At 64.3% G+C, this 57,671-nt stretch carries 43 protein-coding genes (2 of these 43 only partly in view); 22 read left to right on the top strand and 21 right to left on the bottom strand.

Going from position 1 to position 57,671, the window contains the following annotated elements:
- The 4 genes from ACYOEI_RS07720 to ACYOEI_RS07705 all read left to right on the top strand — a co-directional run.
- Positions 1-291, top strand: partial view of a DUF1501 domain-containing protein gene (locus ACYOEI_RS07720; protein ID WP_462848801.1) — the final stretch only. It extends 1,074 nt beyond the left edge of the window; the window shows 291 of its 1,365 coding nt (coding positions 1,075-1,365); its start codon lies off the left edge, out of view; its stop codon occupies positions 289-291.
- A gap of 289 nt (positions 292-580) precedes the next feature.
- Positions 581-934: a hypothetical protein gene (locus ACYOEI_RS07715; protein ID WP_462848800.1), complete on the top strand. Its 354-nt coding sequence runs from the start codon at positions 581-583 to the stop codon at positions 932-934.
- A 103-nt stretch (positions 935-1,037) separates the two neighbouring features.
- Entirely contained in the window at positions 1,038-1,955 is a 918-nt protein-coding gene (locus ACYOEI_RS07710; RefSeq protein ID WP_462848799.1) for a DUF1559 domain-containing protein, read from the top strand.
- Positions 1,945-2,259, top strand: coding sequence for a hypothetical protein (locus tag ACYOEI_RS07705; RefSeq protein ID WP_462848798.1), 315 nt, complete (start codon positions 1,945-1,947; stop codon positions 2,257-2,259). The genes ACYOEI_RS07710 and ACYOEI_RS07705 overlap by 11 nt, the downstream gene beginning before the upstream one ends.
- Before the next feature lie 311 nt (positions 2,260-2,570).
- On the opposite strand, the gene ACYOEI_RS07700 is transcribed toward ACYOEI_RS07705, so the two are convergent.
- A complete protein-coding gene (locus ACYOEI_RS07700; RefSeq protein WP_462848797.1) occupies positions 2,571-2,765 on the bottom strand; it encodes a PEP-CTERM sorting domain-containing protein in 195 nt (64 codons plus the stop codon).
- 942 nt (positions 2,766-3,707) lie between these two features.
- Here ACYOEI_RS07700 and ACYOEI_RS07695 point away from each other — a divergent pair.
- From ACYOEI_RS07695 to cobS, 10 genes are all read left to right on the top strand, one after another.
- Positions 3,708-4,970: a dienelactone hydrolase family protein gene (locus tag ACYOEI_RS07695; protein WP_462848796.1), complete on the top strand. Its 1,263-nt coding sequence runs from the start codon at positions 3,708-3,710 to the stop codon at positions 4,968-4,970.
- Between the two features lie 319 nt (positions 4,971-5,289).
- A complete protein-coding gene (locus tag ACYOEI_RS07690; protein ID WP_462848795.1) occupies positions 5,290-6,570 on the top strand; it encodes a M14 family zinc carboxypeptidase in 1,281 nt (426 codons plus the stop codon).
- 212 nt (positions 6,571-6,782) lie between these two features.
- Positions 6,783-7,370, top strand: coding sequence for a pseudouridine synthase (locus ACYOEI_RS07685; protein ID WP_462848794.1), 588 nt, complete (start codon positions 6,783-6,785; stop codon positions 7,368-7,370).
- 159 nt (positions 7,371-7,529) lie between these two features.
- Positions 7,530-8,144 carry a Uma2 family endonuclease gene (locus ACYOEI_RS07680; protein ID WP_462848793.1) on the top strand — a complete coding sequence of 205 codons (615 nt, stop codon included), beginning with the start codon at positions 7,530-7,532 and terminating at the stop codon, positions 8,142-8,144.
- Between the two features lie 250 nt (positions 8,145-8,394).
- Entirely contained in the window at positions 8,395-9,009 is a 615-nt protein-coding gene (locus ACYOEI_RS07675; protein ID WP_462848792.1) for a Uma2 family endonuclease, read from the top strand.
- Positions 9,006-10,415, top strand: a complete 1,410-nt coding sequence (locus tag ACYOEI_RS07670; protein WP_462848791.1) for a DEAD/DEAH box helicase — start codon at positions 9,006-9,008, stop codon at positions 10,413-10,415. The genes ACYOEI_RS07675 and ACYOEI_RS07670 overlap by 4 nt, the downstream gene beginning before the upstream one ends.
- A 322-nt stretch (positions 10,416-10,737) precedes the next feature.
- A complete protein-coding gene (locus ACYOEI_RS07665) occupies positions 10,738-11,985 on the top strand; it encodes a DUF790 family protein (protein WP_462848790.1) in 1,248 nt (415 codons plus the stop codon).
- Positions 11,982-12,941 carry a bestrophin family protein gene (locus tag ACYOEI_RS07660; RefSeq protein WP_462848789.1) on the top strand — a complete coding sequence of 320 codons (960 nt, stop codon included), beginning with the start codon at positions 11,982-11,984 and terminating at the stop codon, positions 12,939-12,941. The genes ACYOEI_RS07665 and ACYOEI_RS07660 overlap by 4 nt, the downstream gene beginning before the upstream one ends.
- 79 nt (positions 12,942-13,020) lie before the next feature.
- Entirely contained in the window at positions 13,021-13,671 is a 651-nt protein-coding gene (locus ACYOEI_RS07655) for a bifunctional 4-hydroxy-2-oxoglutarate aldolase/2-dehydro-3-deoxy-phosphogluconate aldolase (RefSeq protein ID WP_462848788.1), read from the top strand.
- A gap of 10 nt (positions 13,672-13,681) precedes the next feature.
- Positions 13,682-14,479 (top strand): adenosylcobinamide-GDP ribazoletransferase, encoded by a 798-nt coding sequence (gene cobS / locus ACYOEI_RS07650; RefSeq protein WP_462848787.1) that lies wholly within the window; start codon positions 13,682-13,684, stop codon positions 14,477-14,479.
- A gap of 146 nt (positions 14,480-14,625) precedes the next feature.
- Here cobS and ACYOEI_RS07645 read toward each other — a convergent pair whose 3' ends face one another.
- A complete protein-coding gene (locus ACYOEI_RS07645) occupies positions 14,626-16,962 on the bottom strand; it encodes a sigma-70 family RNA polymerase sigma factor (RefSeq protein ID WP_462848786.1) in 2,337 nt (778 codons plus the stop codon).
- Positions 16,963-17,317: 355 nt separating this feature from the next.
- On the opposite strand from ACYOEI_RS07645, the gene cobU reads away from it, so the two are divergent.
- Both cobU and ACYOEI_RS07635 read left to right on the top strand, forming a co-directional pair.
- Positions 17,318-17,848 carry a bifunctional adenosylcobinamide kinase/adenosylcobinamide-phosphate guanylyltransferase gene (gene cobU, locus ACYOEI_RS07640; protein ID WP_462848785.1) on the top strand — a complete coding sequence of 177 codons (531 nt, stop codon included), beginning with the start codon at positions 17,318-17,320 and terminating at the stop codon, positions 17,846-17,848.
- A 79-nt stretch (positions 17,849-17,927) separates the two neighbouring features.
- On the top strand, positions 17,928-19,532 hold the full coding sequence (locus ACYOEI_RS07635) for a hypothetical protein (RefSeq protein WP_462848784.1): 1,605 nt from the start codon (positions 17,928-17,930) through the stop codon (positions 19,530-19,532).
- 67 nt (positions 19,533-19,599) lie between these two features.
- On the opposite strand, the gene ACYOEI_RS07630 is transcribed toward ACYOEI_RS07635, so the two are convergent.
- From ACYOEI_RS07630 to ACYOEI_RS07620, 3 genes are all read right to left on the bottom strand, one after another.
- Positions 19,600-20,595 (bottom strand): malate dehydrogenase, encoded by a 996-nt coding sequence (locus ACYOEI_RS07630; protein ID WP_462848783.1) that lies wholly within the window; start codon positions 20,593-20,595, stop codon positions 19,600-19,602.
- Between the two features lie 818 nt (positions 20,596-21,413).
- Positions 21,414-21,998 carry a hypothetical protein gene (locus tag ACYOEI_RS07625; RefSeq protein ID WP_462848781.1) on the bottom strand — a complete coding sequence of 195 codons (585 nt, stop codon included), beginning with the start codon at positions 21,996-21,998 and terminating at the stop codon, positions 21,414-21,416.
- The gene (locus ACYOEI_RS07620; RefSeq protein WP_462848780.1) at positions 21,995-22,192 is read right to left on the bottom strand and encodes a hypothetical protein; all 198 of its coding nucleotides are present in this window, start codon (positions 22,190-22,192) and stop codon (positions 21,995-21,997) included. The genes ACYOEI_RS07625 and ACYOEI_RS07620 overlap by 4 nt, the downstream gene beginning before the upstream one ends.
- Positions 22,193-22,620: 428 nt before the next feature.
- Here ACYOEI_RS07620 and ACYOEI_RS07615 point away from each other — a divergent pair, with 428 nt between their 5' ends.
- Complete coding sequence (locus ACYOEI_RS07615) at positions 22,621-23,097, top strand: hypothetical protein (RefSeq protein ID WP_462848779.1); 477 nt, start codon at positions 22,621-22,623, stop codon at positions 23,095-23,097.
- Entirely contained in the window at positions 23,048-23,782 is a 735-nt protein-coding gene (locus ACYOEI_RS07610) for a class I SAM-dependent methyltransferase (RefSeq protein ID WP_462848778.1), read from the top strand. The genes ACYOEI_RS07615 and ACYOEI_RS07610 overlap by 50 nt, the downstream gene beginning before the upstream one ends.
- A 207-nt stretch (positions 23,783-23,989) precedes the next feature.
- Here the strand turns inward: ACYOEI_RS07610 and ACYOEI_RS07605 are convergent, their stop codons facing one another.
- The gene (locus ACYOEI_RS07605; RefSeq protein WP_462848777.1) at positions 23,990-25,327 is read right to left on the bottom strand and encodes a hypothetical protein; all 1,338 of its coding nucleotides are present in this window, start codon (positions 25,325-25,327) and stop codon (positions 23,990-23,992) included.
- Positions 25,328-25,368: 41 nt separating this feature from the next.
- On the bottom strand, positions 25,369-26,148 hold the full coding sequence (locus ACYOEI_RS07600) for an ISAs1 family transposase (RefSeq protein ID WP_462848776.1): 780 nt from the start codon (positions 26,146-26,148) through the stop codon (positions 25,369-25,371).
- A 371-nt stretch (positions 26,149-26,519) separates the two neighbouring features.
- Between ACYOEI_RS07600 and ACYOEI_RS07595 the strand changes: the two genes are divergently transcribed.
- Complete coding sequence (locus ACYOEI_RS07595; protein WP_462848774.1) at positions 26,520-29,969, top strand: WD40 repeat domain-containing serine/threonine protein kinase; 3,450 nt, start codon at positions 26,520-26,522, stop codon at positions 29,967-29,969.
- 110 nt (positions 29,970-30,079) lie between these two features.
- Here the strand turns inward: ACYOEI_RS07595 and ACYOEI_RS07590 are convergent, their stop codons facing one another.
- The 9 genes from ACYOEI_RS07590 to ACYOEI_RS07550 form a co-directional block, all read right to left on the bottom strand.
- Positions 30,080-31,336 (bottom strand): protein kinase domain-containing protein, encoded by a 1,257-nt coding sequence (locus tag ACYOEI_RS07590; protein ID WP_462848773.1) that lies wholly within the window; start codon positions 31,334-31,336, stop codon positions 30,080-30,082.
- A gap of 216 nt (positions 31,337-31,552) precedes the next feature.
- Positions 31,553-32,992 (bottom strand): spinster family MFS transporter, encoded by a 1,440-nt coding sequence (locus ACYOEI_RS07585; RefSeq protein ID WP_462848772.1) that lies wholly within the window; start codon positions 32,990-32,992, stop codon positions 31,553-31,555.
- A 61-nt stretch (positions 32,993-33,053) separates the two neighbouring features.
- Positions 33,054-33,884 carry a hypothetical protein gene (locus tag ACYOEI_RS07580; RefSeq protein WP_462848771.1) on the bottom strand — a complete coding sequence of 277 codons (831 nt, stop codon included), beginning with the start codon at positions 33,882-33,884 and terminating at the stop codon, positions 33,054-33,056.
- 227 nt (positions 33,885-34,111) lie between these two features.
- Positions 34,112-37,846, bottom strand: a complete 3,735-nt coding sequence (locus ACYOEI_RS07575; RefSeq protein WP_462848770.1) for a PVC-type heme-binding CxxCH protein — start codon at positions 37,844-37,846, stop codon at positions 34,112-34,114.
- Between the two features lie 467 nt (positions 37,847-38,313).
- Positions 38,314-40,011 carry a hypothetical protein gene (locus ACYOEI_RS07570; protein ID WP_462848769.1) on the bottom strand — a complete coding sequence of 566 codons (1,698 nt, stop codon included), beginning with the start codon at positions 40,009-40,011 and terminating at the stop codon, positions 38,314-38,316.
- 219 nt (positions 40,012-40,230) lie between these two features.
- On the bottom strand, positions 40,231-41,661 hold the full coding sequence (locus ACYOEI_RS07565; protein ID WP_462848768.1) for a DUF1501 domain-containing protein: 1,431 nt from the start codon (positions 41,659-41,661) through the stop codon (positions 40,231-40,233).
- 863 nt (positions 41,662-42,524) lie between these two features.
- Complete coding sequence (locus tag ACYOEI_RS07560; RefSeq protein WP_462848766.1) at positions 42,525-43,421, bottom strand: hypothetical protein; 897 nt, start codon at positions 43,419-43,421, stop codon at positions 42,525-42,527.
- The gene (locus ACYOEI_RS07555) at positions 43,405-43,920 is read right to left on the bottom strand and encodes a hypothetical protein (RefSeq protein ID WP_462848765.1); all 516 of its coding nucleotides are present in this window, start codon (positions 43,918-43,920) and stop codon (positions 43,405-43,407) included. Before ACYOEI_RS07555 ends, ACYOEI_RS07560 begins: the two co-directional genes overlap by 17 nt.
- A 432-nt stretch (positions 43,921-44,352) precedes the next feature.
- The gene (locus ACYOEI_RS07550; RefSeq protein WP_462848764.1) at positions 44,353-44,682 is read right to left on the bottom strand and encodes a hypothetical protein; all 330 of its coding nucleotides are present in this window, start codon (positions 44,680-44,682) and stop codon (positions 44,353-44,355) included.
- A gap of 287 nt (positions 44,683-44,969) precedes the next feature.
- Between ACYOEI_RS07550 and ACYOEI_RS07545 the strand changes: the two genes are divergently transcribed.
- A complete protein-coding gene (locus ACYOEI_RS07545; RefSeq protein ID WP_462848763.1) occupies positions 44,970-45,797 on the top strand; it encodes an ATP-grasp domain-containing protein in 828 nt (275 codons plus the stop codon).
- 354 nt (positions 45,798-46,151) lie between these two features.
- Here the strand turns inward: ACYOEI_RS07545 and ACYOEI_RS07540 are convergent, their stop codons facing one another.
- The 4 genes from ACYOEI_RS07540 to ACYOEI_RS07525 all read right to left on the bottom strand — a co-directional run bounded on the left by ACYOEI_RS07540 (position 46,152) and on the right by ACYOEI_RS07525 (position 52,072).
- Positions 46,152-46,616, bottom strand: coding sequence for a hypothetical protein (locus tag ACYOEI_RS07540; protein WP_462848762.1), 465 nt, complete (start codon positions 46,614-46,616; stop codon positions 46,152-46,154).
- Positions 46,617-48,563: 1,947 nt separating this feature from the next.
- Positions 48,564-49,370, bottom strand: a complete 807-nt coding sequence (locus ACYOEI_RS07535; RefSeq protein ID WP_462848760.1) for a LamG domain-containing protein — start codon at positions 49,368-49,370, stop codon at positions 48,564-48,566.
- 267 nt (positions 49,371-49,637) lie between these two features.
- Positions 49,638-50,933 (bottom strand): sulfatase family protein, encoded by a 1,296-nt coding sequence (locus ACYOEI_RS07530; RefSeq protein WP_462848759.1) that lies wholly within the window; start codon positions 50,931-50,933, stop codon positions 49,638-49,640.
- Positions 50,934-50,989: 56 nt separating this feature from the next.
- Entirely contained in the window at positions 50,990-52,072 is a 1,083-nt protein-coding gene (locus tag ACYOEI_RS07525; RefSeq protein WP_462848758.1) for a DUF1559 family PulG-like putative transporter, read from the bottom strand.
- Positions 52,073-52,632: 560 nt separating this feature from the next.
- Between ACYOEI_RS07525 and ACYOEI_RS07520 the strand changes: the two genes are divergently transcribed.
- Positions 52,633-53,808: an AraC family transcriptional regulator gene (locus tag ACYOEI_RS07520; RefSeq protein WP_462848757.1), complete on the top strand. Its 1,176-nt coding sequence runs from the start codon at positions 52,633-52,635 to the stop codon at positions 53,806-53,808.
- Positions 53,809-54,188: 380 nt separating this feature from the next.
- Positions 54,189-57,005 (top strand): PAS domain S-box protein, encoded by a 2,817-nt coding sequence (locus ACYOEI_RS07515; RefSeq protein WP_462848756.1) that lies wholly within the window; start codon positions 54,189-54,191, stop codon positions 57,003-57,005.
- A gap of 133 nt (positions 57,006-57,138) precedes the next feature.
- Here the strand turns inward: ACYOEI_RS07515 and ACYOEI_RS07510 are convergent, their stop codons facing one another.
- Positions 57,139-57,671 carry the 3' portion of a glycosyltransferase gene (locus ACYOEI_RS07510; RefSeq protein ID WP_462848755.1) on the bottom strand. Its footprint extends 250 nt past the window's final position, so only the last 533 of its 783 coding nucleotides appear in the window; the start codon falls outside the window, past its right edge; its stop codon occupies positions 57,139-57,141.

The raw sequence follows: 57,671 nt of genomic DNA, 5'->3' as shown, positions 1-57,671 counted from the left end.
TGGGGCGAATTCGGCCGCACTCCCCGGATCAACGCCGGCGGCGGCCGCGACCACTGGCCGCAGGTCTCGTGCGCCCTCCTCGCGGGAGGCGGCATGCGGATGGGCCAGGTCATCGGCTCGACCAACCGTCTCGGCGAAGTTCCCCACGATCGACCCGTCCACTACCAGGACGTCTTCGCGACCCTCTACCACCAGCTCGGCATCGACGTCGCCTCGGTCACCATCCCCGACCCGACCGGCCGCCCCCAGTTCCTCCTCGATCGCCGCGAGCCGATCCGCGAGCTGATCTGAACCTCGAATCGTCCGGCGATGGGCCAAGAAAAGGGAAGACAACGATCCGCAGATGACGCAGATTGACACGGATGAATTAAAAGATCGTGTAACTTTACCTGTGTCAATCTGCGTCATCTGCGGGTGTTCCCTTTTGGTGCCGTGTCGTTGATAAGATGGCCCTCCGAGCTCCAACGGGGCCTGGATAGCGGTTGACCTTGCTCGAGTTCGGCGAGCGCCAACATAAGAACGGCCTTAGATTCGAGCGATCGAAGCTGACTCTCGATCGGCCCCGCGATAAGATCATGGCATGTCACGACTCGCGGCACTGCTCTGCCTGATCGCCGCCATCAGCGGCACACCCCTCCGCCAGGCGGAGGCTGCGTCGGACTTTGCACGCAACGCGGCCGAATCCGTCCAAGACGACGGGTTGGAATCGCCCGATGGTGGCGTGGGCGATGATTCCGGCGACTCCCTCCAGGGCGGGTCGCAGGCGAGCCTTGCGTTCGACCAAATCCCCGTCGTCGATGGCCTCCTCCCCCCGCCCGGCTGCGCAGGCCTGCCGCTGTCACCCCAGGAATTCAGCGGCTTGAAGGTACACGTCTGGTGGCCACCGAAACCACCGACCCTTCGCCATGCCTGGCTGCAAACGTTCCTGTTTTGAATCTGTTGCGATTCGGTGTTTGACCCGAGCGAGCCGGAAGGCCAAGCCGAGTCAATAATCCACATTTCAACAAATTCAATACAGGGGAAGACCTTTGCGTAAAATGAACCATCGTCGATGGCGTGCCTTCACGCTGATCGAACTACTGGTCGTGATCTCGATCATCGGCGTCCTGATCGCCCTCCTGCTGCCCGCCGTCCAGGCCGCTCGCGAGGCGGCCCGGCGCGCCCAGTGCGTCAACAACCTCAAGCAGATCGGGCTCGCCCTGCACAACTACGAGGCTATGCATCAAAGTTTGCCGCCGGGATACGTCTCGAGATTCGACGCGACGGGCACCGATCTGGGACCGGGATGGGGCTGGGCGGCGATGATCCTACCCCAGATGGAGCAGTCGGCCACGTTCTCGGCGATCAATTACGCCTTGAACGTCGAGTTGGCCTCGAATTCGACGGCCCGACTGGTCGTGGTAAATGGTTTCCTCTGCCCGTCAGATCGCTTTGCCGCCTCGTGGTCGGCCGTCGATCGTGACATCCTCACTGGCGCCGCCAAGCGGGAGATCTGCCGGGTTGCCCCGTCGAACTATGTCGGGATGAACGGCACGAGCGAGCCAGGGCCGGATGGCGAAGGCGTCCTGTTTCGCAACAGTCGGATCGCCTTCCGCGACATCACGGATGGACTGTCGCAGACGATCGCGGCCGGCGAACGGTCGCACCTGCTGGGCGTGGCGACCTGGACGGGTTCCGTGACCGGTGCCCTCCTCTATGACGATGATGGCGACGACATCGGCTCGGCCGACCTGGAAACCGGGCCGGGCATGGTTTTGGGACACTCCGGCGAGGGCATCGGCCCCGGTGCCAAGCGTTCCGAACCGAACCAGTTCTACAGCCTGCATGCCGGCCGGGGCGTGAACTTCCTTTTCGCCGACGGGCACGTCTCGTACTTGAAGGCCACGATGAACTACAAGGACTACTTGGCCCTTTCGACCCGCAACGGCGGAGAGGTGGTTTCGAATGACTATTGATCGATGGACTGTCGACGTACGGCGCTTGGCTGTGGTTGCGTTGTTGGCCCTGGTCCCCTTCGGCTGCGGCGACGACGATGATGACGACGAGGGCGCTCCGAGCAAGACGCCGATTCCAATGGATCAGGTCCCCGCAGCCGTCCTGAAAGCGGCAAAGACCGCCAAACCCGAACTGACCTTCTACGCCGCCTACAACGATACGTTCAAGGGACAGCCGAGCATTGAACTGAAAGGCAAATCAAAAACCGGCAAGATCACGGAAGTTGAGGTCTCGCCCGACGGCAAGGTGCTCGGCACCGAGTAGGTGCCATTGCGCCCGAGAGAACGCCCGCACGGGTCGATAGGTTCGTGCGGGCTCGGCGAAGGAAGGAGTAGGCCGATCGGGGCACGCTGCTGGGATCGGCCCGGATGGAACATCAAGCCTTGTTGATTGATGGCGATCGTCTCGAGGAGGAATTGTAGCCATTCCTTCTTTTCCTCGTGCCTCGGGTGAGCGCGTCCAACACCTGCAATGTCAGGGCAAGCGAGACGTGAGTGAATGTTCTCGGCTTGAACCTTATGAATGTCTCGGGAACCATACCAGGCAATCTCAAGCAGATGCTGAACCCAGTCCGCTCAGCCGTGGGACTTACGCCATCGCCGGAGAGCCCATCCGCCAAGTCCTACGCCGAGGATAGCCAGAGTCGTCGGTTCAGGGACGGTGGACACCGGGTCGATCACTATCGTGACATAAACCCAACTGTAGTGGTCATTTCTGTTTTGTTCCGCATTCACGTGAATGCGGCTCGGATCCGAAACCAGGTCCAGCATCCAAGAGGGAGCCGGCCCGCCGGAATCGCCCGGCCTTAGTTCAACCGAGGTCGCCGTATCGAAGAAAGATAAGACCCCGAAGTGGAAAGGGTCGTTCGAATACCCGATGTGTTCCGTACCGCTTCCCTCGATTTGTAGGTAAGGGCCGGAGAAGAAATAGGGTGACCCGGTTGCGGCGGGGACTCCGAACTGAAGATCGAATTCGTTGTCCTTTGTGATCAGACCGAGACCGGACGGACCGTATCTAGGCCTAAACCAAGCGTATCGAAAACCCTCTCACGCCCCTCCAACTTGGATTTAAGGGGTTTTGGCAACGGCACTTGCGCGAGCGTGTGCGTTTTCGAGTGAGCGCCTCTTCGATTTCCATAGTTTCGTGGCATGCCTTGTTTTATAGGGCGCAGACCGCTGTCATCCCTATGTCATCGTGCCGGGTACGCTTGTTTTAGGTCTAGGTGCGGGTCCTCCTCCTGCGTAGAAAATCCCTCCCTTCGACGGATCCGGCAAGTCGTAGGGTCCCCAGTCGATGGATGATGGGGCATCTGTCGCCGTACCATAGACTTTGACTTGGATTGGATCAGACAAAGCGGCCTGACTTAAGAACAGAAGAGCAACGATCCCTAACGGAACAATCCTTTCCCGATGCATCCTCTTGCCTCCTAGCATTTAAGGACCTCGCTCCTGTGGGACGGATGGAATCATGACGACATTGCTTTGCGAGATCAAGTGATCTTGGAATGAGGTCGAACGCGGGATGCCGGAGTCAGCACCCGGACTGGGTAGGGTCTGGAACTTCGCGGTGAGGATCGCGGGCATGGTGGCGGAGGGCTCGGGAGCGAAAGACAGGGGCTTTCGGGTGGTCCGGACCTCGGCTATTCTACGGCACGAATGGCCCTATGAATTGAGGGTCGTGTTCGGAGCTCAAAGCGACTCGAGGCCCCCTCCATGAACACGCGTCGCGACTTCGTGCAAGGGTTGGCTCTGGCCCTGGGTGGGCTCCCCTCCGCAGCGGGTGCGAACCTGGGGCGTCCGCTCGTGGACGAGGCACCTTCGCCGGATCCCGGACGAAGGAAGGTACCCGAGACCGGTTCGGATGTCGGATCCTTGTTCCCATTCATTCAAGGCCAGGCCGTTCGAGGGGAATTCCCTCTCTCGTATCTGCGTGACGAGTTCAAAGACCCGGCCGAGTGGAAGGGCCGGGCGAGGGGGAAGCTCAGGGAGTTGCTCCACTATGACCCGCCGCACTGCGACCCGAATCCCGAGGTCGTCGCGAAGGTCGACTGCGATGGTTACATCAGGGAGTCGGTGTTCTTCAACACCACGCCCGATATTCGGGTCCCGGCTTATGTGCTCATCCCCAAGGGGCTGAAGAAGCCCGCGCCGGGGATCGTCGCGCTTCATGATCACGGCGGGATGTACTTCTGGGGCCGGGAGAAGCTCGTCGAGAACGAGGTGGAGCACCCGGTCCTGGCCGACTTCAAGCGGGGGGCGTACGGCGGCAAGAGCATCGCCTCGGAGTTGGCGCGTCGCGGCTATGTCGTGGTCGTGATCGACATGTTCTATTGGGGCGAGCGCCGGATGCTCCTGGACGGCGACCCGGCCGATTGGCGGGATCGCCCGGCGACGATCACCCCGGCTCGCGTCGGGGAGTTCAACCGACGTGCGGGGCAGTCGGAACAACTCGTCGGCCGGACGATCTACTCGGCGGGCTTCACCTGGTCGGGGGTCATGTTCACGGACGACGTGCGGACCGTCGACTACCTCGTGACGCGGCCCGAGGTCGACCCGAATCGGATCGGCTGCGTCGGGCTGTCGGTGGGAGGGCTCCGCTCCTGTCACCTCGCGGCGCTGGATGACCGGATCAAGGCGGCGGTCGTCGTCGGTTGGATGGCGTCGTTCCCGGCGCAGCTCAAGGACCACATCCGGAACACGATCGGGTTCACCAAGCTCGTGCCGGGGCTGATGAGCTACCTCGACTATCCCGACGTCGCGTCGCTGGCGATCCCCTCGGCCCTCCTTGTCATCAATGGATCCAAGGACGGCCTCTTCGACCTCGAGGGGGTCCGCAAGTGCTTCGCCAAGCTCACCGCCTGCTACGGCAAGGCGGGGCTTCCGGAGAAGTTCCGCGGGCGGCTCTACGACACGCCGCACGAGTTCAACGTCGAGATGCAGCAGGAAGCCTGGGCGTGGCTCGCGCGGTGGCTCTGATCGTCGATCGAAGTGCGAGGAACAGGAATCCCCCGAGCGAACAGCGGTCGAGCGGCATCTCTTCGATACAAGCCCGAAGCGCACGCGAGTGAATCTCTCTCGATTTATTCAGTAAAATTCACTCGCGTGCGCTTCGGGCTTGTAAGAGGCCGTTCGGCGGGAGTCTCTGGATCGGTGCGAACCACTCCTGGCCGTCCGGGAGTGGATGCTGGTCCGCGGGGCGTCGGCGTTGTAGTTTCGAGGTCGACGCTGTGGCGGACATTCGTCCCGCGAGGATCGCGTCCTTGGCTTCGACCCAACAAGCTCTCCGGGATACCCCATGAGAACACCTCGTACGTTTCCCGGCATCCTCCTGGCGCTAGCCGTTGCGTTGGGCGTTTACGGCGGCCAGGCGCTTGCCCAGGGAGCGAATTCGGGCGGTCAACGTGCCGTCGCGGAGACCCCGGCATCGAAGTCGGCTTTGGAGTTCATCGACACGGGTTTTGAGAACGCCTCGCCCCTCTGGTACGAGACTGCGGCGGATGGGACGACCCTCGTCTACCTGCTCTACGACCACGAGCGGTCGTCGCCGAATCGGGCGGCGGGGCATTTCCACTTCCGCTTGCATGCGAAGGCGGGGTCGGTGCTCACGCTCGAGTTCAAGAACCTCGAGAACGTCTGGAATGGCCGGAAGGCTTCGGTCGCGGGCGAGTTGAAGGCGGTGGTCGTCTCGGAGGATGGCAAGACCTGGCGGCCCGTGCCGCTCGAGGCCCTGCCCGGGGATCGGGTGCGTTTGACCGTCACCATGCCCGGACCCGAATTGTACGTCGCGCGGGTCGAGCCGTATCGGCTCTCCGACCTGGAGCATTGGCTCACGTCGATCGCGAAAAACCCGCTCGTCGAGGTCGTCCCGATCGGCAAGACGGCCGAGGGTCGCCCGCTGGAGGTCGTCCGGATCGGCAGGGCCGACGCCCCCTATCGGGTCTTCCTGCGGGCCCGTGCGCACCCCTGGGAGTCGGGGGGGAACTGGGTCCTCCAGGGCCTCGTCGACCGCCTCCTTGATGGGGATGCGGAGGCGAAGGCGGACCTCGCGTCGTACTGCGTGTATGCGCTGCCGATGGCCAACAAGGACGGGGTGGCCCGCGGCCGGACGCGTTTCAACCTGCGGGGCAAGGACCTCAACCGCAACTGGGACAAGCCCGCCGACCCGGCCCTTTCGCCCGAGAACCACGCCCTGGAGACCTGGCTCGAGGGTATGATCAAGCGCGGCCAGGCTCCTCATCTGGCAATCGAGCTGCACAACGACGGGAACGGTCGGCTCCACATCAGCCGGCCCCCCGTCGCCGGATTGGCCCGGCACCTCGTGCGGATGAAGGTCTTCGAATCGCTGCTGCGGAAGCACACCTGGTTCACGGTCGGGAGCACGGACGGGGAGTTCCGGAACGCCGGCACCCTCGGCGACGGCTGGTTCGAGCGGTATGGCATCGACGCGGCCGTCCATGAGTTCAACGTCAACTGGATCGCGGGGCTGAACGACTATCCTTCGGCCCGACATTGGAAAGACTACGGCGCCGGTCTGTCCCGGGTGTTTTTCGACTACTTCAACACCGTCCGGCCTTGAGACGATAACTCTGGAGGGGGCGTCGACGTCGAGGGCGTCAGAAACCCGTTTTTCAAGAAAAAACAGGTTTCGGGACAGGAGAATCCATGACTGGACGTCGCTTTCGACCAGAGGGACCACGTCGCGATCGACAATCCGGGGGAGGTGCCTCCTCACGGCCGGGTAGTCGGGCTCGGAATTCTCCACGCCCGGGCGGACTGGGCCGAAGGGAGTTGGGGACGACCCCTGGTCCTCCGTTCCGATACGGGAAGCTCTTCAAGCCGTACGACGTGCTGACCCAGTTCACCGACGAGTCGGGCCGGGCGACGCTGAAGGACTATGTCGACATGCCGGGCGTGTACCCGGTCGGGCGGCTCGACCGGGATAGCGAAGGGCTCCTGCTGCTGACCGACGACGGGCCATTGGCGCATCGGCTGACCGATCCTCGCTTCGAGCACCCGAAGACCTACCTCGTGCAGGTGGAGCGGATCCCCGAAACCTCGGCGCTCGACGCCCTCCGACGCGGGGTTGAGCTCAACGACGGCCGGACGCTCCCCGCCGAGGTCGACCTGCTGTCGGAAGACCCCGCCCTGCCCGACCGACCGGTGCCGATCCGCTTTCGGAAGAACGTCCCGACCGCCTGGATCCGCCTCGTGATCCGCGAAGGGCGCAACCGACAGGTTCGCCGGATGACGGCCGCCGTCGGCCACCCCACGCTTCGGCTCGTCCGCGTCGCGATCGGGCCGATTGGCCTGGGAGACCTCGCGCCCGGCGAGTGGCGGCTCTTGACCGAGGAGGAGCGTGCCGCACTCGGCCGATGACCTCGGGGCAAACCTGGAACGCTCGATTGGAGGAGCGAGGCCATTGCCGTCGTTCCGCGATGGAGTCCCATCGCGAGATCGGCTAAACTGGAGTACACCGAGAGGAGACCGAGCCCTCGAAATCGGTCGAATTCCGGGAGGATCGAGGGGATCGAGTCGATGGCCAGCCCGTCCCGAGTGCAAGAGTCGATGACGCTGGAAGCGTTCCTCGCGCTCCCCGAGGAGAAGCCGTACCTCGAGTACATCGATGGCCGGATCGAGCCCAAGGTGTCACCCCAGAAACAGCACAGTCTCCTCGAGTACAAGCTCGCGGAATCTCTCAATCGCTTTGCCGAGCCAAGGGGCCTCGGCTTCACGTTTCCGGAGCTTCGCTGCACGTTCAGTGGGCGTTCGATCGTCCCGGATCTTGCATTTATGTTCGATGCCCACATTTTCGCAGACGAAGCGGGTGAGGTCAGCAATGCGACCTGGCAGCCTCCCGATATTCACATCGAGATCCTTTCCCCTGATCAGTCGGCCCGGATCTCCCGGGACAAACTGATTCACTCGACGTCGAACGGCTGCCAACTCGGCTGGCTGATCGACCCCGGGAAGAAGACGGTAGATGTCTTCCGTCCAGGCCAACTCCCCGAGCGGCTTTCAGCGGACGGCTTCCTCGACGGTGGCACGGTCCTGCCGGGCTATCGACTGTCGGTGTCCGAGCTCTTCGGCTGGCTCCTGCGTCGGTCGATCATCGTGCCTTCGCCCAGCGACCCGGGGGTGGGGCCCGCATGAGTTTCATAGGGTGGGCACCGCCCACCGGTATTGGGGAAGGTCAGCTGGACGATGCCCACCCGACCCGGGTCGTGGACCGTGCCTGATTTTCCTGATCCTCAATAGGCATCAAGCCAACAGGAGGGATGAAGACATTGCGGACGTTCCGCGATGGAGTCCCATCGCGAGATCGGCTAAACTGGAGTACACCGAGACGAGACCGAGCCCTCGAAGGCGGTCGAATCTCGGGAGGATCGAGGGGAGCGAGTCGATGGCCAGCCCGTCCCGAGTGCAGGAGACGATGACGTTGGAGGCGTTCCTCGCGCTCCCCGAGGAGAAGCCATACCTCGAATACATCGATGGCCAGATCGAGCCCAAGGTGTCACCCCAGTTCAAGCATGGCTGGATCGAGTTCAAGCTCACCGAAAGTCTGAATCGGTACGCGGAACCGTTGGGACTAGGGTTTGCGGTCCCGGAATTACGCTGCACGTTTGTAGGTCGCTCTATCATCCCCGACGTTGCGTTCCTGATGGATTCTCATGTCGAGACCGATAATAGAGGTGAGTTCTCCGATGAGATCTGGAGGCCCTCGGATCTCCATGTCGAGATCCTTTCGCCCGAACAATCGATCCGAAAAACCAGGGAGAAGCTCGAGCATTCGACGTCGAACGGCTGCCAACTCGGCTGGCTGATCGACCCCGGGAAGAAGACGGTAGATGTCTTCCGTCCAGGCCAACTCCCCGAGCGGCTTTCGGCGGACGGCTTCCTCGACGGTGGTGCGGTGTTGCCGGGCTACCGGGTGTCGGCGACCGAGATCTTCGGCTGGCTCAGGCGCCAGGGGAATGTCGTACCCCCATCTGGCGAACCAGAGGTGGGGCCCGCATGAGTCAGGTTGAGGGTGCAAACCCGACCGAGTCTCGGGCGCTTCGACTGACCTTCGAGGAGGGGACTCTCATCGTCGAGGGTCTGCCCGAGGGGGATTCGTGGGGGATCCCGGCCATCGATTTCGACCGCCGCGTCAAGGTCTTCCGGGCGCCGGCGATGGCGTACAGGACGATCGTCCAGCACCTGCGCGACCACAAGATCCCTTATGTCGACGACGCTCGGGTGTATGAGATCGCCAACTGGACGATCCGCGTGGTCAAGGAGGCGTTCCCGCACCAAATCGAGGGGTTGAACGCCTGGTCGAAGGCCCAGAAGCAAGGGGTGGTGGTCCTCCCCACCGGCACGGGGAAGACGCACCTGGCGACCCTCGCGATCGAGGCGACGAAGCGCCCGACGTTGATCATCACCCCGACGATCGACCTGATGAACCAGTGGTACGACGAGCTCACGATGGCCTTCGAGACCGAGGTCGGGCTCCTCGGCGGGGGCTACTACGAGGTCAAGCCGCTGACGGTGACGACGTACGACTCGGCCTACATCAACATGGCCAGGCTCGGGAACCAATTCGGCTTGCTCGTCTTCGACGAGTGCCACCACCTGCCGGGGCCAACCTACGGGATGGCGGCGGTCTCGTCCCTGGCCCCGTTCCGACTCGGGCTGACCGCGACCCCCGAGCGGGCCGACAACGCCCACACCCAACTCGACCACCTGATCGGGCCGATCGTCTATCGTCGGGAGATCACCGAGCTCCGAGGCCAGTACCTCGCCGATTACCGCATCGAGACGCTCTATGTGAACCTGACCGAGGACGAGCGGCACGAGTACGAGGCGGCCCGGGAACTCTACCGAATGTTCCTGAGCAACAACGGCATCGACATGCGTCGGCCGAACGCCTGGCGACAGTTCCTGATCATGGCCCACCGCTCGCCGGAGGGGCGTCAGGCATTCCTCGCCCATCGCCGACAGCGCGAGCTGGCCCTGGCCGCTCCCGCCAAGCTCAGCCTGCTCGGGAAGCTGCTCGAACGACATAACGGCGATCGGGTCTTGATCTTCACTCACGACAATGCAACAGTCTATAGGATCGCTCGGCAGTTCCTGGTCCCGGTGATCACCCACCAGACGAGCACCAAGGAGCGCCGCGACGTCTTGCTCCGGTTCAATTCCGGGAGCTACCCGATCGTCGCGACCTCTCGGGTCTTGAATGAGGGGGTCAACGTCCCTGAGGCGAACGTGGCGATCATCCTCTCGGGGTCGGGCTCGGTCCGAGAGCATGTTCAACGCCTCGGCCGAATCCTCCGGAAGTCGGGCGACAAGGAAGCCCAGCTCTACGAGGTGATCAGCCGAGGGACCGTCGAGGAGTTCACCTCCAATCGCCGACGCCAGCACAACGCCTATGGCGGCGATTGAGTCGCGTCAGCATGCCGGCCGAGGGGAGGGTCCCCCGGCCCGACGACAGGACGTTGTTTGGGGTCGAGATTCGATGCTCCAACAGGAACGTTCCGACGAGGCCTCCGGCGAAGAACCCACGAGAACTGCTCCGGCGAAGCCTCCGGAGCGGCCTTCGCACCGATACGTCGCGACCCTCGCCCTCATCCGCCGTCGGAGCGAGGACGAGGTCCGACAGCCCTCGAAGCCGAGGCGCTGGTTCCGTTAGAATGGGGTCTGGCCGCCGGTCTCCCCGGAACTCGACCGAAGCCGGGCGGGCCGTTCGCCCAGAGATCCCTCGACCATGCTGACCGGCAACCTCGTGCGGGTGAAGACGACCTCCAAAGGGCGGATCATGCCGCTCTTCCTCCCGCGCGACAACCCGCAGTGGCTCGAGGTCGCCGAGAGCCTCCTCCTGATCTTCCGCGAGGGGATCGGGATGACCCGGGGCGAGATCGAAGGCGAGATCGACGAACTGTTGGGCGAGGGCATGGCGACCCTGGCACACCGAGGCCTCGCGAAGGTCCTCGAGGATCGCGCCGAGTTCGCGGTCGTCTCGGATGTTTCTCCCGAGGCGCTCCGCGAGAAGGTCTTCTCCGCGGCCGCCGAGCATCGTCGCGGCCTCCAGGCCGTCGCCGGCCATCGCGCCCCGTTCCAACGCGACGTCGTCCTCGGGGCGGTTGCCGAAGGGCTCGGTATGGAGCCGGAGAAGCTTGCCGCCGCACTCTTCGCCGACCTCAAGGACGAGAATCGGATGCTCACCTTCGAAGACCTCACCGCCCAGCGCCTGGTCGACCGCTACAACGTTGCGCTCGCCCAGGCCGTGCTCCTGCGCTCGGTCCTGGTCACGGCCGACATCCGCAAGGAGAAGCCGGCGCGGTTCCGCCAGCTCTTCCGCCAGCTCAAGTTCCACCGGCTCCTCTACCGCGTCGAAGGGGACATGGCCGACGGCTACACCCTCCACCTCGACGGTCCCCTCAGCCTTTTCAGCGCGACCAACAAGTATGGCCTCCAGATGGCGCTTTTCCTCCCGACCTTGCTCCTCTGCACCGACTTCCGGCTCGACGCCGAGCTGCGCTGGGGCCCGAAGCGCGACCCGAGGACCTTCCACCTCGAGTCCTCCGACGGGCTCGTCTCGCACCAGGCGGACACCGGGGTCTACGTCCCGGCCGAGATGGGGGCGTTCCTCGATCGGTTCCGCCAGGTGGCCCCGGCCTGGGAGGTGACCGAGACGACCGATGTTCTGGAACTCGGTCGCGAAGGGGTCTGGGTTCCCGACTATCGTTTCGTCCATCGCAAGTCCGGCGTGGACGTGTACGTCGAGGTGGTCGGGTTCTGGAAACGCTCGAGCCTGGAGCGCCTGCTCCGTCTCCTGCCCAAACACGGCCCGAAGCGGTATGTCCTGGCGATCTCGGAGCGGCTGAAGGTCGACGAGGAGGCGCTCGAGGGGATCCCTGGACCGGTCCTTCGGTTCAAGGAGATCCCCAACGCCCCCGAGCTCGCCTCGCTCCTCGACGGCTTCGTCTCGGGTCAAGGAGGGTTGGCGCTTTGAGAATCGCGGGAATGGGTGCGGGGATCGACGACGATATCCGGTTCTGGAGGGACGCGTTCGCCATCCACGGCTCGGTCACTCAGAGGGTATCGCGCCGGGTCTTCGTCTTCGGCCTGATCGCCGCCGTCGTCTTCGAGCTTAACGAGCTGCTCGTCCACATCGACCTCGGGATCGAGGTCGCCCCCTACGAAGTCGCCGGTGCGGCCCTCGGCCTCCTGCTCGTCCTCCGGACCAACGCGGGCTACGACCGCTGGTGGGAGGGCAAGAAGCTTTGGGGGGGGATCAACAACCAGTCGCGCAATCTCATCATCGCGGCCCTGGCGTACGGTCCCGATCAAACGGCCTGGCGTCGAAAGCTGCTGCGCTGGACGGCGAGCTTCCCCTATGTCGTGATGCACAGCCTGCGCGCGGAGCGGGAGATCCCGGAGGTCGTGAAACTGCTCGGCGAGGATTCCGCCGCGGAGATCGCGAAAGCGGAGCACATGCCGACTTACGTTTCGCTCCGGATCGCCGAGATCCTCCGCGAAGGCTACGACGGCCTGACGATCGACCGCTTCGCCCTCCTCGAGGCCGAAAAGTCTCGGGCGCTCCTCATCGACCATCTGGGCGGGTGTGAGCGGATCCTGAACTCGCCGTTGCCGATGGCGTATGCGATCGATATCCGGCGGTTCATCGTCCTGTTCCTCTCGACCTTGCCGTTCGCGTTGCTCCCCAAGCTCGGCTCGCTCACGCCGCTTGCGACGATCATGATTGCCTATCCGATCATGGCGCTCGATGATATCGGGTCGGAGCTCCAGAACCCGTTCGACAGTCACAAGGTGGGGCACTTCCCGCTCGACCGCGTCTGTTCGACCATCGAGACCCAACTGTTCGCCCTGCTCGGAGAGCCGGCAGGGGCATCGGAGGACGGCCGCCCGGCCCGAGAGGAAGCGACGCCGGTCTCCGGGGCCCCATGACATGTGAACAGAGCGGAGGTCCGCCGGCGGTGTGCCTGAAAGATCAAGAGTTCGATGGATTGCGTGGAGGAGTCTGGTCATGAGTCGTGATGCGACGCTCAAGCGGATCTTGGACGGTGGGATCGTCGCGGTGGTCCGCGCCGAGTCGGGCGACTCGCTGGTGAAGGTGGTTCAGGCCCTGGCCGAGGGGGGCGTGACGGCGGCCGAGATCACGTTCACGGTGCCCGATGCCGTCGAGGTGATCCGCCAGGTCCGCCGCGAGCTGGGCGATGCTATCGTGCTCGGCGCCGGCACCGTCCTCGACTCCGAAACGGCCCGGGCCGCGCTCCTGGCCGGGGCCGAGTATATCGTCTCGCCGGCGGTCAACCTCGATGTGATCCGACTCTGCCGGCGCTATGACAAGGTCATCATGCCCGGCGCGCTCACCCCCACCGAGGTCATCACCGCCTGGGAAGCCGGTGCCGACGTCGTGAAGATCTTCCCGGCCGACCTGGGCGGCCCTCCGTACCTGAAGGCGCTCCGCGGCCCGCTCCCCCAGGTCCGGTTGATGCCGACGGGCGGCGTCGACCTCTCGACGGCCGAGTCGTTCCTGAAGGCCGGGGCCTGCTGCCTCGGGGTCGGTGGCACGCTCGTCGAGGCCAAGGCGGTCGCCCAGGGCGACTTCGCCCGAATCAAGGACCTCGCCGGCCAGTTCTCGGCGATCGTCCGCAAGTTCCGGAACCCCTCGTGACGCGGACGTCGTGACCCAGGACGTCTCAAGCAACCCGGGACGTCCACCTCGCCTCGCCCGCGCCTGGCGTGCGACGAAGCTCGCGCTGGCGTTCCTGACCGTCATTCCCATAAGGTTCGGCGAGGGCGAGACGACCGCCGAAGACCTGGCGGCCTCGAGGTTCGCCTACCCCCTCGTCGGTGCGGCGATCGGCCTCGGCCTCGCCACCCTTGCCGAGGCGCTCCGGCGCCTCGGCGCCGACCCCTCCCTCGCCTCGTTCCTCCTCCTCGTCGCCTGGGTCGCCGCCTCCGGCGGCCTCCACCTCGACGGCCTCGCCGACACGTTCGACGGGATCTTCCTCTGGGGCGACCCCGAGCGACGTCTCTCCGTCATGCGCGACCCCCACGTCGGCAGCTTCGGCGTCACCGCACTCGTCCTCGTGGTCCTCGGCAAATACGTCGGCCTCACCCACCTATCCGCCTCATCGGCTCCTCTCGTGCTCCTGGGAGCTTCCACGATCTCCCGGACCCTGATCCTGGTCTCCGCCGGCTCCGCAAACTACGCTCGAAAGGACGGCACCGGCCGAGTTCTCGTCGATGCGACAACATCTCGAGATGCTTTAGTGGCCGCATGTCTCGTCGTGGGCTTCGGCCTTGCATTCGCTGGCTTGCCGGGGCTCGTGGCCTCGGCCGCGACCCTGATCCTCGCCTTCGCCCTGACCCGACTCGCGCGAGCCAAGCTCGGCGGCGTGACCGGCGACACCCTCGGCGCCCTCGTCGAGTTGAGCGAGGCGACTTTCCTCATCCTGATCGGGCTGACCCACTCCTGAGTTGCACTGATCATGGCCGAGTGCCATCGACCTTGATGCGAGCTCTCGCTCACTTCCCGGGCAAGTCAATGAAGCGGAGGCCCGGCCTCTTCCGAAGGCCGGGCCTCACGATGGTGGCGAGCTTCAGACCTCGGGATGCTGCCCCGTCATGGTGTCTTCGACGACTCATCGGCCGAGGCCGGCGAGACGGTGAATGAACCCTTGACCTCGATCGGCTTCTCGCCGACGTTGACGGAGAACTGGAACGAATATGTCTTTCCGTTGCTGTTGCCCTCGCGGCTCCGGCCAGCGTCCGACGTCCTTTGGACGGCCGTCGGGAGGGCCGGCGGCGCCGGGGAAACGGCCATCGCCGCGTCGGACCTCGCGAGGACGGGAGGCGGTGAGGAAACGGTGATCGACGGCGGTTCCAGGGAAGTGGTCCGGACCGTGCTGTCCGCCTTCGGGCGGCCTGCGGAGGCGGGGATCTGACTCAATTTGATGTTGTCGAATTCCAGGAGCGTCCCCTTCGCTTCCTCCAACGCGGCGATCGAAATATTATAGTTTGTCTTGTACTGGGCCTCCGTCCCGAGGGCTGAAGCATACTGCGAGGTGGCGTCGAGGAGGCGGTCGATCGTGATCCGCCCCTCTTCGTAGAAGGACTTTTGCGCCTCGAGGCGCTGCTTCGCGGCCTCTCGGAGTCGCGAGGCCGTTTGGTATTGCTTGTAACCGGCGTCGATTTCGAGGAAGAACCGGGCCAGGATGTGAGTGTATTGGTGGATGGCATCGGCGTATACGTACTTCCTCGCCTTGGCCTGGACCGATGGGACATCATCTTTACCGTCATCCTTGGACTTCGGACCGGTGTTCCCGGTCGAGTTGAATTGCGACGTATACTGCTGGATCACCTTCGCCGCATAATCCGCATCGAAGTCCTTCAACTCGTCACTCGCCCTGACGATGTCGGGCTGATTCGCGAGCATCGTCCGGACGGATTCGTTCCAGTCGGGAGTGATCGGAGCAATGACCGGTGGAGTCGTCGGGATGATCCTGTGTCGAGAAGGCTGGATACCAAGAATATTGCAGAGCTGCCGTTCCGTTGTGATGACATCAGAGGTCTTGGTCACCAGGTCGAGCTGGAACTGTTCGAGCCGCTGCGTGCACTCGGCGACGTCGGCCACGGTCCCCCGTCCGGTTTGCAACTCGGCTTGCTCTCGCTTTAGGATGTCCTTTGCATAGGTGACGGCCTGCTCGGTCGCTCGGAGTTGGGCCTTCTGCTGGACCACAGACCAGTAAATTTGCTCGACCGAGCGGACATGCGCCATGATCTCGGCGCGGAAGTGAGTGACGTCGAGCGTCGGCTTTGCCTGGGCGATCTCGAAGGGGCTTTCTCCCCTCCTGTCTCCCGAGTTGGACTTCTCGAAGCTACCGACCGATTGTTTTCGGGTTCCCGTCGAGACGACTCGTACGGCTTCGCTGTTTTCCAAGCCGATGATGATGGCCTCGCGCAGAGACAGCGGCCACTCCTCTCTGGCCGCCTCTTCACTCTTTCCGCTCGCCGCCAGAGGCGAGGCCTTCGGCGCCTCCCGACGTCCATCGTCCTTCGGCCCCTTGGCATCCTCGGCGGCGACTTGGGCGATTGTCCCGAAGCCCGTCGCGAGGAGGGCCAGGGCAAGGAACGTGGTGGCCGTCGTCCTTAACTTGCTTAGGATCATGGTCTTCATCACTCCTTTGATCAGAAGTCGGACGGACGCCGGGACATCCCCGGCCATCGTCCAGTCGGAAAGGGTGCGGACTATGTTCTGGAGGGCGGCTTCACCCGCCCATACGCGGGAGCTCGGGCCGGCGGCGTCCGCGGCGAACGCCGCTTCGAGGCTTGCCAACGGTGACGCGGCGCCGAGCCGGACCAGGCGGGAACGCAGGCGAGCCCGCCCCCTGGCCCGCCAGCTCTTGACCGTGCCGATCGGCCGGCCCAAGGTTCGTGCGGCCTCTTCGCAGCTCTGGCCTTCGAGATCGCAGAGCACGATCGGGACCCGGTAACGCTCCGGCAGACGGTTGATCTCCTCGTGGAGCCAACTCGCCCATTCGGGTTGGCCCACTTCGACGTGTCCGTCAGGGCCGGTCGCGAGCTCCGCCGCCCTGCGTTCATGTCGCTTGCGCCTCGCGGCGTTCGACCGGGCGCAGGACGCGGTGCGGAAGGCGACCTGATGAAGCCAGGGACCCAAGGAGTCTTGGACCCAGAGGCCCCTGGCCTTCTCGATCAGGACCAGGAACGTCGCCTGGAAGGCGTCCTGGGCGTCGTGGCTGTCGCCGAGTTGAGCGTGACAGACCCGGTGGACCATCGCCCCGTGTCGGTCGACCAGCGTCGCGAAGGCCAGTTCGGCCCCCCGGCCCCGCCCCGTCGCGAATCGCTCGAGCAGTTGACCGTCCGTGAGCTCTCGGGTCGCCCCGACGCTGAAGAGGGTCCTGAGTTGCCGCTGGACGGTGCTTTCCTTGCGGGTTGCCACGTTCCTGATCCTCGTCACGCCTTCGGTTCGCGTTGACCCTAGTAATGTGACGAAGCCCCGGTCCGGTTGCGAGTTCTCTGAAAGAATCTTAAAGGTCCGGGCTCGAGCAACCGGCACTCCCGGGCTTTCCGGGGGCGTGCGTCGCTCCAAGGCCCAGCCCAACCCGATGGGCCGCCACTCGGCATTGATTGGGCGTCGAGGAGGGGTGAGAGGCCGGCCGCACAACCCGAATCTTCGGCGGGTTCATTTCAAGCCGAACGGCGATGAGGGCCGATAAGACCCGCATAAGTCTCTTGGTGCGCCGCGGGTTGAGAGTCGAAGTCGGAGCAGGACCTGCGGTCGGAAGGGCCATTCGATGGGCGAAACCGTCTTGGTGTTGGGTGGGGCACGGTCGGGGAAGAGCCGGATGGCGGAGCGGCTTGCCGGGGAGTCCGCGGCGGTCACCTACGTCGCGACGGCCACCCTCGACCCCGACGACTCCGAGATGGTCAGCCGGATCGGCCGGCATCGTGCCGATCGGCCGCAAAGTTGGACAACGCTAGAGGTTCCGCGCGATCTTGAGGGAGCCTTGGCGGCGTTGTCGGCACAGGAGGGCGCGGTCGTGATCGACTGCCTGACGCTCTGGATCAGCAATCTGTTACTTGGCGTGGGGGGCGTGTCCCTGTCGGATCCCGAGATCCTCGACGCGCTCGTGCGCTCGGTCAGAGCCGGTCGGGGGACGGCCCGGATGATCTGGGTTTCCAACGAGGTGGGGTCGGGAATCGTCCCGATGAATGCCCTCGCCCGGCGCTTCGCTGACCTCCAGGGCCTGGCCAATCAACGCCTCGCCGCGGAATGCGATGCGGTCCATCTCTGCGTGGCGGGTCTTTCGATCCGTCTCAAATAACCCGAGTCGGGATCCGGGAGCCGCTTTCGCTCCCGAACGAGGCCCAAGACAAGGCCCGGGATCCTCGAGGAGAGTTCACGTGACGTTGACGGCGGTTCGGGTGCGACTGGCGATCATCGGACTAGGCCTGTGCCTAATCCTGGGGATCGCCGCGCCCTGCGCCTCCGGGGCTCCTCAACCGGTCGCGAGCCGGACGATCTATCACAAGAGCCGATCCTTCCGCGTCCCGTTCAACATCGACCCGGCCGACCTCGCCCGGTATAAAGAAGTTCAGCTCTGGGTGTCCGACGATATGGGCGAGACGTGGAAGCCCAAGACCAAGACGACCCCCGACCGTCCATCGTTCACCTTCCGCGCCCCTCGGGACGCGGAATACTGGTTCACGGTCCGGACCATCGACACCCAGGGGCGTGCCTATCCCGGCCTGGACGAAGAGGTCGAGCCGAAGCTGAAGGTGATCGTGGACACGGTCCCCCCCACACTCGATCTCTACCCCGGCGGACGTCGCGATAGCCATGCGTCGGTTCGTTGGGAAGTCGCCGACAAGAACCTGGACCTGAAATCGCTCGTGGTGGAGTACCAGGTCGGGGGGCTTCGCGAATGGCGACAGGTCCCGATCCGCCGCCCGGCGTTGATCGGCAGCGAGAGCTGGGACGCCGGCACATCCGAGCCCCTCAAGGTCCGCGCGACGATCTCCGACCGGGCCGGGAACGTGATGGAGACGGTGGTGAACCTGCCCGAAGGCTCGTCCGCCAGGCCGAACCTGGCCGCGAACGAGTATTCGGAGTCCGCCCCGCCGCCGATCGCCCAGATCTCTTCGGGGCCAAACTATCGGCCCCCGACCGACGAGATCCCGGCGGATACGTCTTCGACGGATCCATTCCTCGCGAACGAGCCGGCTCCCCGGAGTCAGGCCCCTCCGCGGAACGACCCCGACCCGTTCACTTCGGAAGCTCGGCCTGCGCAGGCCGACCACTTCTCGGCGCCCTCCGGCGGTGGCCCGAACCGGACCATCCTCGTCTCGAGTCCGAAGTTCCCGCTCGACTACAAGGTGGACGACGCCGGCCCGAACGGGCCGAACACCGTCGAGCTCTGGGTCACCCAGGATGGCGGGCGGACGTGGAATCGGCGCGGGGAGGATCCGGACAAGACGAGCCCGTTCCCGGTGGATGTCGGCGGCGAGGGGACCTACGGCCTCTGCCTGGTGGCGCTCTCGGCGTCGGGACTGGGCGACCAGCCCCCTGCCCCCGGCGATCCGCCGCAGTTCTGGGTCGAGGTCGACAGCACGCCGCCCGACATCCAACTGCTGACCCCCAAGATCGGCACGGGGCCGAATGTCGGGAAGGTTGCAATCGACTGGCGAGCGACCGACACCCACCTCGCCCCCCGGCCGGTGTTCTTGTCCTGGCGGCCGGACCAGGCGGGATCGAACTGGGTCGCGATCACCCCCCAGCCGATCGACAACACCGGACGATACATCTGGACCGTACCGCCGAGCGTCCCCCCCCGGTTCCACCTCCGGATTGAGGTGGTCGACCAGGCCGGGAATCGGGGCGTCGCCGAGACGAGCGAGACCGGCGCGGTGATCGTCGACCGGGCCAGGCCCCGGAGCCGGATCCTCGGGATCAGCCAGGACCCCAACCAACGCACCGGGGCCGCCCAGCAGCCGAACTCGTTCCGTTGAGGCCGAAGACCAACGGCCCCGTCCGCTTGCTTGGAAACGGGGCCATCGGGTCGGATCTTCGTTCGGTTCAGATGGCGGGACCGAGGAGGTCCTTGACGGCGTCGCGCTCGGCCTCGAGCTCCTTCGCGGACGCGTCGATCCGGGCACGGGCGTCGTCGTCGATCGGCAGGCCCTGCACGATCGACCACTTCACGCCGTCCGTGGTGGTGAGGGGGAAGCTGTAGATCAGGCCGGCGGGGACACCGTAGCTGCCGTCGGAGACGACCCCGGCGCTGAACCAGTCGCCCGCCTTGGTGGGGAACGAGGCGGAGTGGACGCTGTCGAGGGCCGCATTCGCCGCGGAGGCCGCCGACGACGCCCCGCGCGCCTTGATCACCGCCGAGCCTCGCTTGGCGACCGTCGGGACGAAGGTGTCGGTGAGCCAGGCCCCGTCGGTGATGACCGAGGTCGCGGGCTTTCCGCCGATCTCGGCGTTCTTGAAGTCGGGGTACTGGGTATCGCTGTGGTTACCCCAGATCGTCATCTTGCTAATCTGGCCGACCGGGACGCCGGCCTTCGTCGCGAGCTGCGCGGCGGCGCGGTTCTGGTCGAGGCGGGTCATCGCGAACCAGCGCTCGGCCGGGATCTTCGGGGCGTGCGACTTCGCGATCAGGCAGTTCGTGTTGCACGGGTTGGCGACGGTCAAGACCCGGACGTCGGGCCCGGCGGCCTCGTTGATCGCCTTCCCTTGGCCGGTGAAGATCGGCCCGTTGGCGCGGATCAGGTCGGCGCGGCTCATCCCTTCCTTGCGGGGCAGGCCCCCGACGAGGACGACCCAGTCGGCCCCTTCGAAGGCCGTCGTCGCCTGGTCGGTCGCTACGACGTCCGCGAGCAGCGGGAACGCGCAGTCGTCCAACTCCATCAGCGTCCCGTTGAGGCTGGGCAGCGCCGGGGTGATCTCGAGGAGCCGGAGCGAGACCGGCTGATTCGGACCGAACAGCCCTCCCGAGGCGATCCGGAAGATGAGGGCGTAACCGATCTGGCCCCCGGCCCCCGTGACGGCGATGCGAATGGGTTTGCTCATGGATCAGGTCTTTCTAGAGAAACGGTCCGCCAATTGGTCGGTGGGCCAGGCCCACCCCTTCCAAAACGTTGCCATACCGCGAGTCGGTGGGCGGACCCCAGACTACAACAGACCCGGCTCTCTGTCACCACGCTGGTCGGTCGTGGTGCGAAGCGAAGACCGAGCCATGCGGCGTGACGTTTCGAAATTAAAATATATCCGTATTTGGAATTGATCCGTGGTTTCCCGGGCTTGGGTGCCGCGATGAGTGGCAGCCCCCTCCTCGCGTTCCCTCTCGGCCGACGGCGTCCGCCTTCGCGCACTTTCTTCAGCACGCCCTCCCCCTCCTCTCGTTCGGTCCGCCCTCCGACCCGGCGCCGGATGAATTGAAGAGAGCTCACTGCGGCTCGCTCCCAACGGCCGAGGCGGGCCCCCCTTCGAGATCCCTCGCGTCGGGCCGAGTCCGAGTCCGAGTCCCAGTCCGAGTCCGAGTCCGAGTCCGAGTCCGAGTCCGAGTCCGAGTCCCAGTCCGAGTCCGGACTCGGCGCCGGGTCCCGCCTGAGGACGAGCACCCCGAATCCCCTGATGCGCTTCGACAGGGGCACGCCCATGAGCGTCGGGCGATTGCTCCGGTTGTCGACGACCGGCGAGAAGTTGGCGCGGATCCGCGCGTCGAGTTCCGTCTCGAGCGGCTCGTCGCCGACCACGGCATATTGGACCTTCGACCAATGGTCGGGGGGACCCGCGCGTCGAACACGGTGCAGCGCCACCCGACCAGCCACCGGGAATTCCGACCCCAGAGGTAGGACCCCGATGGAATTATTGGATAAAGTATTTGTTTATGTTAAGGCGGGGTCTGCTCGGGCGGCAGAGTTGCGAGGATGATGACATGCTTGGCGAGGTCGGTCGAGCCGTACAGGGACAGCCGCGCGACGAGGCCGACTTCGAGCCGACGGTGCAGCACGGCGGGGGATGTGGCCGGGTGGGCCAAGCACACCGCCGTGCAGGCGATCGTGTAGGGCCCGAGGAACCACCTCGATGTGATCGGTCTTCACCCGGCGGAGCAGGGAGACGTCATTCCAAACCACCTCGGCCACGCCGTCCGTGACCCGCAGGACTTCGCCCTCTCGATTGGGGCCGTCCAAGTGGAGGCCGTAGCGGAAAGTCGGTCCTTCGGGCTCGACGAGTTGTTTGAAGGAGTCGGTGAAACGAATCGTGTCGCCGGGCACGATTCCCTGCTGCTCGAGCACAGCGGCCGAGCGGATCGCCTGCTGGACGATGCCCAGGGCGCGAAGGGCTGCCTGGTGGTGCGCCTCGGTCTCCGGGCCGTTTGAGACCTGTGCGTATCCGGCCAGTGCGTTCTGGGCGACGATCAGGGCGTTGCCGACCTCGCCTTGGGTTTCAGGGGGCCAGGGACAGGTCATGCGGACCTCCCCGGCCGTGCCGTCATCCGGACCCGCTCAACCTCGAGCTGCATCCGACGGCTCACGGAAGACACGCCATTGACGACCCGCCAGACCTGCGAGAAACTGAAACGAAGCTCGTCGAAGAAGGGGCCGATCCAGGAAGTCTTGCGATGGCGGACCTGGCCGAGGGCGATGATGTCGCGACGGGTCATACGAGACGTGAGAGGTTGCGGTTGCTATTTGTATAGCGCAAATGCCTGAGTTGGTCAGGCGGAAGCTACTCGAAGCGGAAGCGATCGCTTGTGGAATCCGTTCCTATTCTGGAGGTTGTTTCACTCGCCGGGAATAGTCTATCAATCATCCGCTCTGTGGTCACTAATTCCTGGCCGTGCGAGCCTTATTTTTGAAGACACTGTGCTCTCAGAGGGATGGAGTTCCGGACATCAGCAACGGGTGCGCATGTCGGGACGGCAGCATACAAATCGCTTATCCAATATGTCGAGTCGAATGGGATCCATCCCAAAAGCCGTGAATCGAAGGCGTCCGACTGGAACGGAGAGTCGATAGGAACCCGAACTATCATCTATCAGTCGGGGAGTCTGGTGCCACTTTCGCGTAGGCTATCAGGGCTTCAAAAGTCATGCACTTCGATATCCAACCTTACAGCGGAGCCCATCCTGTCAAATTCGGGATGTCGCGCGATGCGGTCTACAAAATCCTCGGGACACCTGAATCCAGCATGTCGACTTGGGAAGACAGAGGAATCGCCGAACATTATAACGAAGCCCGCATCATCATGTGTTATATGAACGATTTGTTTGTGAATCATGTCGGTTTTGCTCCTGGAGGAGCAGAGATTTCCATTCACAACCGACCGATCTGGACGATCAATTCCCACCCAGACCCAAATCTAATCCTACTGGCTCTTGATCCCAATCCCGTCGAGTTCGTTGGACTTTGGTTCTTTCTAGCACTCGGAGTTACATCCACAGGATATCATGAAGACGATCCAAGCCAGTGCGCCGTGACCGTATTTCCGAGAGATGAGCACGACGAATTGCTCGAGGATGCCAAGCCAGCCGACACCAGAAAATATCGACAGAATCGCCAGATCTAATCTCGATCCACTCATTATTAGACAACACTCATTCGAGGCCAGCGGCAACTCGACTCTTTGTCTGGATGACGGAATCCCAGAGGTGTCTCCGATGACGGTCGGTGCAGACGGCTCGAACGGCTACGAGGAGCGGGCCGAGGAGTTCATTGCCGGACGGTCCTGCTCATTGGTCGGGGTTTCCTACGTCCGTGAGTGGGCTCGACTGCTTCCGCCTGGTGGTGACATCCTTGACCTCGGATGCGGGTGCGGGATCCCAATCTCCCAAGCCCTCATCGACTCCGGGTACTTCGTATCCGGAGTCGATGCGTCCGCTTCCATGACGGCCGCCTTCCGGAACCACTTCCCACGGGCCCCGGTCGCGTGCGAGCCTGTCGAGCAGTCCCGGTTCTTCGACCGGCCGTTCGACGGGGTGGTATCGTGGGGCCTGATGTTCCTTCTCCCGGCCGAGACCCAAGTTGCGGTCATCCGCCGCGTGGGGGCGGTATTGAAGCCTGACGGCCGATTTCTGTTCACGTCGCCGGAACAGGAGTGCGCCTGGTCCGACATGCTCACCGGCCGACGGTCGATATCGATCGGATCGGTGGCCTACGAGGTGGCCCTTCGATCGGCCGGGCTGTCATTGGTCGACACGCATCGGGACATTGATGAGAATTTCTATTACAGTGCTGCCAAGCTAGGCGTGTGAGAGAGGTCGGACTGGAACTCGCGAATCCGCGGCCCCAGCGTCGTCCGGCATGTGTCCTCAATTCCTCGAAGGGTACACACGATTGAATCGCCGGTTCCCGCTTGTGGCGTAAATGCTCAGGTGTATCATTCCCGCGGCGGTACCGTTGCGGGTAGCCGGACTGGCATGCGGGGCCGTCTCGGAGCCTTCGGACGCGATGCACTGAGCTTATGTATCGAAGCCCCGGATGTATGGGGTGTTCGGGGGACGCTCGCCCTTTTCAAACATCGGTCCCCGTGTTGTGTGGTATTTCATATTCATGAACGGCGTCTCGATGCGGTGCCCAACGGCAGAGTAACGGCCGTTCTCCCAGTTTGAGTCCATGTAGTGGTTCACAATCCCGGTAGACAGCAGTAACCGCTCCGCATTGAATGGTTCCCTTTTGGTCACCATCATCTCGGTGATCCAGTGCGATTGAGCGTTCGCGGCGTGGTATTGCGAGTAAGGGCCGGGCCAGCCAAGCATCGAGACGATTGTCGGTTCCGTTTGTCCTTCGATTTCGCCGGCGTAGGTCCAGCCCACGCCGCGGCCCGAAATGACGGCCGCCTTTGTTCCGTCGTTATACTCCACGCTACAGATGTTCGCCCGGGCGCTCTTCTGGAAGGATCCCGGCTTCAGGTCGAACTTGTCCGCCACGGAATCAAGCAGCTTGCCGGCCCAGGGATTGTCTACGACCCACTTCCATGCTTCAGGTCCCCGGATGGACTGTACCGATTTGACGCCGGTCTCGCCGCCCTTGCGTCGTTCGACAAAGGCTTGGAGCACGTCAACACAATGGAAAACGGCTCCCTCATCCCCAGCGCCTCCAACCACGATCGAGTTCTTTATAGGCGTATCGATAGCGAGGTCGATCTCGGGCTTACGGAAGTAGGTCGGGATGGAGGAACCGCCGGTCAGTGGAAAGTTCAGTTCACGGGATTTGTCGAACATCCACTTGGCATCGTCCCAGTTGTAGGAGAGGTGCTTGTCGTTATAGACCGGGACCGAGCGCTTGCTCTGCTCGAAAACCCGGATCACCTGCTGGTACATCCACCAGCGCGGCAAGAGCCAGTGCCCCTTGAGATCGGTGGGATAGTTCCCGTGTTCTCCGACGATGACCACTCCGTCCGCCGCAAGTTCCGACCCCCCGAACTTGACGGCCTCGCCTACCGTCTTATAGATCGGTATCTTTTTTGCATTGCATACTTTCTGGGCCAGTAAACTAGTCTCAAACTGGTGGATGTAAACAGAGGCAACGTCCACCCGTGAAGGAGTGTGGCTGCCCTGCCACCAGTAGCCATCGATCAGCTTGTTGACGGTCCAGTCCGCGTGGGATCCCGGAGCCCCCCAATAGCTGACGATACAGGCGATACGGGGCCGTCTTTCCGCACCTTGCGAAACAGTACCGGCAGCCGCATGCGAAACAGCAAGGGCTGCCATGCCGGCCAGAGTCGCCTTGCCCGACTTCCCCAGCATTTCACGTCGGGTGAAGAGTGGGTTCAACCCCAGGTGGTGATTTTCCGCCATGCAGGCACCCCTTGTGTCGCAATCTGACCGATCGGCAGCGGTCAGATTCTACCGAGTGGTTCACGAGTAAGGAATAGGCCGGGAATGACTTCCTGATCTCGCATCGCGTATGATAGTAGGCCTTCGGTCTGGGCCTGCGCATCTGAAAGTTGCTGTAATTTCAGGTCTTGCGCTAAGTTGTCCGTATTCATTCTACAGGACATCATGTTTCCCCTGAGGCTATCCTTGTCGTGATGCGGCTTCAGGAGCGTCACGGCGAACCGCCGTGGTCCGCTCAGATTGTTGCCCAACCTCCTCCCCCGAGTCCGGTGCTCGTCCTCGCGGAAGTTCACGTCCAATACCCAGTGCATCGACTCGATGCTCCAATGATTTCGCACCGCCTCGCCGGATCGCTTCCCGCTGAGGTCGCGGGAGCTGAGGTCATCTCGCACCTCGTCCGTCTCCCTACCGTCGGGGTGCTGCGTGATCCGCGCCGTATAGCCGATCGCCTTGATCCAGGGCCTTTCCTTCAACGTCGCGAAATCCCGCGGGACCTTGGCCAGGAAATAGGAGCGTTCGTCGATCCGGCGATGGCCCTCATCACGGGTCTCGTGGCAGCGATATCGCAGGTCCTCCATGTCGCGTTCCAGGTGGTCGGAGAAGAAGCCCTGGATCGCGGCGGAGAGCTTCGGCTGCTTGCCCTCCACGGCGATGACACAGTCGCCACCGCCTTTGACGATCTTCTCGACGATGTCCTTCTGACGGCCTATCGCGTCGATCGTGTTGATGGTATCGGCCAGGTCGATCTGATCCAGGAGTTGCGGTTCGGAGAGCGATTCCAAGTCGGAGGCGATGGAACCGACGTCGACGAGTCGGGGCGTTCGGCCGATTGACAGGGAGAGGCTATAAATTCATACTGATGTCGCTTGAATTCATTCACGCCGGGGACCTTACACCCTGTCGCGGTGCTACTCGAAGTACCCCGGCGTCCTGGCGGGCGGGCTCGTCGATGGCTGTTCGCGTCATCTGTTCCAATCCCAGTTGTGCCGCGACGTCCTCCTTCGCTTCCACCGATTCCGCGCGGGGCCTGTTTTGTCCGAAGTGCGGCCAGCCGTTTTCTCGCCCCGACTTGGCCTCGACGCCGGGACGAGGCGAGTCGGTCTCGGGATCGTCCAGGCGCCAGAGTGAGCCTCAGGAACTCTCGCCGGGATCGATGTTCGGCCGCTACAAGGTCATCCGGACCTTGGGACGAGGCGGGATGGGGTCGGTGTTCCTGGCCCACGACACGCAACTGGGACGCGACGTCGCGCTGAAGGTCCCCCACTTGGGGGAAAAGGGCAGGTCCGAGGCCCTCGAACGGTTCTCGCGCGAGGCAAAGGCCGCGGCGGCATTAGACCACCCGAACCTCTGCCCGGTCTATGACGTCGGCGAGGTGGACGGCTCGCCCTATTTCACGATGGCCTATGTCGAAGGACGCCCACTCTCGGATTTGCTGGGTCGGGAAGAACCCATCCCGGTTCGGCAGGCGTCGGCGTTGGTGCGGAAGCTGGCGGTGGCTCTCCAGGCGGCGCACGACAACGGCGTGGTGCACCGCGACCTGAAACCGGCGAATGTGCTGCTGAGCAAGCGACGCGAGCTCATGGTGGTCGACTTCGGGCTGGCGAGGCGCGAGGGAACCGAGGACATCCGACTGACGAACACAGGCATCGTGCTGGGCACTCCCGGGTACATGGCCCCCGAGCAGGTCTCGGGCGATTCGTCGGCGGTCGGCCCGCGGACCGACGTTTATGCGTTGGGCGTGATTCTCTACGAGTTGCTGACGGGCCGCCTGCCGTTCGAAGGGCCGGTGGCGTTGGTGCTGGCGCAGATCATGGTGGCGACCCCCGACGCACCATCGTCCCTCCGAGCCGACGTGGGCGCGAGCCTGGACGGCATCTGCCAGAAGGCGATGGCGAAGCGTCCGGGAGATCGTTATGCGTCGATGCTCGAGCTCGCCGACGCGCTGGCCGGGTCCATGCGCGAAACAACAAGCAACTCATCGCCGCCGCCGTCGTCGGACGGGATCCTCCTCGTTCCCGGCAGGGAAGACGGTCCCGCCCGAACGCCGTCGGGTGGGACCGAGAGTTTGGTCCGCCAATTCCTGGACAAGCTGAGCGCCGGCCAGACCGCTGATGGGGTATCAACCGTCCCGCCTCCGCCGTCCTCGCCTCCCGCGACGACTTCCGGGCCGAAGGTCTCAAGGCCGGATCCGACCGTGACCGCACCTCCCGTGACGACTTCCGGGCCGAAGGCTTTGGGACGCATTGTGGCCTTGGCCGCGACCCTGATCGTCGCCGCCTTCGGGCTCGGCTATCTCGCGACCGACTTGGGCACCGTCAGGATCAAGAGGGACGGCCCCGGGCCGGACCCGGCCATCAAGGTCGACGGTGCGACGGTCGGAGGAAAGGCCCTCGACGTGCCATTGAGGCTCCGGGCGGGGACGCACCGAATCGAGGTCGGCCTTGGTAACGATGAGTTCCGCCGGTATTCGGTCGACATCCGTCGCGGCGAAGAACGGCTGCTCAATGTCGGTGCTGCGTCGGAACCGGCAGGCCCCTCCTCCGTCTCGGCGCGCGGGGAGGCGTCGTCGGCTCCGATCGTGAGATCCACGCCAACCCCTGGCAAGAGCTTGGCCGAGCCATCGACCTCCTCGATGAGCTATCGCGATCGGATTGCTCGAGCCTCGGAGGCCGTCAAGGTCGGGGACCGGGGGCTCGCCGGAGGGATCCTTGATGAATGCCCGGTCGACCGGCGTGGCTGGGAGTGGGGCTACCTCAAGCGGCTCAGCCGACCGAGAGTGTGGGGCGGCTCGTCGAGGCCGTTGGGGACATCACCGGAAACAGACACGCCGAGCCCCCTGGAGATCGTCACGCACCCAGGGCGAGTCTCCGTCGTGGCGTTCAGCCACCGAGGGACTCGGATCCTGTCGGCACATTCCGAGGGTCTCGTTCGTGTCTCGGACGCGGCGGACGGTACGCGGCTCTTCGACCTGTCGCGGCACGATGCCCACGTCTGGGGCGTTGCCTTCAGCCCCGACGACGACCGGATCGCAACGGGCTCGCATGATCGCGCGGTCAAGCTTTGGGATGCCCGGGATGGGCGGCTGATACGGACGCTCGCCGGCCATACCGACGGGGTCGAGCCGGTCGCTTTCAGCCCCGACGGCAAACGCCTCGCCTCGGCGGGAGACGACCAGACCGTCAGGGTCTGGGACGTGGATACGGGCCAGTCGAGGCAATCGTCGCCCTTGGGCGGAGCGATCCACGGCATGGAGTTTCGCCTGACAGACGGCCTTCTCGTGACCGCGGTCATGAACGAACGTGGGTCGATCTCGCTCTTGGATCCGGCGACCTTGCGCCCCAGCTTCGAGTTCACGAGCCGTCCGATCCCCTATCGGATCGCCGTTTTCCCCGATGGCCGTCGAGTCGTCGCCTCGCTCGTGAGCGGAGATGTCGGGGTCTGGGACCTCTCGACCGGGAAAGAGGTCTTCCTCCTGGATCGCCCGAAATCGGCGGTCCACTGCGTCACGGTGAGCCCTGATGGGCTTTGGATCTTCGGCGGTTGTGTGGGCGGGTCGGTCTGCGCCTGGGATGCCTCGAGTGGCCGCCAGATCTTCTCTTTCCCCGGCCATTCGGCCACGGTCTGGGGGATCACTTGTCGCCCCGATAGCAGACGATTCGCTACCGGCAGCGACGATAGGACGATGAAAATCTGGGAATTGAATGCCGGACCGAGCCCGGTCCGCACCGCTCGAGGGCCGACAGCCTATTTTGGGACCTTGGCCTTCGCTCACGACGGGAATAGCCTCGTCTCGGGGAGGCACGGCAAGTCCTCGAGCTTCTGGGAGATCGGCACCGATGTCGTCAGGACGCTCGCGGACGAAGTCTCGTGGGTCCGAGGCGTGAGCTGTAGCCCGGTCGCCTCACAGGTCGCGATGGCCCTGTCTGACGGGATCAAGGTCCGGGACATCAAATCCGGAACGCTGGTGGCCGAATCCCGGCACCATGCCGCCGGAGGCGCCAACACGGTGGCCTTCAGCGCGGACGGCAAACGCGTCGCCTCCGGCGGCGACGATCGGACGGCGGGGATCTACGACATTCAAAATCGTCGCATGCTCCAGGTGCTTTCCCACCCGTCGGTCGTCACCGATGTCGCTTTCGACCCCGAAGGACGCCGCCTGGCGACGACGGCGGAAGATGGAATCGTCCGGGTCTGGGATGTCGCGCGGGGGGAGTTGTTGCAATCGTTCTCCGGCCACCAGAAGGCTGCCGGTGGCGTGGCCTTTTGCCCCGACGGGAAACGATTGGCGTCCTCGAGCGGGGAGGAGCGGACCATCATCGTCTGGGATACGAGCGAGGGGAAGAAACTCCTGACGATCGCCGGACATCCGGGGTCGAACGACGAACTCGCGTTCAGCCCGGACGGGAAGCGGATCGCGTCGGCGGTCAAGGACGGGTCGATCCGACTCTGGGATTCCTCGACCGGTGAGGAGGTCTTTTCGATCCGGGATTCCGTGAACTATCTGAACGTCGCGTTCAGCCCGGACGGCACCCGACTCGGTGCCAGCGGCAGGGACGAGGGTGTCCTGACCGTCTGGGACGGGGCCTGGCCCGCGCCCAATTGAGCGGCTCGCATTTCGGCACCAACGGTTCCTGTCCACGTGATGTCAGCTTCGCGATCCTTTGACGGATGCCAACCCGCCGGGGTTGGTCCGTGGTGAGCTCGGACTGCGCCCTATGCGAATTCCGACAGCGCACCTTTCATCGACTTCGCGTCGGGGAAGCGGGCCTCGATGTCCCTGGCCAACGACCGGTGGATGATCGCGGCCAGCTTCGCGGGGAGGTCCGGCCGTCGCGATCGGATCGGGATCGGGTCGTCTTGCAGGATCATCAAGACTTGTTGGCTGATGGGTTTGCCAAAATCGTAGATGTATTGGCCTGTCAGCATCATGTAGAGGGTTGCCCCCACGGAGTACAGGTCCGACGCCGGCTTCGCCGTCCGGAAGTCGGTGATCTGCTCCGGGGCCGCGAACGCGAGGGTCCCGCCGATCTCGCCTTGGAAGGTCAATCCGCTGATCTTGGAACTCTGGTAGAGCTTCGCCAGCCCGAAGTCGGCGAGTTTGATGCGGTCGGTGCTGGCATCGCCCGACAGGAGCACGTTGCCCGGCTTGACGTCCCGGTGGACGAAGCCGCGACCGTGGGCGTATTCGAGCGCATCGAGGAGTCGGCAAGCGATCCTCGTCGCGCGGCCGACGTCGAACGGGCCGGATCGGCCGAGGGCCTGGGCGAGGTTGATCCCCTCGACGAATTCCATCGCGAGGAAGATCCGCCCTTCCGACTCGCCCGACTCGATGAACGAGACGATGCCGGGGTGTTCGAGGGATTCGAGGACGCCGGCCTCGCGCACGAACCGATCGATCTCCCTCGCCCCGGCGTCGGCCCGGGGTTCGATCGTCTTCAGCGCGACTTGACGCCGGTCACCCTCCCTGACGGCGAGGTGGACGACTCCCATCCCCCCTCGCCCGATCTGCCGGACGAGCCAATAGCGGCCGATCCGCTCGACCGGATCAAGCCCTGGAGGCGACGCGAGGGGCGGAGAGGTCTGGAGCCTTTCCCGCTCGGGCGGCCTCGGCCTCGGCCTGGGCCTGGGCTCGACGGCGAGGAAGGACTTCGTCTCGTCGGGTGCCCCGGTCCTGTCGATGCCGACCTCGAGGACCGTGATTCCTCCACGGATCTTGTCGCCGTCCCCCAGGTCGACCTCGCCGACCTTCTTGCCATTGACGAATGTCCCGTTCGTGCTCCCCAGGTCCATGAGTCGGCAGAGGGGCGGATTGACCTCGACCAGGAAGTGGGCCCTCGAGAAATACTTGTCCCGCTGTTCCAGTCGGAAATGCGCATAGACCGCCCGGCCCACGATGAACGTATCGTGCTGTTGAAACTCGAACGACCTTCCTGCGTGCGGTCCCTGAGTCACCCTCAGCGTAACCCGCATCGCCTTCCCTCCTCCAGGACGAATTCGCGTGCCGGGTTCGGTGGAGCGTGAGATCGATGGCCGACGCTCGCTCGGGCCTGATTACGACAGGTCGAGGCGCAGGCCGGAGGTGTTTTCTCCGGCCTGCCCATTGGGAAGGGAGACGTGTCTGCAAAAGGTAGGGGATGCGACGTCGTAACGACCAGATTCGCCATGACTGGTCGAGGAGGCCCGCAATCACGAAGTCGGCAACTCCTTGCCGGGCTGGTGTCGAACGGGCGCGGCCTTGAGCTTGGCCTGCATCAAGGCCATCTCTCTCGGCAGGTGTCGTGCTCCCGCGAGGAAGACGATCCCCGAGAGCAAGATGGCGGGGACTGTGAGCAGCAGGCCGGCGACGATGTTTTCGGGTGGCTGGCCGGAGATCTGGGTGGGCACGACGCCGATGGCCTTGAGCAACTGGCCGTACGAACTCGCCATGGTCAAGGGGTCGCCGAGCTTGTCGGCCGTGAGGCCGATCAGCCAGGGGGACCAGATGTCGCCGAGGAAATGAATGGCGAACGTCGAGATCGCATAAGCCGCGGCGCGGAGGTTCGGCTGGACGACGTTGGCGATGATCGCGTTGCAGGGGCCCGTATTGATGAACATCAATGCCTCGGCCGCGAAGATCGAGGAATAAATCACCGGCTCCGTCTTCGCGAACAGGGCGATCAGCACGAACGGGATCGAGGCGAGCATCGAGACGCCCGGGACCAGGAATTGGGCCTGGGGCCAGCGTTTGCCGAGCCGGTCGGTGATCCAGCCTCCCAGGCTGACCCCGAGGATCGCCGCCAGGCACGTCACCGCCCCGAGCATCATCCCGCTGCGGCCCTGGGGAAAGCCTCGGGTCCGGAAGAGGTAGTTCGGCACCCAGAAGATCATCCCGCCGATGGCGAACGTATACGCGGCCATGCCGAAGACCGAGTACGTGTAGGACGAGTTGACCATCAGGTCGACGTAGTCCTCGCGCGTCGCCCCGGCGCGTTCGTGCTCGCGGAGTCGTTCGACGGAGACCCCTTCGCTGGCCCCCCGCACGGGTTCGGGCAGGAAGAAGGCGAAGAGGGCCGCCACCATCGCCGGGACGCCCGCGACGTAGAAGGCCGCTTGCCAGTGGTAGTGCTCCGCGATGTACGAGCCGAGCCCGATCCCCAGGGCACTCCCGATCGGCATCGCGAGGTAGAAGGCCGAGAGGAGCCGAGAGCGTGACTCTCGGGCGAAGAGGTCGAGGAGGATCGTCGGCGCGATGACCCCATAGGTGGCCTCGCCGATCCCGAGGACGCTCCGCGCGAGGACGAGATGGCCGTAGCTGTCGGCCAGGCCGCTGCCGACCGTCGCCAGGCTCCAGACCCCGACGCCGATGCCGAGCAGCCAGGTCCGGCGGTAGCGGTCGCCCAGCCAGCCCATCACCGGGCTGATGACGGAGTAGCTCACCAGGAAGACACTGGCCAAGAATCCCCACTGGGCGTGCGAGATCTTGAGTTGCTCTTTGATCTGCGGCCCGACCGCCGCCAGGACGTTGCGATCGAGGTAGTCGAGGAGGTTCATCCCGAAGAGGATGACGAAGGTCGTCATCGCCAATCGCGGCATCGTCCCGGGCGTGGTCTCCCTCGCCGATCCGTCCGCGTCGCTCGCATGCAACATGGGGTGCGCCTCGCCTGGCCTCGTCTCGTCTTCGGTCCCGGGGGCCGAGAATTGGCCGATGCTACGCCAAGCCGTCGGGGTCGTCCAGGCCTACGCCCGTCGAATTCGCCGACGTTGGCGTCTCGATGCGGACCATGAGTCGGAAGGCCTGGAGCAGCCTCTCGAAGCTCTCGGGGGTGATGGACCGGGGGGCCCGGACGCGGATGAGCTTGCCTTCGTCCTGGTCCCAGAGTTGGAGGTCGATCCGGACTTCCGCCTGTGTCGCCGGGGCTCGGCTCGTCGAGGGCACTGCCGGAGCCGGCTCGACGGGAGCGAGGATCGGGGCCGACGCGGGCAACGGGGCGGCGGAGGCCGGGCCGCCCGGCCGGAAGACGAGGTCGTCGCCCAGGGCCCCGGCGAATCGGGACGACTCGAGGAAGGCGTCGGCCGCCGCCCGCTTGGCCGACGCGATGATCTGGTGGTTGTGGTAGAGCACGTTGCCCAGGATCTCGGCCTCGGGCACGCGCTTGTCCCCGAGCCGTTCGGCGAGCTCCGCGTACAGCGGCGGCTTGAGGAGCGCCTGGCGATGCAGGCGAGGGATCTCGACCGGGTCGACCGGGTGGAGGATCTCCTTGGCCAGGGGGGTGAGCCCGTAGCCTTCGTCGGTCAAGGTCAACAGGCCGAACTGCCTCGCCGCGCTCAGGCGGGCGGAGAACGTGTTCGTCTTGATGTTCTTGTATCCGAGCGCCAGCGCGATGTCGGGGGCCGAGAGGCCGTCCAGGCCCATGCCGTCGATCGACTCGCAGAGCTTGAGGCTCTCGGCCAGGCTGACGCCGGGATAGCGAGTGCTCCGCTCCCGCTTGTGACGACCCTGGGAGGCGGACGCTGAAGACTCGTTGTCAGGATTCGGCATGGGTTCGCGAGCGTCTGGGTTCAGTCCACGGGATCCGGATGCCGGCCCACGATCCCGCGAATCGAGTGCCAGGTTCTGGGGAACCCTCCCGAGACGGCGGCCGGCCTTCGAGCCGCGACCATGCCGAGGGGTTCGAGGCGCGCCGACCGGAGGGCTCGAGGAGGCTTAGCCGTCTGGCCGATCACCCCCCCGAGCTCCACACTCGGCGATCCGCGACACATACGAGACTAACGACCTTCTCCGCCTGCGCCCACCTTGGCCGAGGTTTCCGGCTTCGTGCCCGGGTCTTTCAGGGTCTGGAGGTAGGCGATCAGGTCGGAGAAGTCCTGCGGGGTGAGCCCCTCGGCGAGGCCGCTGGGCATGAGGGAGAGGTCGCTTCGCTTGCGGTCGTCGATCGAGTCCTTGGGGATCCGGATCCGCTTCGCCTCGGCGTCCTCGATCTCAACCGCGTCGTCGCCGTCGCTCTTGACGATCCCCGTGAGCACCCGACCATCGCTCGTCGCGAGGATCACCGGCTCGTAGCCCGACGAGATCTTCGCCGAGGGGAAGAGGACGGAGGCGATCAGCTCGTCGCGCGAGTATTTCGCGCCGACGCTCGAGAGCTCAGGTCCGACCATCCCCCCCTGCTTGCCGACCGAGTGGCACTTGATGCAGGCCAGGCCCTTCAGGTCTTCGAAGAGGACGCGGCCGTGCTCCGCTTTGCCCTGGGCTTTGAGCGCCGCCTGGCGGAACGACTCGGGGTCGAACTCGCCGGCCGACGGGCCCTTCAAGAAGGCGTAGTCGGACGCCGTCGACATCGCGACGGAGAAGGCCCAGGGGCCACCGTGATTACCGCAGCGGATCAAAACGCGGTTGACCCCCTTCACCAGTTTGACGTCGAACTTCGTCCTGGCCGCGGCGAAGCTCTGGGAGGTCTGGCTGTCGTAAACCTGAGTCCCGTTGATCCAGACCGTCAGCGTGTCATCCGAGCCGATCGCGCACACGGCCGTCCTGTCCTCGTGGCTCGAGACCTCGACGTAGCCATAGGTGACCGTCTGGGAGAGTCCGGAGTAGATCTTGTCCAGGTCGACGCGTCCCTGGTCGTCGCTGGCCTTGGCGGCCGTCCAGGTGGCTGGCTCGCCCTTCGAGCTCGTGTAGGACGCGTTGAGGTCGATCGGCCCTTCCGGGGCGAAGGGTGCCTTGGCGTCGTCGATCTTGAACGGGCCGAGCAGCCTCCATTCGAGCAGGGGCTGCAAGGACGAGTAGACCTTGCGGAGCTCGGGGACGGCCGTCGGAGAGAGCTCATGCCGGGTGGCGAGCTGGTCGAAGATCGGTGCCGCCTGGTCACGGATCTTGGCGATCGCGCCTGCGGAGACGGTCCGGAGCTCGGGGCTCTTGTCCGTCAGGCCGCCGAGGTAGGCCTGCAAGGCGAGGATGTCGGGGTTCATCGCGAGGGCGCGGATCGCCTCGAAATGCGTGTCGGGGACCTCGCTGGCGGCCGTCAACGCGGGGATGGCCTCGCGGTCGGAGAGACTCCCGAGCGCGAGGATCGCGGCCCGTTTGACCTCGAGTGAGGGGTCGGCGAGCACGGCGCGGAGCGGAGCCCCTGCCCCTTCGAGCTGGCCGATCTTGCCGAGCGACTCGGCCGCCGTCGCTCGCACCGAGGCTTCGGGGTCCTTCAGGCTCGCGACCAGCGCCCCGACGGCGGCCTTCGCCTTGAACCTTCCGAGTGAGGCGATCACGCTCGCCTTCCTCGTCCCCGCGAGTTCCGAGTCGCCGAGCAGGCCGACGAGGGATTGGATCGCCAGGTCGGAGCCGATCTTCTCGACGGCCGCGATCGAGGCGTCGTGGAGCGGGCCCGGCGTCGACTTGTCGCGGAGCGTCGCCGCGAGGAGCGGCAGGGCGTCCTTGTCGTCGAGCTCTCCCCAGGCCTGGGCGATCGCCAGGCGGATTTCGGGCACGGGCTCGGTCCGGTAGCGGGTCCGGAGCGTCGGGAGCGCGCCGCGGTCACCCGTCTCCTTCACGGCGTTGATCGCCGCGAGAAGCACCGGCGCGGAGGGGTCGATCAGGAGCGTCTGGATCGTCGCCATCACGATGGGCGTGCCGTCCCACGCGTCGACCTTCGCCGGGGGCTTCCCGGCGGCCGGCTGGGTCTTCCACCAAACGCCGTCCCAGGGCTTCGCCTTGTGGTGGACCTGCGAGAGGTACAAGACCGCGCGGGCCCGTTCCGTGGCGTCGCGCTCCCGATCGTTTGCGAATCGGGCGAGCGTCATGGTGGCGCGAAGCTCGTAGACCTCTTCCATCGCCGCCAAGATGGCCTGCCGCAGCTTCGGATTATCCGATGACAGCCCCAGGGCGACGGCCTTCCAGTCACCGATCCGTCGCAGGGCCTGTCGGGTGCTGAAGGCGATGAAGTCATCCGACTCGATCAGGTGGGGCATCAGGGCCGGGATCGCCTTCGAGGCCTTGATCCGGCCGAGGGCGATGACCGCCTGGAGCCGGACCGTGGGGTCGTGGTCGGCCAGGAGTGCCACCAACGGGTCCGTCGCGTCCGAAACCGCTCGCTCCCCGAGGGCCCGGGCGGCCTGGGCCCTGACGTCCGAGACGCCGGATTTCAAGGCCTCGACCAGGGGGGTGTTCCCTTCCGGCGTCCCCCCCGCGATCCCGTCGATGACCCAGACGAGGTGCCTTCGGGCGACCGGGCTCGTCTCGGAGGCCGTCCACGCCGCACCGACCGCGGCGAGGGCCTCACGCCCCTTCTTGATCAACGCCGTCTGGGCCCGCATCCGCTCGTTGAAGGAGGGATGATCAAGCTGAGCGAACTGTGCCTCGATCGGGTCGGTGTCCTTCCCGCGAGGGCGGGTCTTGATATTCTCCTTGGACGTGACGGCCCAGACGCGGCCGACCTTCTCGGTCTTGCTGCCCCAACTCCCCATCCCCCAGTCGGCGATGTAGAGGGTCTTTCCGTCGTACGAGACCGCGACGTCGATCGGGCGGAAGTTGTCGAACCCGTCGGGGACCGCGAAGTCGATCGGCTCGGCAACCTTGAAAGTCGACCCGTCCGGCGCGAACCGGAAGGCGTGGACCTTCCCCTTGCCCCACTCGGCCCAGAAGCCGACACCGCGGTACTTCTCGGGCCAGGCGTCTTCCTTGTACAGGACGGCCCCGCAGGGGGAGCCGCCGCCGAACTCGGCCATCCTCGGCAGGTGCCGGTCTGGCCGCTTGTGGTAGTCGTAGGGATAGCCGTAATAACCGCCGTCGACGTGGTGCGTGACCCGGGTCCACCAGCCGAGGCCGTCGTCGGTGTTGTCGTAGGAGAAGATGTTGTCGCGGTCGTCGAGGTTGGCCTCGAGGTGGTTACGCGTGCCGGTCGAGACGACCTCCAGGCCAGTGCCGTCAGGCCGGCAACGGCAGGTTCCGCCTCCCTTGATTTGGATCGTCCGGCCGTCGGGGCCGGTCGCCTTGGGGATCCCCTTGTCGCCCACCGAGACGTAGAGATACCCGTCCATCCCGAACTGGATGCCCGAGACGATGTGGTCGTTCAGCCCCTGGTTGTCGGTGGGGCCGAGGTCCTTGAAGATGTCCTTCCGTTCGTCGGCCTTGCCGTCGCGGTCGACGTCGCGGAGCACGGTCAGGAACGGCATGTGCGACACGTAGAGGACGTCGCCGTACCACGCCATGCCCTGGACGGCGCGGAAGCCGTCGGCGAAGACGACCGGATCCTTGCCGTCCCGGAAGATGAGGATCCGGCCGTGGTTCGCCTCGTAAGGCCCGACCTGGTCCATCGGGTCTTCGGCGACGAAGAGCTCCCCGCCCGGGGCTGTCGCCACCTGGCAGGGGTAGAGCACGGCCGGGACGGTCGCCACCAACCGGATTTCGAACCCCTCGGGCACCTTGGGCAGAGCGCCCTTCGCCGAGAGCGACAGGCCGAGCACAAGTAGGAATGTTGCGGGCAGGACCCGCCTGAGGCGAGCGATCGTCATGCGTTCTTTTCCCGTCGTCAGGAGTTCGAGGCGGGTGGCCCGGCCGTCGAATCCGCGCGTCTTGAGGCGGATTCGACGGGGGAGGCGCGAGGTCAATGCCCGACTATACCCCCCGCGCCGGGAGGGTTTCAATGAGGCGCTCCCACGCATTCACGCCGTGATTGCGGGGACGCAATAACGTGTCGTGGTGTCTTCGTATTTCGCAAAATTGAAATTGCGAACGTCTGGATCGGAAGTTGTTTTAAACCTTGCTGCCCGCCATCCGATTCGAAGCGGATTCTGTTTTATACATAAACGTTAAGATGTGTTGTTTTGGACGTCAGGTGTCGGGCGGGCTGATTTGCCCGGACGACGCCGGATGCGAGCGACGCGTTGCGAGGGCCACCGGCCATCCGCAACGCGTCGCTCGTGGAATCGCGAGAGTCTCCTCCTCCCTGGCCTGGGGCCGGGGAGGCGGCGAAGGGGAATCACTTGGCGGCCGGCCCGCCCAATCGCTTCCGCTGCCGGGAGCCGACCTCGGCGAAGAATCGCAGGATCGGCAGGTCGGCGTCGAGGACGAGCCGGAGGTTGTCGGCCCCGCCGACGAGGTGGAATTGGATCTGGTCCTTGTCGCCGTTCGGCCCGGCGAACGCGATGTCGGCCGCCTCCTTGAAAACCCTCTGGTCCTGGAGGCTGAGTTGGGCGAGCCGCCCCGCGGTCACGTCGAGCCCGATCTGGGGCGTGGACTTGGCGGCGCCCGAGTCGGGCTTTTTCAAGGTCGCAAGGGCCTTCTTGATCACCGACAGGCCGTTCCCGCCGACGGCGGTCAGGATCGCTCCATCGGGGAAGGCGGCGAACATGAGCGGCTCGCCGAATTCTTCTCGCTTGAAGCTACCGTCGTCGATCGTGATCCGATGAATCGACGTACCGTCGTCCCCCTTGGCGTGGTCGAAGGTGATCTTCTTCTGGTCGGCCGGCTTGGCCTTCTTCTGGATGGCCTCGCGCAGCGTCGTCTCGACCTTCTTCGAGTTCTTGAGCCCGAAGCCGAAGAGGACGACATTGTTGCCATCCCCGGCCTTCGCGGCGGGACCGACCGCCTCCAACGTGACGCAGCCGTCGAGGTCCTTCTCCGAGAGGGTCTCTTCGAACGAGTCGAGCAGGAGGTTGATGAGTCGACGGTCGTCGGGGTCCTTCTCCTTCTCCGCCTTCGCCCGTCCCGCCTTGAGCCCTTCGCGGATCGGGACTTTCAGGGCATCGGCGACCGGGAGGATCCCCACCAGGCTCGCCGCATTGCCCTGGGCCAGGGATCGGAACCGACTCTTGCGCTTGGCGAAGGCCGCCAGCGCGTCGGACATTGCGCTCCCGGGCTTGGCGTCGACCTCCAAGCCTAGGCTGAGGTCGCCGTCCGGGTTGACGTTCAGGTCGATCGAAATCTCTCGGCCGTCGCGGAGGAGGCTCGTGATCCCCTCTTCCGAAAGGGCGATCCCGGCGAGACGCCCTCGGTAGGTGGCGTCGTCCTCGCCGTCGAGCCGCTTGCGCGACACATCGCTGCGCTGATTCATGGTGGCCAGGACCCCGTCCTTGAGCACGTCCGGGATCTGGTCGAGGCGCAGCCTCGCGAGCAGGACGCCCGGCCGGGAAGGGTTCAGGCTCTCGGGCTTCACCTCGGCGAGCTTCGCCGCGGCGCCCGGGACGTTCGTGAGGACCGCGTAACCCGACGGGGGCGACTTGAGGACGAAGAGGGGCGGGCTGCTCCCTCCCATCGGGCTCAGCTTGTGCGTGACGCCTTCCATGCCTTCGGCGGCGTCCAGCCGAAGTCCCAGCCTCTTGACCGTCTCGAGGAGATCCTTCTGATCCGTGACGGGGACGTAGGCGGCTGCGACGGGCATGCCCCCCCCCACGCCATCTCCGGGAGCCCCGGCGAGGTCGAGGGTGACGACGATCGGATGGGCGCGGTCGAGCCCCTTGAGGGCACCGGGGCCCGTGAGCTGGTCGAGACTGTCGTTGAGCGACTTCGCCACCTTCGGGTCGAAGACGTCGGCGATCGACCGAATTTGCTTCAGGACGTCGTCCGCCGACTTGATCGTGACGGAAAGGACCTGGGCCCGGGCCATCCTTTCGGCCGGGCTGGTGCCGAGGCTGACGAGCAGGACGCTCGAGTAGCAAAGCCATCGACCAATGCGCATACGGAACTCCTGGGGTCGGGTGTCACACCACGTACGCTGGCCCGCCCTCGGCTTCGCGTCCGAAATCACGGGACGCGTTTCGTCCGAGATCACGCCGGGGCAGCGGCCAGTCCGACCGATGGTATCCGCGATCGCCACGGAGGCAAGTATGAAAGGAAAAGCCATGAACCCCGAAGGCCGACGATGCAGCCCGCCCCTCCGACGAGGGCCCTGCCGATCTCAGGAGAACAGAGCCTGGATCGGCTTCCCGTCAGGCATCATGTCGAACGGGCGGCCGAGCCGGTCGGTGAAGGTGAGGTCGTCGATCCCCATCGCGTGATAGATCGTCCGGGCCACGTCCTCGGGGCCGACCGGGTGCTCGGCCGGATGGGCGGCGATCCGATCCGACGAGCCGTAAACCTGCCCGCCGCGGACGCCTCCGCCCGCGAGGAGCACCGACATGCACCGCGTCCAGTGGTCGCGACCGGCCCCGGACTTGCCCCCCGAACGGACGTCGCCGACCCGAGGGTTCCGGCCCATCTCGCTGTTGACCACCACCAGCGTGTCGTCGAGCAGCCCGCGACCGCTCAGGTCCTCGAGCAAGGCCGAATACCCCCGGTCGAACTCGGGGAGCAGGTGATCGCGCAGGCAGTTGAAGTTGTTGCCGTGGGTGTCCCACCCCCCGCCGCTTTTGCAGAGATTGTTGAGCTTCTCGTCTTCCATCCAGAAGACCGAGATGAACGGGACGCCGGCCTCGACGAGCCGTCGAGCGAGGAGGAAGCTCATCCCGTTGACCGTCCGGCCGTACCGCTCGAGGAGCGCCTCGGGCTCCTTGCTCAGGTCGAAGGCCGAGCGGGCCTCCGAAGAACCGAGGAGGGCGAAGGCGCGTTCCTGCTGGAGCGAATACTCGGCCGAAGACGCGGCCAGGTCCGAGCCTCGGACGGCGCCGTCGACCTGTTCCAGGAGCCCCCGGCGTGATGTCAATCTCTCGACGCTGACGTTCCCTTCGAGCGCAAGGGCGGGGGCGGCGAACTGCGTCGGCTTGTCGCGGCTCCCGAGCACATAGACCGGGTCGTGTTGCACGCCGAGCCTCGCCGCGAACTGGCCGGGCCTCGTGTAGAGCGGTGCGCCCGGCTTTTGCGGCAGGGTGATCGGCTGCGGGAGATAAGGGTGGAGGGGTCGCTTGGCCGAGACCACCGAGCCGATGAACGGCCAGTCGTCGGCCAGGGGCCTGCGATCGTTGAGCAGGGCGCGGAAGCTCGGGTCGGGCGCCTGGCCGGTGAGGTTGTAGTAGTAACCCGCGTGGTGGTCGCCGGTCCCCCTGTCCCCGTGCCCGAGTGAGTTGACGACCGCCAGGTGGTGGGCCTGCTTCGCCAACATCGGCAGGTGCTCGCAGACCCGGATCCCCGGGCTCGAGCTCTCGATCGGCCGGAACTCACCTCGGAAGTCGCTCGGCGCGTCGGGCTTGAGGTCCCAGGTGTCGATGTGCGAGACCCCTCCGCTCAGCCAGATCAATATCGTCGATTTCGCCGCCTTGCGCGGGGCCTTGGCCGCGGGCCCGCCGGCCACCGCGTCCGTGCCAAGCGCGTGGCCGCAGAACCCCACCCCGCTCGCGACGAGGAACGCTCGACGTTGGATCGGGCTACCGAGCAGGACGTGGTCGTTGGCCATCGTGCGCCACCTTTCTTTGAAGGTCCGTTCCGAAGCCCCGTTTTTCTTCTTCCGCGCAAACGCGTTTCCATGCGGGGGGAGGCCTCGGCATTTCCAGGAGAGAGTGTCGGCGTGGACCGCGTTCCGAAACCTGGATTTGGAGGAAAACCCAGACCTCGGAACCAACCCTGGTGAGACTTCATCGACTCCGGAGTTTATCGCGCCCCGGAGGACGGCTCAAGAACGCCGATGTTGGTAGCCCGACGGCCATCGCCCTGATCGAGGCCATTCAGTGACAGCCGCCTGTCTTTACGCTCCCCTGGGCGGGTTTTGCATTGCCTTTGGTCCTGTCGTCACTCCTAGATAATATCATGAACGTTACGTCGTGGAGGTCCAAAAGCATCGATGAGGTTTGCATGGTACCGCCCGCGGACGAATTGCCGAGATACCTTGGCCAATGCCTCGCCCGTCACGGCACCGATCTTCATCAGGTCACCATGGGAAGCGGCTTGAAGGTGCTTGGCCTCATGGGCGCGACGTGGGAAGCCGCCATACCTGTGAAAGGTTCGGTATGCCTCTCCTGTGGCTTTATCACGAACTATGTCGAGGATTTGACTCTACGCACGGTCCGGCTTTGGGCGAAGAACGCCGACACTCGGGCCGCAAGGCAAGCCAAGAAGGAGAAGGACGCAGAGACTTGAGGACGGAGATCGCGGATCAGCCCGACCTCCCCGGCGGTCACGGCCCGGCCTCCTCGCGATTTCGCCAGAGTCCGACAGGCGGAGCGATCTCGTGAACCGATAAGGCCGAGTCGGACGCTCTATGCCACGGTGGATTCCCTCGAGATTGTGCCTCGATCTTAGGGGGAAATTCCGAAATGAACATCATGATTTTCTATCGTGATCTAGCCTCCATGCCACCTCGTTCGCTGCCAACTGGGACAGGTGGCGGCGGGCGTGGAGGGCGAGAGACATGAGCCACTTGGTAGATGTCGAGTCGACCGGAGTCGTTGACCAACATCCGCACCCGATGGAGCGAACCCTCGCCACCCCCGAGCCGATCCAGGATCTCATGGCATTCCAAGACCTGTCCCCGCATGAGCGACCGGATCTCGCCGGGCGGGGTTTTCTCGGTCGGGACCATGTAAACCACCCATCGACTTCGGCAAAGACCGCGAGGAGGGTCTCGCGGACCTTGGCGATCGTTTGCTGGTAGGGGACCTCCACCGTCTCGGTCGGCGTCATGGACTGGGTGTTCGGCACGTCCCCGAAATTCCAGACACGAGGCAGCTCGCCGCCGCAGACCTGGCAGACGAACCAGACATCCTTGACCACGTTCCACTCCGCACACGTCGGGCCTCGTCGGAACACGATCGCGGTCGTGAATCGACCCGGGTGGGGAATACCGAGCTCATCGAGCGCTTCACCGACCACGGGCCACGACTCGGGCTCGGGACAGTACCTCGTCGATAGGTTCGAGACGTCCTCGACGACGATCGTCTTCCCTGACGAAATGAACATCTCCCCCGCCGCAAGAACGAGTCCTTCCGAGGCGCAGGCGACGTGCTCCGACCGGCGATCGGCGATCCTCAGGCTCCTCTCGGGGTCGATCACAAACGTGGCCGCGACCTGGCCGACCGATCCCGATACGCCTTGCCCCTCAAGCCAGACGCGAAGGTCGTCCTGGCTGGAGATGGTGGTTCCGCCGGCGGCCATCACCGACCTCGAGCGGATCGTCTCAGGCCCGACGTAGCGGTCGAACGTCTCAGGCCGTGACGACATGGTCCCCCTCGTCATCCCAGACGGCCAGGCACTTTCTCTTCTGCCAAAACTGCTCCAAGGTCAGCTTCGGCTCGCCCGTGGCCAGGATCGTCAGTGGGCTGAGGCGGATGCTGAGCGGGTGCGAGGCCCGGCCTTCCCACGATCCGATGTCGACCAGGGACTCGCCCCTGAGGGTGAGCCCTTGGCGTTCCAGGTAGGCCAGGATCGCCGGGACCTGGAGATCGACCCCCGTCGTCGCCTCGGCGTGCGGGTTCCGTAGGTTCTTGGCCGTGGCGAGAAGTTCCTCCACGTCCTCGGGGTGAGCGGCGAAGTGTTCCTCATAACTCTTGTAGTACACCGACTCCAACGCCTGGGACTGGGGGACGAATTCGCCTTCGATCAAGTAGCCGACCTCCCAGTTGTCTTCGCCGTACCGAGTGTCCCAATCTCTTTGGCGGGCCGCCCTTTGCCGGACCCCGCCCGCGCGTCCGATCCTCCGCTCGACGACCCGCCAGGGCATCGTGCTTTTCTCCGGGGTCGTGGATTAAGGTTCGTCGCCCTCGAAACCTCCGGGACGGCACATGGCCGACGAGGTCGCCATGTTTTCACAGATAGATGTTCGGGCCGTATGCAGATGCCGTCTTTCCGGATCGAGGATCCGGAGGATCGGGTCGAAACGCCCCTCCCCCCGCCGCATCGAACCTCGGCCTCCGAGATCCCTTTAAAATCGAATTATGTGAAAATGGTGACTCAGTTGTGGTCAGGCGACGTCCCGGGATCCGAAGACTATCTCCGGTCCTTCGGAAGACACTTCGATCGGGGATCAAGTTCACTCCCAAGGAAGGTGGGCCTGACTTCGAGCGTCTCGAGGGCCGTCCGAAGTCCTCCGGCCAGGAGGTGCCGGCGGTCCATTGAGGTAAGCGTTCACGGGAGGATGGACGACCGGCGTGGTTCAATACGCCCCCCGTGTCGGGACGCGGCCTTCATCATCCGGGCATTTCCCATAAGTAAGCTCGTTGTCATCCCGACAGACCAAGGCGTAGCTCCAAACGTGGATGGCGTCCCCGGCGAACGTCTGGGTGTCGAGATATTCCACGAGGGCATCATAATCGTCGATCACCAATCGATCCGGCGCGCAGGAGCCGCGATAGAACCAGTGCTCGACGATGACCGGGCCTTGGTCCTCCAGGCACTGGCGAATCTTCGCCAAGACCTCGGGTGTGATGATCTTGCGGCCCTCCGCCGTCCAACCATCGTCTTCGCTTCGAAACCGAGCTTTCATGCCCACCGTCCTATTTCTGCCGCCTAACGACCAACTCGTCGTCCGGAGCGCCGAGAGCGGACAACGATTATACTGGCCGGATACGTTGCACTCACGACCCTCGACGCGGTCGCCTCGAGGCCGGACGGGGATCAAGCCACCGATGCAACGGACGGATTCTTCGGCGGGAGCGACGGCGACTCCTCCCCGGCGAGGCGGACCTGGAAGCAGGCCGTCGCGTAGTCGAGCCGTCCGACACCCTGGAGGCGGCCTGTCGCCCGCACCGCAAAGTCATCGAGGAATCGGCAATGACGACTCCATCCTGGCTCATCCAGGCTGACGTGTTCGGACGAGGGATCGAGCCCGTCAAGGCTTCGATCCGTCGACAGGGGATGGCGTTCTCGATCGTCCAACCTCGTCCCTTTTTGAACGGCGTGGTGCCTGATGTCGGCGGCCGCCGCTTGTGCGACGGGGACTGCGTTGTCTTCCTGGGCACGATCCCCCTCATGCGGCACATCCAGATCCATCATCGTTGGTCGCCGGGCGGGTGGTGCAACGTCTCCCGCTTCGATTGCACGCGATATTATCCCGCGTTCAGCCACGTCCTTTTAAATGCCGACTGCTTGATGTTGAGCCTTGAGGAAGCGATTTCCGACGTTGAGGGTATCTATCGCCGGTTCGCCGAGGACGGGAGGGTTTTCATCCGCCCGCTCGGGCTGGAGAAGACGTTCACCGGACGTTGCGTGGAACCCGAAGCCTATGACTCCGCCCTTCGATCGGCCGGATACTCACGTTGTGGCGTCCTGGTCGCACGGCCGAAGTCGATCGCCGGCGAGTGGCGGCTCGTCGTGGGGCCGCGGGGAGTGGTCGCAGCCAGTCGGTATCGAAAGGGAGGAGACCTGTCCGTCGAGTCAGGGTGCCCGGACGAAGTTCGGTCGTTCGTCGAGAACGCCCTGAGCACGACCGATTATCGACCGGACGACCTGTTCATGCTCGACGTATGCAACACGGGCGAATCGCTGCATCTGCTCGAGTTGAACAGTTTCAGTTGCTCCGGCCTTTATGCCTGCGATGTCGAGGCCGTGGTGGCGGAGGCCGCTCGACTGGCAATCAAAAGTTGGGAGGGGGCTCGATGAGTGATGATCGGTATTTTCGCCGCGGAGACGAGGGCCGGTTAAAATTTATTGTTATAGGAATTTGTAAATCAATAAGATTGTGCGATTTCGAATTGGCAGCCCGCGTCGACGATCACCCCGACGGTCGTTGCTCACCCGAAGCTGCATGACCTTGAGTCAACCGCTCGTCCGAAATCCCTGTGAGTTGTTGAAGCTTTGGTGATCCTCGTTCGAGTCGTTGCAGAAGCGGAAAAATCGGCCGCCCCTCGATGGACCGACGTTTCGGAAGAGCGTCTGAACCTGCAAATTTGACGTGGGACTATGTAACGTCAACGAGTCGGCGATGCCAGAAGGAACGTCGGCCCGGGCTCTGGCTCACTCCAAATCCGCCTCGGGATCGAACGAGCCGTCCGGTGCGCACAACAGCCGAAACATCCAGTCAAACACCGCATCTTCGTAGAAGATGAAAGGACGCAGACCGCCGCACATCCGGCCGACGAATTCCTCGGCTCGCCCCTGCACGTCTCTTCCCGGCCGAATCTCGACACCCACTACCAACCGGGTTTCCCGAATGCTGCGGATGATCTGCAACCCTCGCTCTGGCGGCTTGTTCTTGTAAATATGCTGGAAAACATAGCCCTCGAACCCACGCAGATGTTCCGACAATTTCGCGCCAGGCATCTCGCTGACCACGATTGTCATATCAGACCAGACGTATGTGTGCGTTGTCCCTCGCTGCGATCGCTCGAGCTTGGGAGCAATCTGGTCGGCCAAGGCCGCCATCTGGGCCTGCGGAAGTTTGTCTAGTGATCGGGAGTAGAGTGCAAGGTTTTCCGGCATCGTCTGCGTCCATTGTGACTGTTTAGCCCGACTCCCGGCCCGACTTTCTCGCGTTTCGTTTCCCTAGCCGCAGGAGACTCCGCTCGCTCACCGACTTTACGCTAAGAATCGCACCCACGAAAAGTAAGCCGTCGAGAACTAAAGCGGCGGGCTCAAACCCGCTGGCAATCAACTGCATGTGACGATAGTTGCTCACGAAGCATGGGCCGATCGGCCATCCGCGCCAATACATCGCCCTGGAGATAGGATCCAATCCCAGGTGTGGTTCGCCCCCGAAATCTTCCCATCCGGCCCGCCTCAGATTCGCCCAGAGTAGAGCCCCGGTGAGCAGAGCGAGGAGGACCGCTGTGATTCGATTGACCGGCCGAGGCCGTCGTGTCGTGTGAATGAGAAACAGGGTCGCGGATCCTATCACAGACAAGTCGACACCGGCGGCGATCACTGCGGCGAGCGACCAACGCCTTATCGTCATCTGTGGAAAAGTCATAGAATTGCCTACAATCCGTTACACCCCTCGTCGATTTCCGCCGGTGCGACCCTTTGTGCCCTTGTCGTGGCTCTGTCACCACGCCAAAGGTAGGTGACTCTTCGATCAAGGACATGTTGGCAGCTATTCCTGGATCGGCCTGGTCGACGATGAACTTTTTTAGAGTTTCTCCCAGCCACGGCGAGTCGTCAATGCCGAGGCCCTCGCGAACAAGCGGGGGTCTCTTATGGGCGAGCAAGTTGAGAAGACTGCGCGGCCGCTCGGAGGAGGTTATAATCCGCTGGACCGTTCTCGACTCAAACCCGATTGGCAGACCAGGCCTGCCAAGATGGTCTTGAGGGGTCGGATGGTGTGGCCGTTGGGACGATGAGTCGTACGAGGTGGGACCTCCGACTCGACGTTTCCACTCTCCTGATCTCCCTCCCGTGGGTCGCGATCGGAGACGTGGCATCGACGGACCTACGGCCATCGCCGTCCCTGGGATTCTGCGGTTGATCGGCTCGACCTTATCGAGCGATTCCGTCCTGGGCGACGGCGGTCACCGTAGAGTTACCGCTCGATAGTGTGGTTCCATTTCTCGGGGCAGGGAGTAACTCGTCGGTCGTCTTCGCCGTCGCCAGACGTGCGGACACGTCCAAGACGAACTGATGCGATCCCGGATGCGATGGATCGAGTCGGACCGCTTGCATCGCAGAGGAAAGGGCCTGTTCGGGCGCATTCACGACCGCCTCACGATCCCGTCGTGCCCACCCGATCTTCGCGACCTGGTGATAGGCCCGGTACGTGGCCAACTGTGCGCTGTCGAAGTAGCACATCCTCGCCATTGACGGTAATGGTTGTCCCGAATCCACATTCTGGAGTCCTCTTGTCGGGGCCAATCCCCGATCTACTCTCCGTTGCCCAAGCCGTCCCTCGTCTGGAAAAGGTGAGTCGGGCGATTGATCTCCTAAACATAGTCAAAACCAAGCGGCTCGACTTCAAATGATTGAGTCGCCGAGATGTGGTTAGGCCTGGGAGCAGTGACGCCCTTCTCGGTCTGGGGCCTTCGGAATGCGGGTTTCTTGTCTTCGGAGCCGATTGCTCCGATACACTCGAACCATCCCGAGGACGCGGTCCCGCCCGGGCTTTCGCCGGAACTGTTTATTTTGTTTGATTGGTATTCAGTAAAAAAATTGCTAAATGGAATTGATGTTAGAGTATGGCCCTAGCTCCGGGTGCCTTCTTGCCTCGAGCTTCGGTAAGGGGCGGGAAACCTTGCGACCTATGAATTTGTTTGACTTAAAAATTGTGAATTATGATAAATCAAAATTTGATAGTTGGTTTGTTGGTCGGCAATTCGGACTCGGGTGCCACGGGCTTTCTCCTCGGACCTCGTGGCACCCTCGACCACTGCCCCGTCTCCGGTTTCAACCGATTTGTCGATGAAGAAGAAATGGAGCGATCGGCCGGACGCGGGATCCTTACGGGGCCTTCGAATCTGGCGTGACGACCAAGTTGCGGAAGTGCGAAATCGTCGTAGGCTCGGTCCAAAGGGCGATCCCGCCCTTCGTGTTCGCGCGTTTCAGGTCATTGACGATCAGGCAAGGTTGGTCGGCTCCGTTGACATACAGCCTCGCTCGTCGGCCGGTCACCACGATCTTCAATCGAGTCCATTCGGACGGGACGAGATCGGCATACGATTCATACATCGACGGAAACTTGTCTCGGAGCAAGGCCCAGGGATAATCGGGATGGGAGATGTACTGGGTCGAGTGGTTGCGCCGCACCTGATCCTCGGCGCGACCGTTGGTCGGGCGAATGTAGAACGCATCGTAGGTCGAGGGGTTGGCCGTGTCGACGTGGAAGGCCAACCCCACGAAGCCTCTCGCCCCGCCGGCGGCGCCGCTGGTCGACGCCGGTTCGCCGGCGAGTTCGATTTCGATCGTGCCGTTGTCGAACTCCAAACCAGTCAGGATCGCCAGGGTTTCGACGTCTCGGCCTGGGCCCCCCGCGATATTTCGAGGCGACGATTTGCGATCACCCTGTCGGCCGCCGTCGGCTTTGCCAACGCCGGCCGCGGGAACGGCCCTGCTCTGCGGTGGAGTGGACTCAGGTCCTGGACTTGTCAATCGCACACATTTCCGGCCGCGATGGTCCACGACCTCGGCCTTCGTGTTGTGGAGGTCCAGGCCGTCGGTCGATTCCAAGGTGACCTTTCGAGGCTCGGCCGCGGCGAGCTGGGATATGGAACCCAGCCAGAATGACAGGAACAACGTGCGAGTGATCATGACGTGCGTCCTCCCGGAACTAACAACCCTGCGACCAGTCACCAGGTGCCTGTTCGCTCTTCATTCGAGCGAATGACGACCGTTACAGATCGGACGGAGGAGTTCCAGCCGAAAATCGGCGCGGCCCGGTCATCGCACGGGAGGACGTGGGTTTATGAGGGGAGGCCAGGAAGAGCGGCCCGACCGGCGAACCGGCCGGGCCTCGTGGGTCTATTGAGGTTCGCCCTCGAGATGTCCACTCTCGTCCGATCGTCGACGGTCCTGGATTTACTTCGCGGCGGGGAATTGGAACCGATCGAGCTCGGCGCGGAGTTCCTTGACCAACTCGGGCCGCTCGGCCGCGCGGTCGTGGGCCTCGGCGATGTCGTCGACGAGGTTGTAGAGGGCGAATTGCTCGCGCTTGGCGTCGGCGAGGAGTTTCCAGGGGCCTCGCCTCAGGGACTGGGTCCAGGGACCCTCCTGGGCGTAGTCGAACTGCCAGTAGAAGGGGATGGGCCGGGTGACGGTCTGGCCTTCGAGGACGGGGAGGACGTTCACGCCGTCCAGCGTCCGGTCGGTCGGAGGCGCGACCCCGGCGACCGCGCAGAGGGTGGGGAGGATGTCGGTAAAGCTGACCGGCTCGTGAGATTCGGTGCCGGGGCGGGAGTGTCCCGGCCAGCGGAGGATCCCCGGGACGCGGTAGCCCCCCTCGTACATCGACAGCTTGTGACCCCGGAACGGGCCCGCCGAGCCGTGCGAGTGGATCGCCTTCGGGTAGCCGAGCAACTTCTGCGGGCCGTTGTCGCTCGTGAACAGGACCAGGGTCCGGTCGCGAAGCCCACGCTCGTCGAGGCTCGAGAGGATGCGGCCGACCTCGGCGTCGATCAGACTCACGCTGCCGTAGTAGTCGCGCTTCGTCGGGTCGTCGATGTCGGAGTACATCGCGGTGTACTTCTCGGGGGCGGCGACTTGCTCGTGCGGGGCGTGGAAGGTCACGAAGAGCGCGAACGGCCGGTTGCCGGCCTCGGCGACGAATCGGAGGGCCTCATCGACGATGAGCGTACTGTCCGCCCCCTTGAGCGGACCGACCCGCTTGCCGTTGCGGACGAAGTTTGATGGGTCGATGTGGGCGGCGTTGTTCTGGGTGGCGAACCAGTGGTCGAAGCCGAAGTCGCCGGGGGTCGGCTCGGAGCCGTTGAACTTGCTATTCAAATGCCACTTGCCCGAGAGGCCCGTCGTGTAGCCGGCTTTCTTCAGCAATTGGGCGATGGTGACCTCCGAGCGCGGGAGGTAGATCCCCGTATCCTGCGCGATCCAGTCGCGGATGCCGACCCGGTACGGGGTTCGCCCCGTGAAGAGGGCGGTGCGCGAGGGAGAACAGATCGGGGCCCCCGCATAAAACGAAGTGAAGCGGACCCCCTCGCTCGCCAAACGGTCGAGCGAGGGGGTCTTGATCCGCGGGTGCCCGAAGCAGCCGAGGTCGCCATAGCCCATGTCGTCGGTCACGATCACGACGATGTTGGGCTTGTCGACATCCGCAGGAGAGAGACATGTGGCGGCTGCGATCAGGAACGTGAGCGACATGCTTCGGAAACCCTCGAGCTCGGGAAAGAGGCGTCATGACGTCCGGTCGGCCCGGCTCAATACGAGTCGGCGGAGATGACCTCGCCCTGGGCACGCGAGCCGAGCGCCCAGATCGTCGGCAATGCGATGCTGTCCTTGATGAACCGGACCGAGCCGTCCCCCATCGCGACGTTGCAGCCGCCGGAGTGGAAGCTGCTGAGCGTGTACATGCCGGCGCTGTTGTAGGAGTTGAGGAAGAAGCAGTTCGGGGTCTTCGGGTTCGGCCCCAGGATGATGTTGCCGAGGGTCAAGATCGGGAGGCCGACCGCCCAGTACTGGCCGAGGGTCGGGGTCCGCGGGACTCGAGTGCCGGTCAGGCACGAGGCCAACCACGGTTGGAACTTGGTGTTCGTCGTCGACATCACCATGTCGGACGTATTCTGCATCAGCGATCCGGGACCGCCGAAGAGCACGTCTTGGGGGACCGAGACCGTGTTGACGTTGCCGGTGCCGGGCTTCCATTCGCCGAAGGCGATCGTGTTCGAGAGGCCGTCCGTGACGCCGGCGAAGCGGACCGGCGCCGCGTTCGAGACCCCGCTGTAGTAGAAGAGGCCGTTCGGCGGGCCCCCGGTGTTCGTGGCGTCGTATTCCAGGCTCGACCCCATCGAGGCGAAGTAGCTGTTGCCCGTCACGGGGCTGGAGGTATACGGCCCGGCGGCGAGTCCCGTTCCGGTATACGAAGGGGCCGTCGCGGAAGGGCAAAGGAACGTGTTGACCCGCGTCAGCATGATGGTCAAGTTGACGTTCACGCCGACGGTATCATTCAGGATGGGGAGGCTGAAATTCGCGGCGTTGAAGAGGTTCTGCTGCTCCATGTAGCCCAGTAGTCGAACGTGGACGCTGAAGTCGCCGTTGGTGATCAATTTCCCGTTCGAGGGCGAGTATTTTCGTTGGTCACCCGGCGGCAAGGTGTCGTTGGAGCTGACGTAGTTGTGCAGGGCGAGGCCCAGCTGCTTAAGGTTATTGACGCATTGCACGCGCCTGGCAGCCTCACGGGCGGCCTGGACGGCGGGCAAGAGCAGGGCAATCAGCACGGCGATGATCGCAATCACGACCAGGAGTTCGATTAGCGTGAAGCCGCGCCTCGTTCGGACTGGCATGACACCCCCTCGGTAGGTCCAGGAAGGACGATTTAGAAATCGATGAAGCCGCGATCGACGGACGCGGGGGAGAGCAACCCGCCGCCCGTGGTTTGGAAGGAGAAGGCCATTCGGTTTCATGGAACGCGTCGAGCGAAACCACAATCCATCGGGCGACGCCGGACGGCAAAACTCCTCCTCACGCCGTCCGGACGTGGCGAGTGACTTCGACGCGCAGGATGCCGCGAAAACCGAAGGGTTTGACCGAGATCACGCGCCACCGGGACCCTGCCTCCGAACCTCTGATTCCGACACGACACCTGGGAATGTTATGCCAATGGTCTTTTGCAGATCAATGAGAGAGAGTACCGTGTTTCTTGAGATCCTTTTCGGGGGCCAGGTCGACCATATTTGCATCACACGTTCCGGTCGATGGAAGTAAGATCGGGCTTACCAACAGGTTGGGATTCGTTTTTTTCAAACCTCCTGATGCGACTCCGGATCGCTCGCGGCGGCTTCCATGGGAATTCTTGCGAATCGTCTCGAGGGAATCTCCGGGAAGCTCCCGAAGGGAAGGGGACATGTCTCAGCGCTCTCAGGTCGCGTTGATGATTGAGACGGCCGGGGCTTACGGGCGGTATCTCCTCGAGGGGATCACCCGGTATTTGCGGATGAACAGCCCCTGGTCGATCTTCCTGGAGCGTCGGGAGCTCGATTCGGTGCATCCCCTCTGGCTCGATACCTGGCGTGGCGACGGGATCCTCACGCGTTGGAGTGGATCGGAGGTGGTGGAACTGCTCCACGAGTCCGGGGCGGCGATCGTCGATTTGAGCGGCAGGCGTAGCCCGTTCGGGCCGCCTCGGATTCACTGCGACGACCAGGCGATCGGCCGGATCGCGGCGGAACACCTCCTGCAACGCGGCCTGCGCTCGTTCGGGTACTGCGGGTTCGCGGGGGAGTACTGGGCGACCCACCGCCGCGACGGCTTCCTCGCCGCCCTGGCCCGGGCGGGCTTCCATTGCGCGGTATACGAGTCCCCCTGGATCGGGCTGGGAGGAAAGCCTTACGAGGAGGACCAGGGGGATATCGAAGCCTGGCTCGGGGGATTGAGCAAACCGGTGGGCGTGATGGCGTGCAACGACATGCGCGGGTTCCAGGTGCTCGACGGGTGCCGTTCGGTCGGCGCGAAAGTCCCCGAAGAGGTGGCGGTGATCGGCGTGGACGACGACACCCTGCTCTGCGAGCTTTGCAGCACCCCACTCTCGAGCGTGATCCCCAACACCCAGCACATCGGTTACGAGGCGGCCGCCTTGCTCGACCTCCTGATGAGCGGGGGTCGACCGACATTCAAGGAGCGATTGATCCCGCCGCTCGGGGTCGCCACGCGGATGTCGACCGATATCCTGGCCGTCGAGGACACTGCGTTCGCCTTTGCTTTGCGGTTCATCCGCGAGCACGCCTGCCACGGGATTACCATCAACGACCTGCTCAACGACATCCCGATGTCGCGGATGACGCTCGAACGGCGCTTCCGCAAGTACCTCGGGCACTCCCCCCACGCCGAGATCCGCGCGGTGCAGGTCGGTCGTGCCAAGCAATTGCTCGCCGAGACCGAGCATTCCGTCCATCGGATCGCCCAACTCGTCGGCTTCGAGCATCCCGAATACTTCAACGTCGTCTTCAAGCGGGAGGTGGGGCTTTCTCCCGGCGAGTTCCGTCGGAAAAGTCGCGCCGAGTTTCCTGCGAAAGAGCCTTGATGGATTGATGGGCCGATCTTCGGCGAATTGAAAAGATCGGGAGGTCGCCCCGATTGGGAAGGCCTTTGGGAAGGTCGAGGAAGTTCGCCGATCGGACCGCCAAGCCTCGATGACGACCCCGTTGCGTCTCGAGGCTTCGTAACGAGGATCTTCGGCGTCCGGTTCTGCTCCGATCGGTCTGGTACGTCGCTTGACAGCCGCGGACGCTGTGGCCGATACTGATGTATCCCCAACGCTCCGCATCGAAATGATCGGGGCCCCCCGCTCCCGGACGCAAGGAAGTCGAGTGAGCATTTCCCCGGGATGCCTTCACGGATCGTGGACCGCCGATGTTTGCGGTTCGCACGGGCAACGTTGTCGTTGCGGAGAGGCCACTACCCATGAGCGATCCCGCCATGCTGGCGGATCATCTCGATCAACAGAGTGACGCGATCCTGGCCGTCTGGCGATCGACCGTCGAACGCGTGGGCGACGTGAGCGAAGCCGAACGGCTCTCGGAGGCGGAATTCAACGATCACATCCCCGACCTGCTCGACCGCCTGGCCGACCGGCTTCGGGGTCGCCTGGCCGACGCCGAGATCATCGGGAAGAAGCACGGCCAGGTCCGCTGGCGTCAAGGTTACGACATCGCCGAGATCGTCAACGAGCTCGGCCATCTGCGCACGACCCTGACCCGGGCGACTGCCGACTTCGGCCGCCGGCAACGCTGGGAGATCGGCCAGCTCGAGTCCGCCTACGAGGCGATCAACGACGTCCTCGACGAGGCGACGGCCGAGTCGGTCCGCCAGTTCCAGGAGGACAGCCGCTCCGAGACCCAGAAGGCCCTGGCCGAGGTCAAGAAGCGGCAGCAATCGATCGAGGACGCCTGGATCACCGCGAAGCTCGAGAAGTCGAAGCTCCGCACCATCCTCGACAGCCTCCCGGTCGCGGTCTGGGTCGTCGACGCCGATGGGGCGGTCATCAGCATCAACGACGAGGCCCTGAGAATCCAGGGGGTCGCCAGCAGAGAGGAATTCGGCGAGGTCAATGTCTTCGACCTCGGCCCCGACTACCTGTACTACCAGCTCGACGGAACGAAATATCCGCGCGAGCAACTCCCGATCCTCCGCTCGCTGCGCGGGGAAATCGTGACCCAGCAGGAGCTGATCCGGATCATCCAGGGTGAGCCCAGGACCCTCGCGATCAATAGTGCCCCCTTGCTCGATTCCGCAGGGGCCGTTATCGGGGCCGTCGCGGTCGTCCAGGACATCACCCAGCGTACTCAGGTCGAGGAACAGCTCCGCCAGGAACGCAACTTCTCCCGCGCCATCACGGACACCCTTGGCGAAGGTCTCTGCACCATCGACACGTCGGGGAAGACGACCTTCGTCAACCCCGCCGCGACGGAGATGCTCGGCTGGACCGAGGCTGAACTGCTCGGCAAGGACCTCCACGAGACGATCCACTTCGAACGCCTCGACGGCACCCCCTATCCCCATGCGGAGTGCCCGAGCCTCGAAGTCCTCCGGACCGGAGAGACCGTGCACGGGGATGAGGTCTTCATCCGCCGGGATGGCTCGAAGTTCATCGTCGCATTCACGGCATCGCCGATCGTCAGCGGCGGTCGGATCGTGGGGATCGCCGAGGCTTTCCGCGACATCACAGGTCGGAAGCTCCTCGAGGCCAAGCTCGCCGCGTCGGAGGCGCAGTTCCGATCGATCGCCGAGAAGTCGCCCGTCATGATCTGGCGGACCGACGCCGAAGGGAACTGCAACTACGTCAACGAGACCTGGGTCGAATTCCGGGGCAGGACGCTCGACCATCATCTGAACGATGGGCCGGACGACTGGATCCATCCCGACGACCGCCCCCAGTGTCTCTCGCTCTTCCGGGAGGCCTTCGCCCGCCAGGAGCCGTTCGAGCTGACCTATCGGCTACTCCGCAATGACGGCCAGTACCGATGGGTGAGCGACCGCGGGACGCCGTATCGCGACGCGGATGGGGCGTTCCTCGGCTATCTCGGCTCCTGCCTCGACATCACCGAGCGGATCGACCTCGAGACGTCGCTCGAACAACAACGGGAGCTCGCCGAAGAGGCGTCTCAGCACAAGACCCGGCTGGTCTCGGCCCTGTCGCACGACGCGAGGACTCCGCTCAACGCCGTGGTCCTCGCCGCGCAGTTGCTCGAGATCCACCTCGACGACGGGGCCGACCCCGAAGTCAAAGCCTGCTTGCGCACCATCCGGCACTCGGTCCGCAACGTCCTCGACCTCCTCGGCGACCTGCTGAACCTCAGCAAGATCGACGCTGGGGCGCTGCCCGCCGAGGTCTCGCGGTTCCCCCTCGAGCCGGTCCTTGCCGAATGCCTGGCCAGCATCGAGCCCCAGGCCCGGCTCAAAGGGATCGACGTCCGATTCGAGCCGGGCGTTCTCGAAGAGTTGAGCCTCGAAACCGACCGGTCGAAGCTCAAGCAGATCCTCAGCAACCTGCTCTCGAACGCCTTGCGGTACACCGAGCACGGCCACATTCGCCTTTATGGCGAGCAGGTCAGCGATCAGGTCTGCATCGCCGTGGAAGACACCGGCATCGGGATCGACCCGAGCGATCAGGGGCGGATCTTCGATGAGTTCGCGATGCTCGACCATGCCCAGCGAGCCGAAGGGGGGACGGGGCTCGGCCTCGCCATCTGCCGACGCCTGGCCAGCCTCCTGAAGGGCGAGATCACCCTCCGGAGCGAACGAGGGCGTGGCAGCACGTTCACCCTGGTCCTCCCGAGCTCGGTCCTCACGTTGAACCTGCCGGCGACGGACTCGACCGACGCGTTCGAGTCGCCCGCGACTGAGGAGGGGTCGATCGTCGTCGCCGAGGACCATGTCGATAGCCGGCAGACCCTCGCCCGAGTGCTCAGGCGCATGGGCTACCGCGTCCTCGAGGCGAGCAACGGCCGGGACGTGCTCAACCTCGCCGGCCAGGAACGCCTGATGGCCGTCCTGATGGACGTGAACATGCCCGTCATGGACGGCATCGAGGCCACCCTCGCGCTCCGGGCGGATCCGAGGTTCGGAACCCTGCCGATCTTCGCACTCACGGGCGACGTCACCCTCGTCAACCAGCACCGGATCGGCGAGGCGGGCGTCAACGGCTACCTCGAAAAACCCGTGACCTGGGATGCTCTCAAGCAGGCCCTCGGCTCGGTCTCGAGCCGTGTTGACAACTGAGATTCGCTCGAGGGGAGGGTTCACCACAAAGGCACAAAGGACACAAAGTTAAAAGTGCAATGAATCAAAAGCGCTTTGATTTAATTCTTTGTATCCTTTGTGATTTTGTGGTGAATCCTCCCCCCACGCGCCGTCAGAGGTTGAATCTCGCCCAGGCAATCAGGGCCGCCGCGAGGGTGACGAGGCCGGCGACGAGCAGGAGTGGGCGCCATGGGCGGAGCCTGAGGCTTTGCATGACGATGGTCGCGAGGATCCGTCGACCATCTCGGAAGGCCTTGAGCTTGCTGGTGGTGCCGACGATCCGAGGGTGATACGGGACGGGGATTTCGACCGTGCGGAGTCGCAGGGCGACGGCTTCGCTGGCGAGCTCGGTCTCGATCTCGAACCCTTCCGACCGGAGTGTGACGGCTTCGCGGAATCTCCGGTTGAATACGCGATAGCCGGAAAGCAAATCGCCCGGGGTATGTCCGATGAGGACGAAGAAGGCGGCCCGGATCAAGATGTTGCCCAGCCCTCGGACGGGCGACATCGCGCCGAGCTCGGCGATCGGCCGTCGGGCCCCGACGGACATGTCGACCGAGCCCTCCAGGATCGGGGTCAGGAGCGGCCCGATTTGATCGGCCGGATAGGTCCCGTCGCCGTCGACGAGGATGACGGCGTCGCAGT

This window comes from Singulisphaera rosea (assembly GCF_054877945.1).
Note: the sequence above shows the minus strand (reverse complement) of the source record. Positions and strands in the feature narration are given on the sequence as shown.

What these genes read in the sequence shown, in the direction of transcription:
- ACYOEI_RS07715 (WP_462848800.1), top strand. Translation starts at nt 581, where the DNA reads ATGTCACGACTCGCGGCACTGCTCTGCCTGATCGCCGCCATCAGCGGC.
- ACYOEI_RS07710 (WP_462848799.1), top strand. Translation starts at nt 1,038, where the DNA reads ATGAACCATCGTCGATGGCGTGCCTTCACGCTGATCGAACTACTGGTC.
- ACYOEI_RS07705 (WP_462848798.1), top strand. Translation starts at nt 1,945, where the DNA reads ATGACTATTGATCGATGGACTGTCGACGTACGGCGCTTGGCTGTGGTT.
- ACYOEI_RS07700 (WP_462848797.1), bottom strand. Translation starts at nt 2,765, where the DNA reads ATGCTGGACCTGGTTTCGGATCCGAGCCGCATTCACGTGAATGCGGAA.
- ACYOEI_RS07695 (WP_462848796.1), top strand. Translation starts at nt 3,708, where the DNA reads ATGAACACGCGTCGCGACTTCGTGCAAGGGTTGGCTCTGGCCCTGGGT.
- ACYOEI_RS07690 (WP_462848795.1), top strand. Translation starts at nt 5,290, where the DNA reads ATGAGAACACCTCGTACGTTTCCCGGCATCCTCCTGGCGCTAGCCGTT.
- ACYOEI_RS07680 (WP_462848793.1), top strand. Translation starts at nt 7,530, where the DNA reads ATGGCCAGCCCGTCCCGAGTGCAAGAGTCGATGACGCTGGAAGCGTTC.
- ACYOEI_RS07675 (WP_462848792.1), top strand. Translation starts at nt 8,395, where the DNA reads ATGGCCAGCCCGTCCCGAGTGCAGGAGACGATGACGTTGGAGGCGTTC.
- ACYOEI_RS07670 (WP_462848791.1), top strand. Translation starts at nt 9,006, where the DNA reads ATGAGTCAGGTTGAGGGTGCAAACCCGACCGAGTCTCGGGCGCTTCGA.
- ACYOEI_RS07665 (WP_462848790.1), top strand. Translation starts at nt 10,738, where the DNA reads ATGCTGACCGGCAACCTCGTGCGGGTGAAGACGACCTCCAAAGGGCGG.
- ACYOEI_RS07655 (WP_462848788.1), top strand. Translation starts at nt 13,021, where the DNA reads ATGAGTCGTGATGCGACGCTCAAGCGGATCTTGGACGGTGGGATCGTC.
- cobU (WP_462848785.1), top strand. Translation starts at nt 17,318, where the DNA reads ATGGGCGAAACCGTCTTGGTGTTGGGTGGGGCACGGTCGGGGAAGAGC.
- ACYOEI_RS07630 (WP_462848783.1), bottom strand. Translation starts at nt 20,595, where the DNA reads ATGAGCAAACCCATTCGCATCGCCGTCACGGGGGCCGGGGGCCAGATC.
- ACYOEI_RS07625 (WP_462848781.1), bottom strand. Translation starts at nt 21,998, where the DNA reads ATGACCTGTCCCTGGCCCCCTGAAACCCAAGGCGAGGTCGGCAACGCC.
- ACYOEI_RS07620 (WP_462848780.1), bottom strand. Translation starts at nt 22,192, where the DNA reads ATGACCCGTCGCGACATCATCGCCCTCGGCCAGGTCCGCCATCGCAAG.
- ACYOEI_RS07615 (WP_462848779.1), top strand. Translation starts at nt 22,621, where the DNA reads ATGCACTTCGATATCCAACCTTACAGCGGAGCCCATCCTGTCAAATTC.
- ACYOEI_RS07610 (WP_462848778.1), top strand. Translation starts at nt 23,048, where the DNA reads ATGCCAAGCCAGCCGACACCAGAAAATATCGACAGAATCGCCAGATCT.
- ACYOEI_RS07605 (WP_462848777.1), bottom strand. Translation starts at nt 25,327, where the DNA reads ATGGCGGAAAATCACCACCTGGGGTTGAACCCACTCTTCACCCGACGT.
- ACYOEI_RS07595 (WP_462848774.1), top strand. Translation starts at nt 26,520, where the DNA reads ATGTTCGGCCGCTACAAGGTCATCCGGACCTTGGGACGAGGCGGGATG.
- ACYOEI_RS07590 (WP_462848773.1), bottom strand. Translation starts at nt 31,336, where the DNA reads ATGCGGGTTACGCTGAGGGTGACTCAGGGACCGCACGCAGGAAGGTCG.
- ACYOEI_RS07585 (WP_462848772.1), bottom strand. Translation starts at nt 32,992, where the DNA reads ATGTTGCATGCGAGCGACGCGGACGGATCGGCGAGGGAGACCACGCCC.
- ACYOEI_RS07580 (WP_462848771.1), bottom strand. Translation starts at nt 33,884, where the DNA reads ATGCCGAATCCTGACAACGAGTCTTCAGCGTCCGCCTCCCAGGGTCGT.
- ACYOEI_RS07575 (WP_462848770.1), bottom strand. Translation starts at nt 37,846, where the DNA reads ATGACGATCGCTCGCCTCAGGCGGGTCCTGCCCGCAACATTCCTACTT.
- ACYOEI_RS07570 (WP_462848769.1), bottom strand. Translation starts at nt 40,011, where the DNA reads ATGCGCATTGGTCGATGGCTTTGCTACTCGAGCGTCCTGCTCGTCAGC.
- ACYOEI_RS07565 (WP_462848768.1), bottom strand. Translation starts at nt 41,661, where the DNA reads ATGGCCAACGACCACGTCCTGCTCGGTAGCCCGATCCAACGTCGAGCG.
- ACYOEI_RS07560 (WP_462848766.1), bottom strand. Translation starts at nt 43,421, where the DNA reads ATGTCGTCACGGCCTGAGACGTTCGACCGCTACGTCGGGCCTGAGACG.
- ACYOEI_RS07555 (WP_462848765.1), bottom strand. Translation starts at nt 43,920, where the DNA reads ATGCCCTGGCGGGTCGTCGAGCGGAGGATCGGACGCGCGGGCGGGGTC.
- ACYOEI_RS07550 (WP_462848764.1), bottom strand. Translation starts at nt 44,682, where the DNA reads ATGAAAGCTCGGTTTCGAAGCGAAGACGATGGTTGGACGGCGGAGGGC.
- ACYOEI_RS07545 (WP_462848763.1), top strand. Translation starts at nt 44,970, where the DNA reads ATGACGACTCCATCCTGGCTCATCCAGGCTGACGTGTTCGGACGAGGG.
- ACYOEI_RS07540 (WP_462848762.1), bottom strand. Translation starts at nt 46,616, where the DNA reads ATGCCGGAAAACCTTGCACTCTACTCCCGATCACTAGACAAACTTCCG.
- ACYOEI_RS07535 (WP_462848760.1), bottom strand. Translation starts at nt 49,370, where the DNA reads ATGATCACTCGCACGTTGTTCCTGTCATTCTGGCTGGGTTCCATATCC.
- ACYOEI_RS07530 (WP_462848759.1), bottom strand. Translation starts at nt 50,933, where the DNA reads ATGTCGCTCACGTTCCTGATCGCAGCCGCCACATGTCTCTCTCCTGCG.
- ACYOEI_RS07525 (WP_462848758.1), bottom strand. Translation starts at nt 52,072, where the DNA reads ATGCCAGTCCGAACGAGGCGCGGCTTCACGCTAATCGAACTCCTGGTC.
- ACYOEI_RS07520 (WP_462848757.1), top strand. Translation starts at nt 52,633, where the DNA reads ATGTCTCAGCGCTCTCAGGTCGCGTTGATGATTGAGACGGCCGGGGCT.
- ACYOEI_RS07515 (WP_462848756.1), top strand. Translation starts at nt 54,189, where the DNA reads ATGAGCGATCCCGCCATGCTGGCGGATCATCTCGATCAACAGAGTGAC.